This is a genomic window from Amycolatopsis dendrobii, from assembly GCF_014145675.1.
Lineage (GTDB): Bacteria > Actinomycetota > Actinomycetes > Mycobacteriales > Pseudonocardiaceae > Amycolatopsis > Amycolatopsis dendrobii.
The window spans coordinates 280076-337066 of the sequence record NZ_JACGZW010000007.1 but is presented as its reverse complement, the minus strand read 5'-3'; the positions used below and the strand labels follow the sequence as shown (position 1 = coordinate 337066).

Genomic DNA, 56991 nt, shown 5'->3' with positions numbered 1-56991 from the left:
GTCCGTCACCGCGCTGGTCGACCGGCTCGAGCGCAAGGGTGTCGTCAACCGGATGCCGCATCCGGACGACCGGCGGAAGGTCCTCGTCCGCGTCGACCCGGCGAACGTCGAGCGCGTCGCTCCGCTGTGGGACTACATCATCGCGGCGATGAAGTCGATCGCGGCCGGCTACTCCGATGAGCAACTCCAAACGGTGATCGGCTTCCTCGATCAGGCAGCGGCGATCACCCACGAGTCAACCGTGCGTCTCACTGATCGCTCAGCGGAGTGAGGTAATCCCACTGCCGGGTAGGAAATCGCCGCGACGTCACCGGATGGTGGAAAACTTGCGCGCATGGTTTCGGCCGGGAAACGTCTGCTCTTAGTCCTCGGCCTGGTGGCCACTCCGCTGACCCCCGCCGCGCCGGCGGCGCTTGCCGGGCCAGGGCAGGAACTGCGGGTCACGGCGGTCGCCGAACCGCATCGGGTGCACGCCGGCGACCAAGTGACGTTCACGGTGAGCGTGACGAACCCGGCTGCTGCCCCGGCGTCCGATGTGGACGTCGTGGACGAGCGGAACCCGCAGTGCGGCAAGAAGATCGGAACTTTGGCTCCGGGTGCCAGCACGCGTTATCAATGCACGTTCGCCGCGCCGGAGAAGGGATTCGTCGCCGCGGTCAAGGCGACGGGCGTGGGCTCCGGCGGGGAGAAGCTGTCGGCCTCGGCGGGCAGCAACGTCGATGTCCTCCGTCCGGCCGTGACGTTGAGTCAACAGGTCGACAAACCGGCTTACCGCGCTGGCGATCAGGCGACCTTCACGCTCAAGACCACCAACTCCGGCGACGTCCCGCTGCACGACGTGACCATTGCCGACCCAGCGGTCCCCTCGTGCGCACGCCCCATCGGATCCCTCGCGCCGGGACAATCGGTGGTGGGCACCTGCACGGCAACCGTGCCGCTGCCAGACGGAGCCCGCGCCACCGTGAAGGGCATCGATCCGCTGGGCAAGGTCGTCAGCTCGACCGCGGACGCGAAAGTCCCCCTCATCACGCCTGCGCTGTCCGTCTCGAAAGCCGCTGTTCCGCCGGTGGTGCACGGCGGGGACCAGATCACCTGGAAGGTGACCGTACGCAACACCGGCGACAGTCCGCTCAACCCAGTCGACGTCACTGACGACGCGACTCCGGAGTGCTCGCGGTCTTTCGGTGTACTCACGCCTGGCACCGAGCAGAGCTACTCCTGCACCGCGAAACCCGCGTTCACCACCACAAACAGCGTCACCGCCACGGGCACGGACGCGACCGGTCGACCGGTCACGGCCAAGTCCTCGGCCACCGTCACGGTGATCCATCCGGCCTTGGCGGTCACCGCTGCCGTCTCCCCCGCGCAGGTGCGCGAAGGGGACCGCGTCACCTTCACCATCACCGTGCGCAACACCGGTGATGTGCCGCTCGACGAGGTCGCGGTGGCCGACGAGAGCGTGCCCGGTTGTGTCCGCAAGTTCGGCACATTGGCGCCCAATGCAGTCGAGACGTACAAGTGCGAACAGTTAGCCCCGGCGGACGACGTGACGAATGCCGTTGTCGTGACTGGCAAAGATCAGCTCGGCACGACACAGCGTGCAACCGCGGAGGCGCGGGTCGACGTGGTTCATCCGACACTGGAGGCCACCGTCGCAGCGGTGCCTGCGCAGGTGCGTGAGGGGGACCGAGTCACCTTCACAGTCACGGTAAGCAACACCGGCGACGCCGAGTTCCATGACGTCGCCGTGGCAGACGACCGGATTGCGGAATGCGCGCGAACTCTCGGAACTGTTGCCGCCCAAGGAAAGCAGACCTTCACCTGCACCACGGTCGCCGGAACGCAGGGCTTCACGAACGATCTGACCGTCACCGGCACCGACCCGACCGGCCGACCCGTCACGGCAAAGGCGAGCGCGTCGTTCACCGTGCAGCACCCGGCGGTCAGCTTGACCGCGACTGTCCAAGGTGGACCATTCCGCGAAAATGACGCCGTGGCGGTGCACGTGATCGTGGCGAACACCGGCGACGTGCCGCTCACCGGACTGGCCGTCACGACGATGGCTCGCGCCGAAGGCTGCGCACAGCAACACGACACGCTCGCTCCTGGAACCAACTGGACGTTCGACTGCACCACCACCGCACCGGGTGCCGACGTGACCGAAGCACTGCAGGTCACCGCGAAAGCGCCGGTCGGAGCACCGGTGACGGCGGCGACCGAGGCGGCGATCGACGTGATCCACCCGCTCGTCACGCTCGCGCAGAGCGTGACGCCGACCGTCGTGCGCCCGGGCGAGCCCGCGACGTTCACCCTGACCGTCAGCAACGCCGGGGACACCGAACTCCACGACATCCAGGTCGCGGACCCCGCCGTCCCGGAATGCGCGAAGCGGCTGGGAACTCTTGCCCCGCAAGCCAAGCAGACCTATACCTGCACCCGGCCCGCGACTGACGACCTCACCAGCGAAGCGACCGTCACCGGCACCGACCCGTCCGGCCGCCCGGTCACCGCGAGCGCGAGCGCGCACGTCGACGTCATCCACCCCGCTGTCGAGCTCACCCAGACTGTCACGCCGACGCAGGTGCGCGAGGGGGACCAAGTCACCTTCACCGTCACCGTGCGCAACAGCGGAGACGTCCCGCTGACCAAATTGTCCATTGTGGACGAAAAGACCCCCGGCTGCGCCCGCGACTTCCCCACCCTGGCCGCAGGCGAAGAACAGCACTACACCTGCACCGCCAAAGCCGGGCATGACGGCTACTCGAACACCGCGAAGGTGACCGCCGCAGACCCGATCGGCGGCACGGTAACCGCCACGGCGGACGCCGCGTTCACCGTGGTGCACCCGGGATTGTCATTGACGAAGATCGTCCACGGCGGCCCCTTCCGCGCCGGCGACCAGGTCACCTTCACCATCACCGCGACCAACACCGGCGACGCCCCGCTGACCGCCGTCAAGGTCACCGACCAGGGCCCGTGCGCGAAAGCCCTCGACACACTCGCCCCGAAAGCGAACAAAGCCTACGACTGCACCATCCCCGCCCCAGCCGACGACGCGGTCAGCACCGCGCACGTGACCGGCACCCCGCCGGTCGGCCCGCCGCTCACCGCGTCCGCCGACGCGCACATCGACGTGATCCATCCCGCGCTCACCGTGATGACCTCGGCGAACCCGACCGTCGCGCGGGCCGGCGACACCCTCACCGTGACGGTCTCCGTCACCAACACCGGCGACGTCCCGCTCACCGCGGTGACCAGCGCCGATCCTGTCTGCCCGAAGAAGTTCGACCGCCTCGAAGCCGGTGCCGCGCAGAGCTACCAGTGCACCGTGAAGGCCAAACCGGACGACTTCGCCGTCCTCGCCACCCTGACCGGCACCGACCCGACGAACCGCCCGGTCACCGCGTCCGGCTCAGCGAAGATCGACGTCATCCACCCGGAAATCGCGATCATGAAGGACGCCCAGCCGTACGAGGTGCGCCAAGGCGACAAGGTCACCTTCTCGCTGCTGGTCCGCAACGTCGGCGACGTCCCGCTGACGGCGGTGTCCGTCGTGGACGATCGCACCCCGGCTTGCGCGCACCAGATCCCGAGCCTGGCACCGGACGCCCAGATCGAGTACCAGTGCTCGATCACCGCAGGAGCGGCCGGGTTCACGAACACCGCGACGGTGACCGGCACCGACCCGACCCAGCGAACGGTGAGCGCTTCCGCTCAGGCGTCGTTCAGGGTGAAGAAGCCCGCGTTGGCCGTCGCCAAACACGCCACCGGCAGCGCGTATCGAACCGACGATGCGGTGCCGTTCGAGGTCGTGCTGACCAACACCGGTGACCAGCCGCTGCACGATGTCCGGGTGGCCGACGGCCCCGCCTGCGGGCACGCATTCGCCGAGTTGCCGGTCGGCGGAACCCAGCGCTACCAGTGCGTCGCTCCCGCCGCGACGGCCGCCGCCCTGGCAACCGCGACCGCGGCCGCCCCTTGGGGCCCGCCGGTCACCGCGACCGGAAAACCGGACTTCGCGGTGCTTCATCCGGCGTTGGACCTGCGCCGCGATCACCTGGAGCAGCCGATCCGGCCGGGTGACCCGGTGACGTACGTGAGCACCCTGCGCAATACCGGCGACGCACTCTTGCACGAGGTGACCGTTCGCGACGCGGATCCGGCCTGCTCGTTCACCGTCACCCAGCTGGCCCCTGGCGAACAGGTCACCCGAGCCTGCACGCTTTCGGCTCGCGCGGACGCCACCACGACCACCACCGCGACCGGGACTGACCAGACCGGCCGACCGGTCACCAAGGAAGCCACCACGACGACGAAGGTGAGCCCTTGAGGAAGGCAAAAGAAAAGGCAGCGAAGAACATCTCTCCCTGCCGTATTTAACTTATAACGCATTGGGGGGCTTGCCGCAAGACCCGGGTGGTCCCGCAGAATCTCCAGCCGAACAGGCTGCCGCTCGAGGGCGAACGAAAGCCGGGAACGACCACAGACGGGGGAAACGAACGAATGGGCAGCTACGTGCTCGGTCTCCAGCAGATCGACCGGGAGCAGGTCGCGATCGTCGGAGGCAAGGGCGCGCATCTGGGCGAACTCGCGCGGATCGACGGGGTCCGCGTGCCGCCCGGTTTTTGCGTGACGACCGAAGCGTTCGAGCGGATCATCGAGAACGCGCCGGAACTGGCCGGGCCGCTGGAGCGGCTGGCGAAGCTGAACCCGGACGACCGGGACGCGATCAGCGAGGGCAGCGCGGAGGTCCGGCAGGCGCTGGAAGCGATCGTCATTCCGGACGATCTGGCGGCGGAGATCACCGACGCGCTGGTGGCGGGACGCGCCTACGCGGTCCGGTCGAGCGCGACCGCGGAGGACCTTCCGGGTGCGTCCTTCGCCGGTCAGCAGGACACCTACCTCAATGTCCTTGGCGCGGAAGCGGTCCTGCGGCACATCAGCCGGTGCTGGGCGTCGCTGTTCACCGAACGCGCGGTGACCTATCGGCTGCGCAACGGCTTCGACCACCGGAAAGTCCACATGGCCGTGGTCGTGCAGCAGATGGTTTTCCCGCAGGCTGCCGGGGTGCTCTTCACCGCCGACCCGGTGACGTCCAACCGGAAGACCGCCGTCGTGGAGGCCAGCTTCGGCCTCGGCGAGGCACTGGTTTCCGGCCTGGTCAACGCCGACAACTACCAGGTGCGCGACGGCGCGATCGTCGACAAGGCGATCTCCGCCAAGCAGCGTGCCATCCTTGCCGTCGAGGGCGGCGGCACCGAAGAGCAAGCGATTGACGCGGACCAGCAGGAGCAGGCCGCGCTGACCGACGACCAGGTCCTCCGGCTCGTGGAACTCGGCCGCACGATCGAGGCGCGTTTCGGCGGCCCGCAGGACATCGAATGGTGCCTGGCCGACGGCGAATTCCAGATCGTCCAGAGCCGCCCGATCACCACGCTGTTCCCGATTCCGGAAGCCGTCGACGAGAAAAACCACGTCTACCTCTCCGTCGGCCACCAGCAGATGATGACCGACGCGATGAAGCCGCTGGGCCTTTCGGTCTGGCAGCTGACGACGCCGCGCCCGATGGCCGAGGCGGGCGGGCGGCTGTTCGCGGACGCCACCGCACTCCTGTCCGTTCCCAAGAGCCGCACCAGTTTCCTTGCCGTGGTGGGGAAATCCGACCCGCTGATGGGCGACGCGCTGGAGACCGTCCTTTCCCGCGAGGGCTTCATCCAGATGGCAGACGACGACGGACCCGGCGAGCAGATCCCCGGGGCCGCGCCGGCCACCATCGAAACCGATCCGGCCGTCGTCACCGAGCTGATCCAGCACAGCGAGGCTTCCATTGCCACGCTGCAACGCGAAATCGCGGCGAAGTCCGGCAGCGAACTGCTCGACTTCATCTTCGAGGACATCGAGGAAATGCGCCGGATCCTCTTCGATCCGCGCAGCCATCAGGTATTCACCGCGGCGATGCAGGCGTCCTGGTGGCTAAACGATCATCTGCAAGAGTGGCTCGGCGAAAAGAACGTCGCCGACACGCTTACCCAGTCCGTCCCGCACAACATCACCTCGGAGATGGGGCTGGCGCTCCTCGACGTCGCGGACGTGCTCCGGGCCCGTCCCGAGGTCGTCGCGTTCCTCCAGGACGTCGAGGACAACGGGTTCCTGGCCGAGTTGCCCGAACTGGCCGGCGGGGAGGAAGCGCGCGCCGCGATCCAGGGGTACCTCGACAAGTACGGCATGCGCTGCGTCGGCGAGATCGACATCACCCGGCCGCGGTGGAGCGAACAGCCGGTCGCGTTGGTGCCGATGTTGTTGTCCAACATCAAAAACTTCGAGCCGGGAGCCGGGCAGCGCCGCTTCGAACAAGGCCGCCGGGAAGCGTTGGACAAGGCGCAGGAGGTCCTGGAACGGCTGCGCGCCTTGCCGGACGGCGAGGCGAAGGCCGAGGAAACCGAGCGGATGATCGAGCGCGTCCGCACGTTCACCGGATACCGCGAGTACCCGAAATACGGCATGGTCAGCCGCTACTTCGTGTACAAGGAAGCTCTGCTGGGCGAGGCCGAGCGCTTGGTGCGGGCCGGCGTGCTCGACGAGCCGGAGGACCTCTTTTTCTTGCGATTGCAGGAATTCCGAGACCTCGTGCGGACGCACGAGGCCGACCGCGAGCTGATCCAGCAGCGCAAGGAAGCGTTCCGGACCTACGAATCGCTGACGCCGCCTCGCGTGCTCACGTCGGACGGCGAGGCTGTTCCCGGCAGCTACCGCCGCGATGACCTGCCCGAAGGCGCGCTGGGCGGGCTGCCGGTGTCCGCCGGGACCATCGAGGGTCGCGCCCGCGTCATCCTGGATCTCGCCGAAGCCGACCTCGAACCGGGCGACATCCTCGTCACGGCATACACGGATCCGAGCTGGTCACCGCTGTTCGTCGCGATCACCGGCCTGGTGACCGAGGTCGGCGGCCAGATGACGCACGGCGCGGTGATCGCGCGGGAGTACGGCCTGCCCGCGGTCGTCGGGGTGCAGAACGCCACTCGGCTGATCAAGGACGGACAGCGGATCCGCGTCAACGGGACGGACGGGTACGTCGAGGTTCTCGACGCCAGCCTCGGTGAAATGTCCGATTGATTGCCTCGCGGACGACAACCCGTCCGGGGCTCGTGTCGTCTGATTTCTGGCGATGGTGCTCGCTAGTGGGTCTCCGGCCACTGCGCCATTTGGAGGTAACCATCGTAATCAGTTCGTGATAGTTTCCGCGGCTGTGTCCTCCATTAGTGTGCGCGTCCGGGTCGTGAGTGTGACTCTCAGTGTTCTCTTCGGGGGTCTCGGAGCAGCCGGCGGGACGTTCGCGCTGCGCTCTGGGCACCTCGACACACTGAGCGTTGCCGTCCCGGAGACTCGTGACGACGGGGTGTCCGCGGGTGCGTTGCGGCCGTTCGCGGTGTCGCCGGCGTCTTCCGCGTCGGCGACACCCAGCAGCAGCGCGCCCGCGACCACAGCGCCGCCGACGACCTCGGCCACGCCCGCGCCGCCTCCGCCGCCGCCTGCGGAGTCCAAAGAGGACACTCCGACGAGCAGCAGCGCGAAGCCGTCGCCGAAGCCGCGCAGCGCGCCGACGCTGGCGGGCCAGGTCGTCGCGCTGGTCAACGACGAACGGGGCAAGGCGGGCTGCGATCCGGTCACCGAGGAAGCACATCTCGACAAAGCCGCGCAGGGGCACAGCGACGACATGTCCGAGCGCGACTATTTCTCCCACGACACCCCGGAAGGCGAGAGCTTCGCCGACCGCATCACCGCCGCGGGATACCCGAAACCGGGCGCGGAGAACATCGCGAAGGGCGCGACCAGCGCGGACCAGGTGATGCAGATGTGGATGAACTCCAGCGGGCACCGCAAGAACATCCTCAACTGCTCGCTGAAGAAGCTGGGCGTCGGCGTCACGACGGACGGCTGGTACTGGACGCAGGACTTCGGCTACTGATTCGGCCGCGGCGGAAGGCCGTAACGGGCCAGCACTGTCGCGCGCAGTTGCGGGTCCGTGCGCGGCACCGGCTCGATGAACACCTCCGAGACGTCCGGGAACCGCTCGCTCAATTCGTTCGCCAGCCGTACGCAGGCGTATTCCAGGTCGGCGGCGCGCAGTGCGTCGTCGAAGTCCACGCGGGCGCACACGAGGACGTGATCGGTGCCCATCAGCATGGTCTGCAGATCCACCAAGGCGTCGATTTCCGGCGCGGCCCCGAGGTGATCCCGGATGCCGCGGACCAGGCGCGGATCCGCTTGCCTGCCGACCAGCAGACCGCGGTTCGTGCTGCCGAGCAGGTACGCGACGCACGCGAGCAGCACGCCGATGAGGATCGACGCGATGCCGTCCCACACGTCCGAGCCGGTCAGCTGGTGCAGCCCGATCCCGGCGAACGCGAGCAGCAGGCCGACCAGTGCCGCGGAGTCCTCGAACAGCACCGTCTTGGGCGCCGGGTCGTCGATCATCCGCAGGTAAGCGAAGAACGGCCGCTGCTCGGCTTTCGCGTCGCGACGGACCTGGCGGACCGCCTGCGCCCACGACACCGATTCGAGCACGAAAGCCAGCGCCAGCACGATGTAGCCGACGATCGGTTTCGTCTGCTCCGCGCCTTCGCCGAAAACGGTGGTAAATCCTTCGTACAGCGCGAAGACCGCACCGGAAGCGAAGATCGACACCGCGGCGAGCAGCGACCAGAAGTACCGTTCCTTGCCGTACCCGAACGGATGGCGGCGATCGGCCGGCCGCTCGGACCGTTTCAAAGCGGTGAGCAGCAGCACCTCGGTGATGGTGTCGGCGACCGAATGCGCGGCCTCGGACAGCATCGCGCCCGATCCGGTGATGATGCCCGCGACAAGCTTCAGTATCGCGATCGCCAGGTTCACTCCACCGGCCAGCACCACGGTGAGAGTGCTTTCGCCGCCGCCTTCCGATTCGTCGCTCACGCGGGAAAGACTAACTGCACTGCCGGGTACGCCGCCTGCTGCAAGCGGCGATGACGAGGACTAATACGCCCGCGACCAACACCGACTGTTCGACTGTCGCGGCGAAACCCGCGTTGGAAGCTTTCGGCAACCCGACCCAGCTGTACGACACCAATGCCAGCATGACGGCAACAGTCGGCCATGGAGCCAGATCCGCCTTCATGACGAGCTGAAACGCAGTGCTTGCCATCAGGCTGACCGCGAACCCGAGCCAGCCGTTGCCGCGCACCGGTTTCCGGCGGACCCCAGGGACTGGTCGCCAAGCAGGACATCATCATCCGCACTGGCAAATGTCCCGGGCCGCGTGAAACAGAACGGCCCCTGGCATCCGCGGATGCCAGGGGCCGTCGTCAGGGAGAACCTCAGTCGTCGCCCTCGGGCAACGGCGTTCCGGTCGGCTTCTCGTCGGTCGGAACGTCCGGCTTGGCCGACAGCTCCGCGTCCGATTCGTCCAGCGAGGGCGCGCCCGAGGCGACCAACGCCGGTTCCGGCTTGCGCTTCACCGCGGTGAGCAGCAGCTGCGCGACGTCCACGACCTCGACCTTCTCGCTCGCCATGCCGTCGCTCTGGCGCGAGGTGACGCCGTCGGTGAGCATCACGCGGCAGAACGGGCAGCCGGTGGCGATCTTCGACGGAGCGGTGCCGAGCGCCTCGTCCACGCGCTCGACGTTGATCCGCTTGCCGATCTTCTCTTCCATCCACATCCGCGCGCCGCCCGCGCCGCAGCACATCGAGCGGTCGCCGTGCCGCGGCATTTCGCGCAGCTGCGCACCGGACGCGCCGACGAGCTCGCGCGGTGCGTCGTAGACCTTGTTGTGCCGGCCCAGGTAGCAGGGGTCGTGGTAGGTGACGTCCTCGGCGACCGGCGCGACCGGCGTCAGGTGCTTCTCCCGCACCAGGCGGTTCAGCAGCTGCGTGTGGTGCACGACGTCGAACTGGCCGCCCAGCTCCGGGTACTCGTTGGCGAGGGTGTTGAAGCAGTGCGCACAGGTGACGACCACCTTGCGCGCCTTGCGTTCCCGGCCCTCGAACACCGAGTTCAGCACCTCGACGTTCTGCTGCGCCAGCATCTGGAACAGGAACTCGTTGCCCGCGCGGCGAGCCGGGTCACCGGTGCAGGACTCCTCCGAGCCGAGCACGGTGTACTTGACGCCCGCGATGTGCAGCAGCTCGGCAACCGCGCGCGTGGTCTTCTTCGCGCGGTCCTCGAACGCGCCGGCGCAGCCGACCCAGAACAGGTACTCCGCGTCGCCGAGGTCGCCGTCGAAGACCGGGACCTCGAAGTCGAGGTCTTCGGTCCACTGCAGCCGGTCCTTGGCGTTCTGGCCCCACGGGTTGCCCTTGTTCTCCAGGTTCTTGAACATGCCGTTCAGCTCCGTGGGGAACGACGACTCGATCATCACCTGGTAGCGGCGCATGTCGACGATGTGGTCGACGTGCTCGATGTCGACCGGGCACTGCTCGACGCAGGCGCCGCAGGAAGTGCAGGACCACAGCACGTCCGGGTCGATGACGCCGCCGTCGTCGCCGACGAGCGCCTTCTGCGACTCAGCGATCGCGAGGACGTCGATGCCCGCGTACATGTTGTCGCCGGACAAGCCGACCTCGTCGCCGGCCATGTCGCGCTTGCCGCCCGCGAGCAGGTATGGAGCCTTCGCGTAGGCGTGGTCGCGAAGCTGCGTGATGAGCAATTTCGGCGACAGCGGCTTGCCGGTGTTCCACGCCGGGCACTGCGACTGGCAACGGCCGCATTCGGTGCAGGTGGAGAAGTCCAGCCAGCCCTTCCAGCTGAAGTCCTCGATCGCGCCGACGCCGAAGGTGTCCTCGTCCGGGTCCGCCTCTTCGAGGTCGAGCACCTTGCCCTTGCTCATCATCGGCTTGACCTTGCCGAGCGCGACGCCGCCGTCCGCCTCGCGCTTGAAGTAGATGTTGAAGAACGCGCTGAACCGGTGCCAGGCGATGCCCATGGTCATCGTGCGGGCCACGACGATCAGCCAGACCGTGGCGCTCATCAGCTTGATGAAGGCGAACACCGACACCAGCGCCGCGCTCGAGGGCAGCAGCTCGCTGAGCGGGTTCGACACGAACGCGGCCCAGGTCGGCGTCTCGTGGACGTGCATCGCGGCCTTGCCCGCGCGCACGCCGATGATGCCGATGCCCTCGACGATCACCACGGCCTCGACGAAGTAGGCCCACTTGAAGTTCGAGCCCGCGAACCGCGACAGCCGGTCGGCCCGGCGCGGGTGGTTCAGCTGCCGGATGATCGCGAGCGCGACGCCGCCGACGACCGTGCCGACGCCGAGCAGCTCCATCAGGAGGCTCCACAGCGACCAGTCCTCGAGGATCGGCCAGCCCCAGGTCGGGACGAACACCTCGCCGTAGGCCTCGAACAGCGCGAGCGACCCGATCAGGAAGCCCCACATGACCAGCCAGTGCCACGGGGCGACCTGGCGGAACTTCGCCATGCGGGTGTGTGCCGCGAACTCCTTGATCAGGGTCATCAAGCGCGGCAGGAACGGGCCGTTGCGGGTCGCGTCCGGCTGGCCGAGCTTGATCACCCGCACGAAGCGGGCAATGGTCGCGATGAACATTCCCCAGGCGACGATGCCCAGGAGGACGGAGATCCCCCCGAGCGTCAGCTGTACAGCGCCCATCGTCGGGTGCCTTTCGTCCGGTGTGGTGGTGCCGCCGCGCGAGCGCGCCGGTGCCGAGCAGGGTAACGCTTCTTACTGATGGGTAACCGGTGTGGCGGCCCCAAGTCCCACCGATGTGGTGCACGCCTCGCTAGCAAGTGGGACGATCGTTCAGGTAATTTAGTTAGCTATGGGTGCTTACTTGTACCTCGCTTTGGCCATCGCCGCAGAAGTGACCGCTACCGTCTCGCTCAAACTCTCCGAGGGCTTCGCCAAGGTGACGCCGTCGATCCTGGTGGTCCTCGGGTACGGGCTGGCGTTCTTCGCGCTGTCGCGGGTGCTCAAGCTCGGGCTGCCGATCGGGGTGGCCTACGCGATCTGGGCGGCGGCGGGCGTGGCGCTGGTCGCGCTGGTCGGCGTGCTGTTCCTGAAGGAGCCGATCAACCTCGCGGTGATCTCCGGGCTGGTGCTCGTGATCGGCGGGGTGGTGCTCATCGAGGTCGGGAGCCAGTCGTGAAAATCCAGACCGACGGCCGCAAGGCCCGCGGCGAGAAGCGGCGCACGGAGATCATCGAAGCGACCCTGCGGGTGATCGAACGCGACGGCGTCGCCGGGGTCACACACCGCACGGTCGCGGCCGAAGCGGGCGTGCCGACGACGTCCACGACCTATCACTTCTCCTCGTTGGACGACCTGCTCGTGGCGACGCTCATTTCGTGCGCGCGCGACATGGCGACCGAGGTGTACTGGATGATCGACCGCGCCCGCTCGCGCGGCAGCCGCGGTGCGGAAGAGGTCGCTGGCCTGCTCGCGGAGGCGCTCGGGCCGCGCCGGGGCCGCACGATGGCGGAGTACGAGCTGTACCTGCTGGCCGCGCGCAAACCGGAGCTGCGCCCCGCCGCGCGGCGCTGGCTGGATGTGTTGACCTCGATGGTCCGGCACGACGACGAGGTCGCGTTCCGGGTGTTCCTCGCGGGAATCGACGGGTTGCTGATCCAGGGGCTGATCGACGACGAGCCGCCGTCCGCGGAGGAGTTGCGGCCGGTGGTGGACTATCTGCTCAAGCCCGCTTGAATTCGGTGGAGTTACCGGGACCCGGTCGGCTAGCTTGCCGGGCATGAGGGTCGTGGGTGAATACGAGGTCGACGACCGGCGGGAGCGGCTCGACCTCGACGTGCTGTGGGAATTCCTTTCCACCGAGGCTTATTGGGGCCGTTGGCGGACGCGGGAACAGGTGGAAGCGGCGATCGCCGGATCGTGGCGGGTCGTCGGGGCCTACTCGCGCGCGGACGGACGGCAGGTCGGATTCGCGCGAGCCTTCTCCGACGGAGTGACCTCGGCGTATCTCGGCGACGTGTTCGTGGTCGAGTCCGCGCGCGGAAGCGGATTGGGCAAGGAACTCGTGCGCGAGATGATCGACCACGGGCCGGGCGCGCAGTTCCGGTGGATGCTGCACACGGCGGACGCACACGGGTTGTACCGGCAGTTCGGGTTCGAGGAGCACACGAAGGGCCGGTTCCTCGAACGCGAGGGGGTCAACCGGGAGTCTCTCCGGTAGATCCATTGTGGACGGAGAGGGCGGCGGCCACGACGTCCCGGATCAAGGTGTCGCCGGGTGCGCAGTTCACCAGCAGCCGGTCCAGGTCTTCCTTGCCGAACCAGGCGCTGTGCGGGTGCTTGTCCCATTCCAGGACTGGGCGGGCGAGGTCGCCCTCGACCTCGATCAGGTAGAAATCGCCGATCTCTTCGCCGTCGTCGAGCGGCCAGCGGTGGCGGCCGAGGTTCCCTGCCACGCGGCGCAGCCGCCAGCCGGTTTCCTCGAAGACCTCGCGGGCGAGCGCGTCCAGCGTCGTCTCGCCCGGTTCGAGGTGGCCGCTCACGACGTCCCACGTGCTCGGATACCGCGGCCGGTCCGGGCTGCGGAACTGCACGAACGCGCGTCCGTCGGCGCCGAGGACCACTCCGCCCGCGGTGTCGGGCAGAGGTTGCGGAAAGACCACGCCGTCCGCAACCTCCACCGTCGGCTCCGCCATGGCCGAACTCAGCCCTTGTTCTCGTAAACCGGCACCAACGTGGCCCGCCCGAGCGTGTGGCCGAACATGTTGAATCCCAGGAACGCGGGCGTAGCGTCCTCCGGAACCTCCAGCGTTTCCACGTCCAGCGCGTGCACCACGAAGAAGTACCGGTGCGGCCCGTGTCCGGGAGGCGGTGCGGCGCCAAGGTACTGCTTCACCCCGCCGTCCCCCTTCAGCGAGACCGCGCCCGAAGGCAGTCCCGACCCCGCGGAGTCACCAGCGCCGCCCTCGAGCGAAGTCACCGAGGCCGGGATGTTGAACACCGCCCAGTGCCAGAAACCGCTGGCGGTCGGGGCGTCCGGGTCGTACACCGTGATCGCGAAGCTGCGGGTGCCCTCCGGGAAGCCTTCCCACGCCAGCTGCGGCGAGCGGTCCTCGCCGCCGGCGCCGAAGATGCCCGACAGGTGCGGCTGGGCCAGGGTCTCGCCGTCGGCGATGTCCGTGCTGCGCAGGGTGAACGAGGGAACCGACGGCAGGTAGTCGTAGGGATTGGGCGGCTGGGGCATGGGTTCCTCCTGATCAACGGGGCTCTCCGGCCGCCAGGTTAAGACCCCGGGTTGAGCGCCGCCGCCTCAGGGATGTTTCGGGGGGTTTACCGGATGTCCCCGGGGGCCCGCACCTTCTAACGTCTTTCCAGACAGCCGAGAGTGGTACTGAGGGGAACTGACATGGCACGCCCGCTTCTGGCAGTGGCCGGCATCGCGGTGATCGGCGTTGGGGTGGCGATCGGGTTCGGCGGGTGGGGGTTCGGTTCCACGGTTTCGCGGGACGCGACGCTGACGCAGGAGATCCGCGGGGTGAAGCTGGAGAACGGTTCCGGCGACGTGCGCATCCGCACGGCAGCCGGCGCGGCTCGCGTGCACCAGACGCTTCGCTACCACTTCAGCGGCGAACCCGGCGACGCTTACCGCGTCGAGGGCGACCAGCTCGTCATCGTCGACTGCGGGCGCAACTGCACCGCCGACATGGAACTGATCGTCCCGGCAGGCATTCCGGTCACGGGCAGCTCCGACTCCGGCACGCTGGACTTCGCGGGCGTCGGCAGCGTCGACGTCACCGCCGATTCCGGGCAGGCTCGGATGCAGGACGTCGCGGGCCCGGTCAAGCTCCGGATGGACAGCGGCTCGACGGAACTGCACAACGTCGGCGAGGTGCAGGTGCACAGCCAGTCCGGCCGGATCGAGGGCGACGGGCTGCGCGGGCCGGTCGACGTCTCGGCGGGCAGCGGGCGGATCGAGCTCACGCTGACCCAGCCCAGCAACGTCAAGGCGCAGGCCGATTCCGGCCGCGTCGAGGTGTCCGTGCCGCGCACCGGGTCCTACCAGGTCACCGGCAGCAGCGAGAGCGGTCGCCGCAGCATCGACATTCCGCAGAACTCAGGTCCGGACGCGAAGACGCTCGAGCTGAACACGGACAGCGGCAGCGTCACCGTCAAGGCCGTCTGAAGGGGAGAACAGACACATCATGCGAAAACTCGAAACGCGGCTGCTGGCCGCGGTGCTGGCGGGCGCGGTGGGGGCGTTCGCGATCACCGCGGCGATCGGCCACTCGCCTGAACCGCAGGCCACGACGCCGGTCGCGGTGGTGGAAATCCCGGTGCAGCAAGGGGTCGTCCGGAACGCGGAGACGGTCGTGCTCCGCACCGCGGCCGACGACCGGGCGGCGCAGGTGCGCCGGGCATGAACCTGGCCGCTGCCGTGCTGACCCTGCTTCCGCTGGTCAGCGCACCAACCCCGGCATTGACCTGGACGCCGTGCGGGACCGACCAGGAACCGACCGCGCAGTGCAGCCAGATCGAGGTGCCGATCGACCGTGCTCATCCGGAAACCGGCACGGCGCACATCGCGCTCACCCGGCTGCCCGCGGCCGACCAGCGGCATCGGGTCGGTTCGCTGCTGGTCAATCCGGGCGGGCCGGGCGGATCCGGAGTCGGCTTCGTGCGCTTCGGCGGACTCGACACCAAGGTCATCGGCTCGGCACGGAAACCGTTGCGCGACCGCTTCGACATCATCGGCTTCGACCCGCGTGGCGTGTGGTTCAGCGATCCGAAGATCAGCTGTGCCCAGGCGAAGCTGTACGACCCGAAGATCGGCCTCTTCCCCAGCACGCGCCAGCAGTACGACGCCTTCGTCGCGCACAACCGCGCGGCAGGCGAGGACTGTCTGGCCAAGACCGGCCCGATGCTCGGGCACGTCGACACCCAAAGCGCCGCCGACGACATCGACGCGATCCGCGGCGCGCTCGGCGAGCGGAAGATCTCCTGGCTCGGCGTCTCGTACGGCACCGAACTGGGCGCGGTCTACGCGTCGAAGCATCCGGACCGGGTGCGCACGATGGTGCTCGACGGCGCGGTCGACCATGCCCGGCCGACGCGGCAGGCGATGGTCGAGGAGGCCGCTGCCACCGAGGACGCCTTGCTGCGGTTCGCCGCGTGGTGCGACCGCTCGCCGGAGTGCGCGCTGCACGGCAAGAACGCGCTCGCCCGCTACGACGACCTCGTCACCCACGGCGCGTACGCGAAAGTGTTGGGCCGCAAGGCGACCGGCGAGGAGCTGGCCTCCGGCGCGTACGGACACCTCTATCTTCCAGCCGAGTGGCCGGCACTGGGCCGCGCGCTGGCGGACCCGGACGCGAGCGCGCTCGCGACCAACTCGTCGTTCGCGAGTGACACCTATGGCGCGTACCGCTCGATCGGCTGCCAGGACTTCCCGTCGCCGTTCACCGGGCTCGCGGACCTGCGCGCGACCGCCCGGGTGATCCGCGCGGTCGCCCCGCACAGTTGGCGCTACAGCGAGTACTGGGACATCGGCGCGGGCTGCACCGGCTGGCCGCTGCCCGCGCTGAACCCGCCGCAGCCGCATCCGGTGCACGGAGCGCCGCCGATCCTCGTCGTCGGCGGTGCGCACGACCCGGCGACGCCGTTGCCATGGGCACACGGGCTCGCCGCGAGCATCGACGGATCGGTGCTGCTCACGTACCTCTCCGACGGCCACACCGGACTGCTCAACTCCGAATGCGTGCGGAGCGCCGAGGCCCGGTACCTGGTGAGTGGCGTCACACCACCGCGGGGCGAATTCTGCGGGTGAACCCGGGAACAAGACCGGGGGGTCCGCCGTTATCCTGATAGCAAGGTTGAGCGCAGTCGGCTCAAGTCTGGTGGACCAGGCCGTGCGCGAGACCTTCCGAACCTGCTAAGAAGGTACTCAAGAGTGCCTCGAAACCGCAGGTCACGAACATAGCAGCAACCCAGTCCAGAACACGAGAGGAAGCACCATGGCGCGAGCGGTCGGCATCGACCTCGGCACGACCAACTCGGTCGTCGCCGTCCTTGAGGGCGGCGAGCCGACGGTCATCGCCAACTCGGAAGGCTCCCGTACCACCCCGTCCATCGTCGCCTTCGCCAAGAACGGCGAAGTGCTGACGGGCCAGCCGGCGAAGAACCAGGCCGTCACGAACGTCGACCGCACGATCCGGTCCGTGAAGCGGCACATCGGCACCGACTGGAAGACCGAGATCGACGGCAAGGCCTACACGCCGCAGGAGATCAGCGCGCGTGTGCTGATGAAGCTCAAGCGCGACGCGGAGGCGTACCTCGGCGAGGAGATCACCGACGCGGTGATCACCGTCCCGGCGTACTTCGAGGACGCGCAGCGGCAGGCCACCAAGGAAGCCGGCCAGATCGCGGGCCTGAACGTGCTCCGGATCGTGAACGAGCCGACGGCGGCCGCGCTGGCCTACGGCCTGGACAAGGGCGAGAAGGAACAGACCATCCTGGTCTTCGACCTCGGCGGCGGCACGTTCGACGTGTCCCTGCTGGAGATCGGCGAGGGCGTCGTGGAGGTGCGCGCCACCTCCGGTGACAACCACCTCGGCGGCGACGACTGGGACGAGCGCATCGTCACCTGGCTGGTCGACAAGTTCAAGGCCACCAACGGCATTGACCTGACCAAGGACAAGATGGCGCTGCAGCGCATCCGCGAGGCGGCCGAGAAGGCGAAGATCGAGCTGTCCAGCTCCAACTCCGCCAGCATCAACCTGCCCTACATCACGGTGGACGCGGACAAGAACCCGCTGTTCCTCGACGAGACGCTGTCGCGCGCCGAGTTCCAGAAGATCACCTCGGACCTGCTGGAGCGCACCCGGCAGCCGTTCAACAACGTCATCCGGGACGCGGGCATCGCGGTCGGCGACATCGACCACGTGGTCCTCGTCGGCGGTTCCACCCGCATGCCCGCGGTGTCCGAACTGGTCAAGGAGCTGACCGGCGGCCGCGAGCCGAACAAGGGCGTGAACCCGGACGAGGTCGTCGCGGTGGGCGCCGCGCTGCAGGCCGGCGTGCTCAAGGGCGAGGTCAAGGACGTCCTGCTGCTCGACGTGACCCCGCTGTCGCTGGGCATCGAGACCAAGGGCGGCGTCTTCACCAAGCTGATCGAGCGCAACACCACGATCCCGACCAAGCGGTCCGAGATCTTCTCGACGGCGGACGACAACCAGCCGTCGGTGCAGATCCAGGTGTTCCAGGGCGAGCGCGAAATCGCCGCGGCGAACAAGAAGCTCGGCATGTTCGAGCTGACCGGTCTTCCGCCCGCCCCGCGCGGCGTGCCGCAGATCGAGGTCACCTTCGACATCGACGCCAACGGCATCGTGCACGTGACCGCGAAGGACCTCGGCACGAACAAGGAGCAGTCGATGACGATCACCGGCGGCTCGGCGCTGCCGAAGGACGACATCGAGCGCATGGTCAAGGACGCCGAGGCGCACGCCGAGGAAGACAAGAAGCGCCGCGAGGAAGCGGAAACCCGCAACCAGGCGGAGACGCTGGTCTACCAGACCGAGAAGTTCGTCAAGGACAACGACGACAAGCTGCCCGAGGACCTCAAGGGCAAGGTCAAGACCGCGATCGACGAGGCGAACGAGGCGCTCAAGGGCACCGACTCGGCCAAGATCCGCGAGTCCATCGAGAAGCTGAACACCGCTTCGCAGGAGATGGGCAGCGCGCTGTACGCGAACGCGGGCGCGGCGGGTGCCGAAGGCGCTCCGGGTGCTGAGGGCGCGGCCGGCGCCGCGGGCGACGCTCCGAAGTCGAAGGCGGACGACGTGGTCGACGCCGAGATCGTGGAAGAGGACGAGAAGAAGTGACCCCCCGCCACTCCGAGACCGAGGGTCCTGGCCCCGAGGAACCGGTAGTCGTGCGGGATCGGCGACGGGTGGACCCGCAGACCGGCGAGGTCCGCCCGCCCGCCGCGGAGGAGACTCCGGCCGGTGAGGAGCCCGTGCAGCACGCGGGCCCCTCGCTGGGCGATTCCGCAGAGGAACCGGCCACGGTGTCGTCTTCGGACGTCGAAAAGCAACTGTCCGAGCGCACTGCGGACCTGCAGAGGTTGCAGGCGGAGTACGCGAACTACCGCAAGCGGGTCGACCGCGACCGCGAGGCCGTGGTGCAGGGCGCGAAGGCGTCCGTGGTCGGCGATCTGCTGCCGTTGCTGGACGACCTCCAGCGCGCGGAGCAGCACGGCGATCTCACCGGCGCGTTCAAGGCGGTGGCCGACAAGCTGGTCTCCAGCCTTGAGCGGTCCGGCCTGGAAGCGTTCGGGGCCGAGGGCGAAGAGTTCGACCCGAGCATCCACGAGGCCGTGCAGCACAACACGTCCCCGGACGTGAAGGGCCCGACGGTCACCCTGGTGATGCGTCGCGGCTACCGCTTCGGCGAGCGGGTGCTGCGCGCGGCGCTGGTCGGCGTGACCGACCACGAGCCCGGCGAAGCCCCGGCGGAGCAGCCGGTCGATCCGCCGGTCGGCGGCGAACTGCCGCTCGACGGTTCGGTCGATGAGTCCGGCCAGCAGTAACAATCGGTTCGCAGCGAAAGGAGGAGACACCCGATGAGTGCTCGGGAGTGGATCGGCAAGGACTTCTACAAAGAGCTGGGTGTCTCCTCCGACGCGACCTCGGACGAGATCAAGAAGGCCTACCGCAAGCTGGCCAAGGAAAACCACCCGGACGCCAACGCGGGCAACACCGCTGCCGAGAACAAGTTCAAGGCCGTGTCCGAGGCGTACGGCGTGCTGTCCGATCCGGCCAAGCGCAAGGAGTATGACGAGGCGCGCACGCTCTTCGGCTCCGGCGGCGCGGGCGGATTCGGCGGCTTCCCCGGTGGCGGCGCCGGCGGGTTCGACATGAGCGACCTGTTCAACCAGGCGGGCGCGCAGGGCCAGCAGGGCGGATTCGGCGGTCTCGGCGACATCCTTGGCGGCATTTTCGGCCGCGGCCGGGGCGGAGCCGCCGGTGCCACGGCGAACCGGCCGCAGCGCGGCGCGGACGTCGAGACCGACGTGCGGATCGACTTCCTCGAGTCGGTCAAGGGCGCGACGCTGCCGTTGCGGCTGTCGAGCCCGGCCACCTGTTCCACCTGCGGCGGCAACGGCGCGAAGCCGGGCACCTCGCCGCGGATCTGCCCGACCTGCAGCGGGTCCGGGCTGGTCAGCCGCAGCCAGGGCGCGTTCGCGTTCTCCGAGCCGTGCCAGGACTGCCGCGGCCGGGGCAAGATCATCGACGACCCGTGCCCGGAGTGCGGTGGCGAGGGCGTGAGCACCCGCACCCGCACGCTCACCGTGCGCATCCCGCCGGGCGTGAAGGACGACCAGCGGATCCGCCTGGCCGGCCAGGGCGAACCCGGCCGGGGCGGCGCACAGGCGGGCGACCTGTACGTGCGCGTGCACGTGGCCCCGCACAAGCTGTTCGGCCGCAAGGACCTCAACCTCACGCTCACCGTGCCGGTGGACTTCACCGAACTCGCGCTGGGCACGACCGTCACGGTGCCGACGCTCGAAGGCAAGGTCTCGCTCAAGGTGCCCGCGGGTACCGCGAGCGGGCGAGTGTTGCGAGTGCGCGGAAAGGGCATTCAGAAGCGGGACGGCGCGCAAGGCGACCTGCTGGTCACCCTGGAAGCGGCGGTCCCGGCGAAGCTCGACGACAAGGCGCGGTCGGCACTCGAGGCCTACGCCGAGGCGATGAAGGGCCACGACCCGCGGCCTGAGATCACCGAGTTGCTCGAAGGCAGGTGAGGGTGATGTTCGGCGGTAATCCGGGACTCCCGCACGGCGCGGACGAGGACACCCCGGTGTTCGTGATTTCGGTGGCGGCCCAGCTTTCCGGACTGCACGCGCAGACACTGCGCTCCTACGACCGGCACGGCCTGGTCTCGCCAGGCCGCACCGCCGGTGGCGGACGGCGCTACTCGCTGCGCGACATCGCCCTGCTGCGCGAGGTCCAGCGCCTTTCGCAGGAGGACGGGGTCAACCTGTCCGGCATCAAGCGCATCATCGAACTGGAGAACCAGGTCGACGCACTGCAGTCCCGGGTGCACGAGCTGACCGAAGAACTCGCCGCCGCGTACGCGGCCGCTGAACAGGCCGCCGCCGCGGTGCACGCGTCCTACCGCAAGGACCTCGTGCCGCTGCGGCAGACCACCTCCCTGGTGGTGTGGAAACCCAAGCGCCGCTGAGCGTGTCGTGAGTGGCGATCACGGTTCTAACCGGGATCGCCACTCACGAGAACCCGCCCCTCCCGCCGCCGCGGAAGGGGCTTTTTGCTGCCTGCCTCGCCTCCCCGCGCCCCTCTCCGCCCTCCAGCCTTCGCACCCGGGCCCTTCCCGCCGCAGCCCGCTGCAGCTGGGGCTCCGCCCTCTGCGCTCAGCCTTTCGCGCTGGCTCCCGCGCCGGCTCCGCATTCTGGCCGCGCGTTCAGCCCTCTGCGATCAGCCCTCCGCTGCTCCGCGCGGCAAGCCTTCTACACCAGCCCTCCCCGCCCCAGGCCCGCGCATTCATCCCCACCGCAGGTCTGCACGGCCGGGTGGCATGGGCGCGGGTCTCGTGAGTGTTCATGCCGGTTCTAACCGGCATAAACACTCACAACCCTCCCCGCGCCCCCAGCTCCCGCAGATCGGCGAACGCCTCGTCCAGGTACTCATCCAACCCCCGCCCAGGGTCGCTGATCCACGCCTGTGTCGCGTGATGGAACGTCGCCCACCCGGCATGAGCGGCCAACCGTGCCAGCCGATCCTCGACCCCTCGCTCCCGCAACGCTTCCGCGAGGGCTTCGGCGAGCATCGCGGCTTTGGCCAGGTTGCGTTCGCGCAGGGTCGGCGTCGCCGCGATCAGGTCGCGCCGGGGTTCGGCGAACGGGAGGTTGCGCTCCATGATCCGCCCGGCCTTCTTGAAGGCGCGCAGCAGGATTTCCAGCGGAGCCAGGCCTTCCGGGGCTTCGGCGACCGACTTCGTCAGGTCCGAGCGCAGGTCGGCCTCGCCGTCGAAGAGCACCTCGCGTTTGTCCGGGAAGTGCCGGAAGAACGTGCGCTCGGTGACGCCTGCCCGGGCCGCGATCTCCGCGGTGGTCGTCTTGTCGAACCCGTTTTCCCGGTACAGCTCCAGCGCCGCCTGTTTGAGGCGGCTGCGCGCTTCTGCTCCGCTCCGTGGCACGTCCTGAGCCTACCCGGCGGTTGCGCCAGTGACTGACACCACATTGCGTCAGTCACTGTCGCTACGCGTAGAGTCAGTGACTGACGCTAAGGAGCCTTTCATGCATGTCTTCGTCACCGGCGGATCCGGTCAGACCGGTCCCGCCGTCGTCGCTGAGCTGGTCCGGGCCGGGCACACGGTCACCGGCTTGGCTCGTTCGGACGCCTCCGCCGCGCGGCTGGAATCGCTCGGCGCGACGCCGCATCCCGGCGATCTCGATGATCTCGACAGCCTGCGCCGCGGTGCTGAAGCCGCCGACGGCGTGCTGCACATGGCCCAGGGCGGCAGCTACGCCGACCCGGACGACCTCATCCGCCGCGACTGCGCGGCCATCGACACACTGGGCCAGGCGCTGGCCGGCACCGGCAAACCGTTCGTCAGCACGTCGGGCACGCTGGTGATGAAAGCTGACCAGGTCAGCACGGAACTCGATCCGGCGGATCCCGATTCGGTCGCCTATTTCCGCATCCCCGGCGAGCAGACCTGCCTCGGGTTCGCTGACCGGGGTGTCCGCGCCAGCGTCGTGCGGCTCGCGCCGACCGTGCACGGACCGCGCGATCACGGCTTCATCCCGGCGCTCATCGCGGGTGCGCGGCGGGCGGGTGTCTCGGCGTACATTGGCGACGGCACCAACCGGTGGCCTGCCGTCCATCGCGACGACGCGGCGGTGCTTTTCCGGCTGGCGCTGGAGAAAGCGGGGGGTGTGCTGCACGGGGTCGGGGAAACCGTCACGATCAAGAGCGTCGCGGAGAAGATCGCGCAGTTGCTCGACATCCCCACGGCCGCACTGACGCTCGAAGAAGCCGCCGAACACCTCGGAAACCCTTTCCTGGCAAGGTTCTTCTCGCTCGACGTGCCTGCGTCCAGCGCGCACACCCAACAGCTGCTGGGCTGGACGCCGAACCATCCGACGCTGCTGGAGGACCTCGAGACGGGCGACTACTTCACGCAGGAAGCCAGCGATCGCGCCGAGGCGGTGTGGCGCTAGCTCCGGGCGCGGACCAAACCGGATTCGTACGCGACGATCACCAGCTGTGCGCGGTCCCGGGCGTCGAGTTTCGAGAGCAGCCGTCCGACGTAGGTCTTCACCGTCGCCATCGACAGCTGCATCCGCTCTGTAATCTCCACATTGGACAGTCCGCTCGCGACGAGCGTGAGCACCTCGCGTTCGCGTGGAGCCAAGGCAGCGACGTCCGCGCGCGGCGGGGCGTCCGGGATCCGCGCGAACTGCGCGACCAACCGACGGGTGATGGACGGGCCGAGCAACGCGTCTCCGGAAGCCACCACGCGCACCGCCGAGCACAGGTCGGCCGGACGGGTGTCCTTCAGCAGGAAGCCGGTCGCTCCGGCGCGCAGTGCGGCGAAGACGTGCTCGTCCAGGTCGAACATGGTCAGCACCAGTACCCGCACGTCCGGGGCGCGTTCGCCGATCAGCCGGGTCGCTTCGATGCCGTCCATCACCGGCATCCGGACGTCCATCAGCACCACGTCCGGCTTTTCCGCCACCGCCAGCTCGACGGCCTCGGCCCCGGTCGCGGCCTCGCCGATCACGGTGAAGTCCGGTTCGCTGTCGAGCAGCAGCCGGAAACTCCCGCGCAGCAGAGCTTGGTCGTCCGCGACGACGACCCGGATCTGGTCAGGCATCGGCACACCGGAGCGTGGCGGCGACGCGGAACCCGCCGTCCGGACCGGGGCCGGCGACGAGTTCGCCGCCGTAGAGGGCGACGCGTTCGCGCATACCGGTCAGCCCGTGCCCGAGCCGGAACTCGCCGATCGGAGCGGTGCCGTCGTCGCTGACCTGGATCCGGATCTCGGCCGCGGCGACCGCCACGACCACTCGGCACCGGGCCGGCGCGGCATGTTTGACGACGTTCGTCACCGCTTCCTGCACGATCCGGTATGCGGCCAGCGCGACCGGTTCCGGCACCCGCGCGGTGCCGAGGACGGACAACTCGACGTCGACCCCGGCCTGCCGTGCGCGTTCGGCGAGCTGCGGCAACGCGGCCAGCGGATCGGCCGGGGTTTCGTCGGTCTCGTCGCGCAGCACATGCAGCAACCGCCGCATCTCGCCGAGCGCCGCGCGGCTGGTCTGCTCGATTACCCGCAACGCGTCGCGCGCTTCCTCCGGGCGGCTGTCCGCGACGTGGTTGGCGACGCCCGCCTTCACCGCGATCAAGCCCATCCCGTGTGTGACGACGTCGTGCAGTTCGCGCGCGATCCGGACGCGCTCGTCGACCAGGATCCGGTGCTCGCGTTGCCGTTCCTGCCGCGCCGTTTGCGCGCGCCGGGACCGCACCGCTTCGGCCAGTCCCCAGGTGAGCAACGCCAGCGGAACGCCGAACGCGTACCACCACTGCCCCACGACCGCGGTAGCCGCCGACACCGCCGCAACCCCGGCCGCGGCAGGCAAAGCGCGCGGCGGACGCACGACGTACAGCACGAGAGCCGCCCCGACGAACGGATCCCACAACAGCCCGAAAGCCGCGGCGGACGCGGAAACCACCACGGTGCCGATCAATAGCGGCACCGGAGCCCGCCGTCGCAGCAGAACCGCGGCGGCGATGAGCGTCGCGATGACCGCGGAGACCGGCAGCCGCCAGGGCTCCTCGTCGATCAGCAAGTTTCCGGCGAGCCCCACGTCCATGACGAGCAGGCCCGCCGCCAGCGCGACGTCACTCACTCGCAAAGGGGACATAGCACCAACGTTAGCCAGTGCGGCGGGCGCGCACATCGTGCTGTGGTGGGTCATCCCCTGGTTTAGTTCCGTGGCGTGGAACTGTCCGCCCCGGACCGATGTGCGCGGGGCGCCCGGCCGGGCACGGTGAGCGGCATGTCGACCTTTCCCGGCCCTCGCCTCGGCGGAGCGGCGCTCGTTCTCGGCCCGGTGCTCGTGCTCGCCGGCGTGCTGCTGCGCCTGCCGTATCCGTTCTTCTTCCCGCACCAGCTCGCCGCTTCGGTTCGGCATCCGGCCCAGATGACCGCGGCCGCCACCTGTTTCGTCGCCGGGTCAGGTGGTTCTTCTCTTCGCAGTGTCCACAGTGGTCCGCCAGATCGCGATCGAGAAGCCGCGCTGGGCGGCGTGGTCCGGCGCTCTTGTGCTGATCGGTCTGGTGGAGCGGGTCTTCCATGCCGGATTCGACCAGGCCGCAACGGATCTCGCCCGGCATCGCGGAGCGGGCTACGCGACCGAGTTCGTCGCGGACGCCTACGGCGACCTGCACTTGTTCAGCTTCTTGTCGTTCACGATCATGTTCGGCTGGCCGCTGCTGGCTTTCGCGGCCTACCGCGCCGGGGTACTCGGTCGGGTGCGCGCAGCAGCGCTCGCCGCGGCGACGGTCATGCCGCTCGGTGTCCTCAAAGGAACGACGGCGTGGTCGATCGTCGCCGCGGCCGGGCTGTGCGTGGCGCTCATCCCCGCTGGCCTTCAACTGCTGAAAGAAGCCGAACGGCCGGGCCGACGCACGTTCGGCCTCGCTAGCCTTGGCGCGGTCGCCGTCGGGGCGCTCGGTTACTTGAGCACGCTGGGCTGAAGGTGCTCCTCGAAGAACGCGATGACGCGTCGCCAGGCGTCTGAATCCGACGGCTCGTGATAGCCCATCCCGGTGACCTTCGCGAGTGCGGCCAGCGGCGCGGGCCGGTAGTGATTCGCGAAGCCGTGCCCGGCGTCCGGGTATTCCTTGACGTCGTGCGGGATTCCGCGTTCGGTGAGCGCGGCTTCGAGCTTGGCCGCCGCGCCGCGCAGGGAGAAGTCCTTGCCGCCGAAGCTGCCGACGATCGGGCACGCACCGTCCAAAGCGGACAGATCCTTCGGCAGTTGCCCGTAGTACGGTGCGGAAGCGTCGAAGTCCCGCGAGGCGGCCGCCAACGCGAATCCGCCGCCCATGCAGAACCCGACGACGCCGACCTTGCCGGTCGCGTCGTCCCGTCCGGCGACGAGCGCCCGCGCCGCCTCGATGTCCGCGAACGCCCGGCCTTCGCGAGCGAACAGGTCCTGGAACGTCCGCTTCACGCACCGGATCATGCCGCCGCGCGAGTACAGATCGGGGCTCAGCGCGAGATAACCCGCCGCGGCGTACCGGTCGGTGATCTCGCGCGCGTCCTGGTTCAGCCCGAACACGTCGTGGATCAGCACCACCGCCGGGAACGGGCCGTCGCCGGACGGCACCGCCAGGTAGCCGTCGATTTCTCCGTCTGCTGCTGGAATCCGAATGTCCATGGCCTCAGTCCGCGGTGAACGGGTCGTATTGGATCTGGTCCAGCGCGCTGCCCGCGACGAGCATCCGCGACACCGTCGCGCGGATCATCGCGGGCGACCCGGACACCAGGATGTCGTGGTCCGGCCACGCGCCGTACCGCGTGACCGCCTCGGCGAGCGTGCCGTGTTCGCACCCGGGCAGATGGTCGCCGCGTTCGACGACCGGGGTGATGGTGAGCCACGGGTTGGTCGCGGCGAGCGCGCGCAGTTCTTCGAGGTCGTAGAGATCTTCGCGAGTCGGGCCGCCGTAGAACAGCCTGGTCTTCGGGTTCTCGCCCCACAGTGCGAGATGGTCGAGGATCGCCCGCAGCGGTGCGACCCCGGTGCCGCCCGCGACCATCAGCACGCCGCGCGACTGTTCGCGGTTGACGGTCATCCGGCCCAGCGGCGGGCCGAGCCGCCAGACGTCGCCCGCCTGCGTGTGGCTCACGATCGCCCGCGACACCCAGCCGCCGTCGACCGCGCGCACGTGGAACTCGATGCCGCCGTCCTCGCGCGGCGCGTTCGCCGGCGACAGATACCGCCACAACCGCGGCCGCTGCGGCACCTCGACGCTCATGTACTGGCCCGGCGAATACGGCACCGGCTGGTCCGGGATCACCCGCACCAGCGCGAGATCCCAGGTGAGCCGCCGGTGCTCGACCACGGTGGCCGACCACGACGCCGGGTTCTCGTCCGCCGCCGCGGCCTCCTGCATCGCGCGCGCGACGATGGTGAACGCCTCCGCCCACGCGCGCTCGACCTCCGGCGTCCACTCCGGGCCGAGGTGGTTTTTCAGCGCGGCCAGCAACGCGGTGCCGACGGCCTCGTAATGTTTGGGGGCGACGCCGAACTTGCGGTGGTCGCGGCCGAGCTGGCGCAGGAACGGCAGCAGGTCGTCCGGCCGGTCCACCATCTGCACGACACGGGCCAGCGCGCGGATGATGCGCCCGCCCTGCACTTCCATGTTGATCGGGAAGAAATCGCGCGTGGCGGGCGCGAGAGTGAAGAGCATCCCGTAGAAGAACTGGGAGATCTCCGGCGCGTACGGCTCCGATTTGGCCCAGGTGTCGCGGATGAGCTGCACCATCGCGACGACGGCAGCGGGCGCCTGCCGGGGCGCGGCTGAGGTCCGCGGGAGCGGGCTGATCGAATCGGCTGTCATCGGGCTGTCGTCGTTCATGGGTCGGGACCGGAGGCCGGGGGGCTGGGAAGGAGGAGTCACGAGAGCAGGGCGGCCGAGGTTGTCGGATTCGGCTCGCGCCGTCGCGCGGGGGAATTCGCCACTCCTGCTCCTCGTTGTCCACGACGTGCTCGCCGCGTCGGCATCGCGGGGCGTCTGGTCCGCAGAGTAGCCGCACTGAGGCGGAATGCCCGCATCGTTGCTCCGGTCGGGTTACCGGCCGGTCGGGACGTGGGGCAGCTCACCGATTAGATAGTTGTCCTACGCAACCTTTGGCAGCTAAACTTGTAGAATACAAGCAAGTGGGCACCAGGCCCGGGAGGAACGATGAGCCCAGCTGACGACGTGCGGCTCGAACTGCTGCGGGAGCTGAAGGCGTCCGCCCAGCTCCAGCACCTGTGGATCATGCAGGCGTGGCAGAACGAGCCAGGGCTGCACCCGGCCTCGGCGATGCTGCTGTCCGACCTCGCCAAGCACGGCGAGGCCCGTCCGTCCGAGGTCGCCAAGCGCAGGCTTGTCGACCTGTCGGTGATCAGCAGGCAGATCGCCCAGTTGCAGGCCGCCGGGCTGATCGAGCGCCGCCCCGCCCCCGAGGACGGGCGCGCGTCGCTGATCAGCGTGTCCGAGGAGGGTCTCGCCCGGCTCGAACTGTGGCGCAAGCAGTACCTCGAATTCTTCGAGACAGCACTGGGCGGCTGGGACGAGGACCGGATCTCCGGCCTCACGTCGCAGCTCGCCGAATTGAACGAAGGTCTGCGCGCGACGCTCGGCCCGTCCGGGTACTGCGCCGGCGCGCCGCAGTCGGGAAAGTGAAGTAGCGAATAGTGGAAACCACCGCATCCGGGCAGCCGATGACGCACCGGGAAATCCTCAAGGCCTTCACCGGTCTCTTGCTGGCCCTGCTCGTGGCGTTGCTGTCGTCGACCATCGTGTCCAACGCGCTGCCGACGATCCTCGCCGACCTGCACGGTTCGCAGAGCGAGTACACCTGGGTTGTCACCGCGACGCTGCTGACGTCGACCGCGACCACCCCGATCTGGGGCAAACTCTCCGATCTGTTCAGCAAGAAACTGCTGTACCAAATCGCGATCGTCGTCTTCACCGTCGGTTCGGCACTGGGCGGGATCGCGCAGTCGATGCCCGAACTCATCGCCTACCGTGCACTGCAGGGCATCGGGCTCGGCGGGCTGCAGGCGCTGATCCAGGTCGTCATCGCGGCGATGATCGCGCCGCGCGACCGCGGCCGCTACACCGGTTACACCGGCGCGGTGTTCGCCGTCGCGACCGTTTCCGGCCCGTTGATCGGCGGGCTGATCGTCGACTCGCCGCTCGGCTGGCGCTGGTGCTTCTGGGTGTGCGTACCGCTGGCCGTCGTCGCGTTCATCGTGCTCGGCCGGACGCTGAAGCTGCCGGTGCTCAAGCGCAAGGTGCGCATCGACTGGCTGGGCGCGACCCTGCTGGTCGGCGGTGTCGCGCTGCTGCTGATCTGGGTTTCGCTGGCGGGCGGCAGCTTCGGCTGGGTTTCGTGGTCGAGCGCCGCGTACGTCGGCGGTGCGATCGTCGCGCTGGCGCTGGCGGTTCTCGTCGAATCCCGGGTCGCGGAGCCGGTGGTTCCGCTGCGGCTCTTCCGCAACCGCACCTTCACGCTGTCGGTGCTCGCCTCGCTGGCGGTCGGCACCGCGATGTTCGGCGGTTCGGTGTTCCTCGGGCAGTACTACCAAATCGCGCGCGGTTTCTCGCCGACGCACGCCGGCCTGATGACGCTGCCGATGGTGCTGGGGCTGGCCGTCGCTTCGACTGGTGCGGGGCAGGTCATTTCCCGGACCGGGCGCACCAAGCCGTTCATGGTCGCGGGCGGGATTTCGCTGCTGGCCGGGCTGTTCCTGCTCTCGACGGTGGACCACGCGACGAACCTGACGCTGATGGGCGGTTACCTCGCGCTGGTCGGCCTCGGGCTGGGCTTCCTGATGCAGAACCTGGTTTTGGTAGTCCAAAACACGGTCGCGATGAAGGACATCGGCTCGTCGTCCTCGGTCGTCACCTTCTTCCGATCGCTCGGCGGCGCGGCGGGCGTCTCCGCGCTCGGTGCGGTGCTCGCCGCCCGGGTGGCGACGAACATCGCGAACTCGCTGTCGCACATGGGTATTCACAGTGGTGGTGCGGTTTCCGGCGGTGGCGGCACGTTCGCCATCTCGTCGCTCCCGCCGGCGCTGCAGCCGGTGGTGCGCGGGGCCTTCGGCGACGCGACCGGCACGGTGTTCTTCGTAGCGGGCTGCATCGCGGTGGTCACCTTCCTCGCGGTGCTGTTCATCAAGGAGGTGCCGCTGCGCCGGACGCTCGACGCGGACGCGCCCGCACCGGCCGCGGCTGCTGTCTCGGTCGAGGCGGTGTCTGTGGTCGAAGCTCCGGTCGAGATGACCTCCGTGCTGCGCGGGCGGGTTCTCGACGCGGGCGGCCGTCCAGTGTCCGGTGCCGTGCTTACGCTCACCGACATGTCGGGGCGTCAGGTCGACGTCGGGCGTACGGGACGTACTGGCGCGTACGAGCTGTCGGCGAACACTGTGGGCGAGCACGTCCTTCTCGCGACAGCTGGTTCGACGCGGCCCGCGGTGTCCACTGTGCGGCTTAACGGCAACGCGCGTTGGCACGACTTGCTGTTGGACAGCCAGGGCGCTATCTCGGGTCGCGTACGCGTGGCCGGTCGCCATGCCGCCGTCGCAGGCGCGGTGCTGACTCTCACCGACCGCTTGGGCACTGTCACCGCAACGCACATCGCGGGTGGCGACGGCGCGTACCGCTTCACGGGGATCGAGCCGGGCGCGTACACGCTCACTGTGTCGGCACACGGATACACGCCGCACGCCGAACCGATGACGGTCGGCGATGGTGCGGCCGCACAACATGATGTCGAGTTGAGCGAAGCCATGGAACGAGAGTTCGTTAGGCACCAAGGAACACTCAGCGTCGACTAAAGGGGCTCGTGAGTGTTTGCCGCGGTGCACGCCGCGGCGGACACTCACGAGCTTTCTACTGGGAGTGGCATTTGCCGCCGAGCGATGCGCCCTCCCGGCCCTGCCTCGTCCCCCTTCCCCGGAGGTAGCGTCGAATATGTGACGCGAAGCAGGGTCGCGATGTTGCTGGCTATGGGAATCGACAACTTCGGTTCCGGACTTTTCCTTCCGCTCGCACTGCTTTACGTGACGCGGGTGATCGGAATCCCGCTCGTCGAAGCGGGCACGGCGGTCACGGTGGGGACCACAGCGGGGCTTCTCATGCCGCCGCTCGCCGGGCGGCTGGTGGATCGCGCCGGGCCGAGAGCCGGAGTTCTCGCGGCGCAACTGTTGCAGGCTGCCGGAATCAGCGCGTATTTGTTCGCACACGACATCAGCGGCGTTGTGGTGGCTGCCATCCTTCTTGGTGCCGGGCAACAATTGTTCTACAGCTGCCTGTTCGCGCTCGTCTCCGAAGTCGCCGGGGACGTGCCGAAGGACCGGCCGTTCGCCGAGGTCGGAATGGTGCGCGCGGGCGGATTCGGGCTCGGCGGGCTGATGTCGTCGGCACTGCTCACCTGGTTCGGCGACAGCGGTTACAGCGTCGCGCTCGTCGTGGACGTGCTGACTTTTCTCGCCGCGGCAGGCCTCGTCGCGGTGTTCATCCCTCCCGGCCGCCGGTTCGCGCCCGTGGCACGCGTGCGAAGCGGCGTGTGGCGGGACCGCCCGTACCTGACTCTGATCCTGTTGAGCGGCCTGTTCGGGCTCTCGCTCGACTTCTTCCTCATCGGCACCCCGGTGTTCGTGCTCGACCGGCTGCACGCGCCGACCTGGCTGCCCGGTGCGATCTTGTTCCTGCTCACAGTGCTGACCAGTGCCGGCGGCACGATCGCGCTTCGGCTCACCCGCGGCCTCAGCCGGATCAACGCGATGCGCGCCGGGTCCGCGCTGTTCGCCGCGTGGTGCCTGACGAGCGTCGGCGTGCTGCTGGTTCCGCGCAGCTGGCAGGTGCCGTACCTGCTGGCCGCGACGCTCGTGTTCGCCGCCGGTGACCTGGTGTTCGGCCCGCGCTCCGGCGCGCTCGCCGAGGCCGCCGCGCCACCCGAAGCGAAGGGCCGTTACCTCGCCGCGTTCCAATACGCGTTCACTGTGGCTCAGGTGCTGGCTCCAGCGATCGTGTCGTTGTTTTCCGTGGCGGCGTGGTTACCCTGGGTCCTGGTCGGGGGTTGCGCTTGCCTCGCCGCGCTCGGGCTCGGCAGGCTGGGACCAAGGCTGCCCGCGGCTGCGGTGGCACCAATTCAGAGTTGAGCGGAACAGACTCAACTTTGCTGACGTTATACCTGTCGACGGGCCTTGGTCGGGCCTGTCACCAGGTATTTCCACGAACGCATGAGGTGAGGGATGGACGCTTTCAACCCGACCACGAAGACCCAGCAGGCGATCTCGTCCGCGGCGCAGGCGGCCACCGTGGCCGGCAACCCGCACGTGTCGGCCGCCCATTTGCTGGGCGCCCTGCTGGCGCAGGGTGACGGGACCACCGCACCGCTGCTGACCGCGGTCGGGGCGGACCCGGAAACGGTGCACAAGGAGCTCGAGCCGATCATCAACGGGCTGCCGTCGGCGACCGGCGCGACCGTGTCGACCCCGCAGTTCGACGCGCCCGCGGTCAAGTCGCTCTCGCAGGCACAGAAGCTCGCCACCGAACTCGGCGACGAGTACGTGTCGACCGAGCACCTGCTCGTCGGCCTCGCCACCGAAGGCGCTCAGGTCGCGGACCTGCTCAAGCGGCACGGCGCCACGCCGGACGCGCTGCGCGAGGCGTTCGCGAAGGTGCGCGGGTCGGCCCGGATCACCAGTGCGGATCCCGAAAGCACGTTCAAGGCGCTGGAGAAGTACGGCGTCGACCTCACCGAGCGGGCCCGATCGGGCGAACTCGACCCGGTCATCGGCCGCGACACCGAGATCCGCCGGGTCGTGCAGGTGCTTTCCCGGCGTACCAAGAACAACCCGGTGCTGATCGGCGAACCGGGCGTCGGCAAGACGGCGATCGTCGAGGGCCTCGCCCAGCGGATCGTCGCGGGCGACGTGCCGGAATCGTTGCGCGGCAAGCGAGTCGTCGCACTCGACCTCGGGTCGATGGTGGCCGGCGCCAAGTTCCGCGGCGAGTTCGAGGAGCGGTTGAAGGCCGTGCTCAAGGAGATCACCGACTCCGCGGGCGAGGTCATCACGTTCATCGACGAGCTGCACACCATCGTCGGCGCGGGCGCGACCGGCGAGGGCGCGATGGACGCGGGCAACATGATCAAGCCGATGCTGGCTCGTGGCGAGCTGCGCATGGTCGGCGCGACCACGCTCGACGAGTACCGCCAGCACATCGAGAAGGACCCGGCGCTGGAGCGCCGCTTCCAGCAGGTGCTGGTCGGCGAGCCGTCGCCGGAGGACACCATCGCGATCCTGCGCGGGCTGAAGGAGCGCTACGAGGTGCACCACGGTGTCCGCATCACGGACGCCGCGCTGGTCGCCGCCGCGACGCTGTCGGACCGCTACATCACCGCGCGGTTTCTGCCGGACAAGGCGATCGACCTGGTCGACGAGGCCGCGTCGAAGATCCGCATGGAGATCGACTCGCGGCCGGTGGAGATCGACGAGGTCGAACGGGCCGTGCGGCGCATGGAGATCGAGGAGATGGCACTGTCCAAAGAGGACGACGCCGCCTCTCTTGAACGGCTGACCGCACTGCGCGCCGAACTGGCCGAGAAGCGCGAGGAACTCACCGCGCTGACCGCCCGTTGGCAGAACGAGAAGGGCTCGATCGAGACCGTCCGTGAGCTGAAGGAGCAACTGGAACAACTGCGCGGCGAATCGGAACGCGCCGAACGCGACGGCGACCTCGGCAAGGCCGCCGAGCTGCGGTACGGCCGGATTCCGGCGCTGGAGAAGGAGTTCGAGGCCGCGATGGCCGCGAACGAGGCCAGCAAGCAGAACGTCATGCTGAAGGAAGAGGTGGGCGCGGACGACGTCGCCGACGTGGTCAGCGCGTGGACCGGTATTCCGGCCGGGCGTCTGCTCGAAGGCGAGACGGGCAAGCTGCTCCGGATGGAAGAGGAGCTGAACCGCCGCGTCATCGGCCAGGACCAGGCGGTCCAGGTCGTCGCGGACGCCGTGCGCCGGGCCCGGGCGGGCGTAGCCGACCCAGACCGGCCGACCGGTTCGTTCCTGTTCCTCGGCCCGACCGGTGTCGGCAAGACCGAGCTGGCGAAGGCGCTGGCGGAGTTCCTGTTCGACGACGAGCGCGCGATGCAGCGCATCGACATGAGCGAGTACTCCGAGAAGCACTCGGTGGCCAGGCTCGTGGGTGCGCCTCCGGGGTACGTCGGCTACGACCAGGGCGGCCAGCTGACCGAGGCCGTCCGGCGCCGCCCGTACACGGTGGTGCTGCTGGACGAGGTCGAAAAGGCGCACCCGGACGTGTTCGACGTGCTCCTGCAAGTCCTCGACGACGGCAGGCTGACCGACGGCCAGGGCAGGACGGTGGACTTCCGCAACACCATCCTGATCCTGACGTCGAACCTCGGCTCGCAAGCCATCGCCGACCCGTCGCTGGACGAACGCCAGCGCCGCGACGCGGTGATGGAGGTCGTGCAACGGCAGTTCAAGCCGGAGTTCCTGAACCGGCTGGACGACATCGTGGTGTTCCACGCGCTCGGCACCGAGCAGCTGACGTCCATTGTGGACATCCAGGTGGCCCGGTTGGCCAAGCGGCTCGCCCAGCGCCGCCTCCACCTCGAGGTGACGGACGGCGCCCGGGAATGGCTGGCGCTGAACGGCTTCGACCCGATCTACGGCGCCCGTCCGCTGCGCCGGCTGGTGCAGTCGGCGATCGGGGACCAGCTGGCCAAGCAGCTGCTGTCCGGTGAGGTTCGGGATGGGGACACCGTGCGGGTGGACCTGCCGGAGCTGGAGACCGGTGACACGCTGAAGGTGTCGCGGGTCTGACGGATTGTGAAGGCCTCCTCGCGGAGTTACCGCGGGGAGGCCTTCACTGCGTCTTGTCGAGGTGCGTGGTCCAGACGCGAACTACGAACTCGGCTGGTCCCGTTTCCTCGGCTTCGTCATCGGATGCCGGACGAAGATCCGCCCGCCGCACCAGGCCTGGCACCTCGTCATCGAGAAACTCCTCGGCGATGGAGTGCAGCGAAACAAGTTCGACTCGCGCCCCGAAGGGCAACTCGTCCTCCGGCAACGAGGCGGTCGAGCAGCGCAACTGCCCAGCCTGCTGGTCGTGCCACACATAGAACGTCACTGGCCCGTCGTATTCCAGCGAGCGCACCCGCTCGCGCAGGACTGAGGCGCACTCCTCGAACGCGGCAACGACCTCGTGTGCCGACGAGGAACCGTGCTTCTCGGGTGCCAGCGAGAGCGACCAGGTGTTCTCTCGGCTCTCGAGATCCCGGTGGGCCGGATCGATGAGCAACGGCTCGTCCGCGACCTCGCGGATCCATCTCAGCAGCACCGCGTCAGGATGCCAGCCCCCGAACGCGAAACCGCCCGGCCGCGACAACGCGACCGGGCGGTTCCCCATCTCAAGTTCTCAGGCGTCCTCGCCCCGCTCCGACTCCGCCGGATGCGCACCCCGACCAGGCGGAGTACGCGGCGCGGGCGGAGACGGCTGCCGCTCCGTCATCCGCGTATCCGCCGGAGACGGTGCCGACGTCTCGACCGCGCGGGTGTCGACCGGCCTCGTCGCCTGGGTGTCCGCCGGGGAGGGGGCGCTCGTCGGGGCGGGCGGCGCGGCCGGGGTGCCCGCCGACGGCGTCCACGTGCGGTTCGAGTCGTAGTCCTCGTCGAACGGGTCCACGATGTCGGCGATCTCGCCCAGGTCGCGCAGCAAGCGCTCAAGCCGCGACGGCCCAGCCCCCGGCACGACGCTCGCCAGCACCCACTCGTTCTCCAGCCACGCCACGCCGACGTCGCCGCCCAGCTGGTCGGCCGCGTCGACCAGGTCCTGGGTGATGACCTGGCGGGCGCCCTCGGAGTCGTCCGCGAAGGCGTAGCGCTGGCCGATCGGGCCGAGCATCTCCGGCATGTTTTCCCGCTGGAACGGCACGCTCGACAGCCACATCTCGACCGGCACCCGGTGCGTCTTGTTGCAGCGCACGGCCACGACCACCGCGGGCACCTGGCCCTGGGACTCGATGTCGAAGATGAACACCGGACGGCGGCCGTCGGAGGTGAAGGTGGAGCCCGCGACGACGTTCACCGCCGCGTCGGCTCCGAAGTACCCGATCGCGCCTCCCGACCACTGCCGGGGCAGCCGTTCGTCCTCTTCCACGAACTGCCAGCCGCGCAACTGGGCCCAGCGCTGCCGTTCACGGTTGCGCGAGCCCTCCCTGGCCCGGTCCGCGAAGAGCAGGCCAAGCCCCGCCACCAGCGCGACGGCGGCGATGACGAACCAGATCCACGCCGAGATACCCACGCCGGTCAGGGTATCGCTGCCGAGCCCTCCTACCGGGACGGCCGCACCGTGTCGGCGCGCCCCGTTTGGCCGGAACCGTCCAGGTCGCGTCGACAAATCGGCTAATCGCCCGGCTCGGGTGTCCATTGCGGACGGGTTCCCGCTGACCGGAGGACCCGCTGCGCCTATCCAGCGATCGCGCCGGACATCCCGGACAGGAACCTTGCCGGATCGCTCCGGAGCCGGGTAGAGGTCGTTCGACAGCCTTTCCCGCCGCCGCCGACAGCAGGAAGGACACCCGCATGTCCCTCTCGAGAAGATCGGTACTGACCGGGACCGCGGCGGCACTCGGCGCGCTCGCGCTGCCCGGGGCCGCGGCGGCAGCGGGCGCGCGCGACTGGTCCCGCGCCGTCATCGACTCCACCATGCAGCGCTACACCCCGGCGTCCATCGGCGGCTGGAGCTATCCGCTCGGTCTCTACTTCTACGGCCAGTACCTCTTCTACCGGCGGACCAAGGAACGCAAGTACCTCGACTACGTCGTCGCCTGGTACGACCGGTTCATCACCGACGACGGCATCTCCAACAGCTTCAGCAGTCTCGACTCGATGCGCGCCTGCCAGATGCTTCCCTTGCTGTACAACGAAACCGGCAACGCCAAGTACCGCAAGGCCGCCGACCAGCTGCGCAAACGCTTCGAGACCTACCCGCGCACGAGCGACGGCGGGATGTGGCACGCGGTCAGCCGTCAGCACCAGCTGTGGGGCGACGGCGTGTACATGGCGCAGCCGTTCCTCGCGTTGTACGGCAAGGTTTTCCACGATCCGACGTACTGCTACGAGGAATCCGCCAAGAACCTGTCCGTCTACTTCGGACACCTCAAGGAGCCCGCGAAGGGCCTGATCTACCACGCCTACGACGAAAGCGGCAGCCAGCCGTGGGCGACCGGCCCCGGCAAGCACTCCAGCTTCCACTGGGCCCGCGCCGTCGGCTGGTTCGGGATGGCGGCGATCGACATCCTCGAGGTGCTGCCCGCCGACCATCCTCGACGGCCGGAGCTGGTCGGGATCGTCCAGTTCCTCGCCGAGGGGTACCGCCGGTTCCAAGATCCGCGGACCGGCCGGTGGTACCAGGTCGTCGACCACGGCGGCGACGACGGGAACTGGCTGGAGACGTCCGCGTCCTCGATGTACGCGTTCACCGTCTCCCGCGGGATCGAGCGCGGATATCTGCCTGCTTCTTATGCCTCGGTCGCGCAGCGCGGCTATGCCGGAGTGCTGCAGAAGGTGTCGATCGGATCGGACGGGCTGACGAACATCGCCGACATTTGCGAAGGAACGAACGTCGGAGACCTGAAGTTCTACTTCGCCCGGAAGCGGTTGACGAACGACTTCCACGGGCTCGGCGCGTTCTTGATCATGAACGAGCAGTTCACCCGGTATCGCTGCTGAAAGAAGGGCCCCTTGAGAGACTCAAGGGGCCCTTCGCAGCACGTCTGGTTTTACGTCTCGCCAGTCGGGTTGGCAGGCTTGGCCAGCGGTCCGGGCGACCACAATCCGGAATGCGTCACCGACTGCTGATGCAGCGCCGCCGAAGCCGGAAGCGCGTTCGCGACGTCGGGCGACACCTCGTACAACGTCCCCCAGTCCCGATCGACGTCCCCTTCCAGGTACGTCGGCAACGCCTCCATCTGGACGCTCGCGTTCATCCACACGAACGGCCCGCCGCCCGCCGGAGAGGACCAGTACCGGCCCACCGTGCGCAGGTCGTCGCCCGCGCTGATCCGGTACTTCGGCACCTCGGCGATCCCGTTGTGGATCGACGACGGGCGCAGGCACGGGTGCTGCGCGGCGGCGGCCCACTCCAGGAACACCGGGTCCTGCCCGACCACGTCGGTCATCTTCGCGATTTTCGGCGCCCGCGGCGCGCTGAACGCGACCCAGCCCTCGCTGCCGAGCCCGCGGCCCTTGGCCACGATCCGCACCTGGTCGGCGCCTTCGGGCACGCTGACCCGCGCGTCCCGCCAGTCGGTGTCCTTCTTCTTCGCGTCGAGCTTCTCGCGGCTGAGCACCTCGAACCCGGCGGGGGTGTTCTTGCCGAATTCGGCGGTCAGCCCGTTCGGGTCCTCGGTCTTGCCCGCGAGCGCGACCACGATCGGCACCGAGCCGTCGCGCGCGCGTTCCGGGATCGAGTACCACTGGGTGCGCAGGTCGCCCGCGCCGTCGCCGGACTCGTGGTAGCTGCCCCAGATCGGCGCGCCGTCCTTGCCGAAGTCGTGCGGCGGCTTCCACTTGTCGTCCGTCGGCAGCCCGCCGTTGGTGACGAAGCCCTTCTGGGTGCTGGTCAGCCATTCCTGCGGCGTGGTTCCGCGGTCGGCGCCGGCGGGCACCTGCCAGCCGGGAGCGGCGTTCTGCGGCTGTTGCGGCGCGGCTTCCAGCAGCCCGGCCTTCGGGTCGCGCTCGACCTTGATGTAGTCGGACAGCCCGCAGCTCTTCCCGGCCAGCTGGCGGATGTTGTCGGCACCCATGTTGTAGGTGTCCCAGCGCTTCTGGATGCCCTTGGCGATGCTGCCGATCTCGAACAGCACGAGGATCGCGCACACCGTCGACAGCGGTGCGAGCCCGAGCCGCAGTGCCCGGCCGCGGTTTTCCAGGTCGCCCTTCGCCACCGGCGCGGGCGGGACGAACGGTTCGTGCTCGTTGTGCTTCATGTGCTCGATCGCCGCGATCGCCAGCGCGACCGCGGCCGCCACGAGCGCCATCGTGCTCAGCTTGATGCCGAACACCTGCGGCGGGAGGTCGAACCACGGCACGCCCCACGCCGAGACGTACCACCAGGCGTTCGGCCCGGTCGACGCCAGCGCGACGATCACCATCAGCCCGGCGAAGAACGCCGCGCGGTTGCGGCGCGACAGCAGCACCGTCGTGCTCGTCGACAACGCGGTGAGCGCGGCGAGCGGGCCGCCGACCGCGACCAGCATGCCGAAGTGGTGCGAGTGCTTGGTCGGGGCGAGCGCGAGGACCACAAAGGACAGTGCGCTGATGCCGAGCAGCCTGCGGCTCGGACCGAGCGCGGCGCCGCGGATGTTCCCGCGCCGCAACAGCACGACCGCGCAGGTCGCCAGGCAGAGGAAGATCAGCAGCACCGGGAACCGGCGCGTCATCGAACCGTCCGGACCGTTGCTGAACAGCATTGTGTACCGGTCGAGCTCGTTGTACCAGGCCCCGGTCGGGCCGAGCGAGGACCGCAGCCGCACCGATTCGAGCGCGCCGGAGAGCGTCTGGTCGCAGAAGATGAGCGCGAGGATCACCAGTCCGGCGGCGGCGACCGGCGCGAGCACCGGCACCCAGCCGAACTGGCGGGCGTGCCGGAGCACGATCTTCGCCAGCGGCTTCAGTCCGACCACGAACGGCAGCACGGCCATCAGCCCGTGCGGGTTGACCGAGACGCACAGCGCCGCGACGGTCAGTCCGACCGCCGCCGGGCCGAGCCGCCGGGTGGCCACCGCGCGTTCGACCGAGCAGATCGTGATCAGCGACAGCAGCGCGACCAGGTTTTCCGGGCGCAGGCCGTTGTCGTAGGGCAGCCAGAACGCGAGGAAGACCGCGCCCGCCGCCCAGCCGGCCGCGCTGCTGATCCGCACCTGCCTGCCGAGCCGCGGCAGCACCCCTCGGCTGATCAGCATCCAGCAGGCGACGCCCATCAACAGCGACGGCAGCCGCATCCACGGCGTCAGCGAACTGATCTTGGTCATGGCCGCGTAGATGTCGACGAACCACGCCATCGGCGCGTCCGGCGCGGCGAACCACCGGTAGTACTCGCCGATGTACCCGGCGTCGCCGCGGACGCGCGCCATGGTCGTGAAGTAGCCGTCGTCGGCGGTCATCGCGCCGATCAGCCACCAGATGCCGAGCGTGCCGAGCACGGCTATGTCGAGGAATTTCAGCTTCCACCAGCCCCGCGCGGCCAGCCGGGGCGCGCGCCGTCCGGAGAGCCGGTCGAGGCGGTACAGCGCGAGCACCGCGCCGATGAAGCAGAGCACCGACAGCACGATGGCGGCCAGCTTGATGCCGGTCGCGGTGCTGGCCCAGCGGTTGTCGACCTGCGCGGAGACCGAGAGGCCGTGCGTGTCGTCCTGGTTCGTCAGGTCGGAGAAGAAACCGGTGAGCTGCGGCCTGCGGTCGTCGCTGACGTCCGCCAGGTGGGTGCCGCCTACGGACGCGGTCGTGTGCTTCGGGTCGGAATGCACGGTGATCGTGCAGTCGCCCTCGCCGAGCGGGGCCGCGCCGAGCTGCTGGCCCTGTGAGGAGAGCGTGAGCTGACCGTCGCCGACCTGCAAGGCCATCCCGGTGACGGTGCCGATGCTGGAGTTCGGCGGGTTGGTGCTGAACAGCACGGCGTTGCCCGCGGTGCGCGCGTCCAGCGCCCGCGCGGTCGCGCACGGGACCTTCGCGTCGAGCGAGATCGGCGCCTGCGCGGTCAGCGGGGCGGACACCGCTCTGGTGCCCTGGGCGGTCGGCCAGTCGAGGGTCGTCTGCTCAAGCGTGACGGGCAGGAACGGGATCGCGATCGCGAGGATCGCGCCGGCGATTCCGAAAACCGCGGCGAGCAGCCGCGTCCGACGCCCGGCTTTGCTCTTGCCGACAGCTGTCGGAGACGCCGATTCGGCGGCAACGGATTCGAGGTCGACCACGCCCAGCAGGCTATCCAAGCGGATGCGAGCCTCCCGCTGGGGACTCTCCAGGGGACGGCGCCACCTGGTGGAGCCCGGATTCCCTCCCCGAATAGCCACGGTGGGTAAAGGAAACGCGGCCCGCTTTAGGGCGAACGGGTGATGCTCCGCAGCTCACGAGGGCTCGCGCCGAGGGCCGTTTCGCGATCCGGAAACGGTCCGGACTCGATTGCCGAAAGCGGACCCGGCACCGCGATGAACTCAGCCGGGCGAGAAAGTGAACGGCGGCCCGGAAACTGTCCATCCGTTGTCGATGACCGGATTTCCCAGCACCTCGGCGCCCACGTGCTGGCTCCGGGTAACCGGAACACCCACGGTAGAAGCGGTGCTCGCGCGCGCCGCCGCGAGGTCCGCGGCCGACAGTTCGCCGTGGAACCGCTCCGTGCGCTCGGCGGTCGACTGGCTCGCCGCGGCCAGCGTGTGCACCGGGCCGAGGTCGCCGGACACGCTGTGCCGCTCGGTGGACTCCAGCCGGGTCACGTCGAGCTTGCCGGTGAACTGGCCGAGCACGCTTTCGTCGGAGTTCGCGACGACCGAGCCCGCCGGGCCGAGGTCGACGGCGTCCGCGGAGGTGCGTTCGACGCGGGTGCCGCTCAGCAGGTCGCCGGAGAACCGGCCGGCGAGCCCGGACTCGGCGCTGGTCTTGCTGCTGGACAGCGCTTCGACCCCCTGCGGGAGCCGGACGCCGTGCCGCATCGACTGGTCCAGACCGGCCACGTGCGCACCGTCGAATGGCTGCGTGTGGTGCGCGGCGAGGTCGTTGCCGGTGAACGCGCGGCCTGCCTCGCCGAGGCGCAGGTCGTGGGTCTGGGACTGGCCCGCGGCGTCCGGGGCGAGCGCCTGGTGCAGGTTCGACGCGGCGGACGCGGGCAGATCTTGCGTCGCGATCGCCTCGTCGCGGGTGAACTGGAGGTCGGAGAAGGAACCGTGCTGGTGCTCCTCGAGCGGCAGTCCCCCGCGCGGGGTGTCCGCCAGCGCCGCGGCCGGGCCGGCGAGCAACAGAGCGAGGGGCGCCGCACCGGCGGCCATTCGGGGCAGATATCCGGGCGTCCGCTTGGTGTGCTTGCCCATGTGCCGGACCATACTGCGCCACCAGGGCGGACGCAGCTGAAAAACGGGTAGCTTCACCCACATGACCACCACAGCCATGATCACCGGGGCCACCGCGGGCATCGGGGCGGAATTCGCGCGCCGGCTCGCCGCCGAGAAGCACGACCTCGTCCTGGTCGCCAGGGACGAGGGCCGGCTGAACGCGCTGGCCGGGCAGTTGCGCGCGGAGCACGGCGTCGAGGTGACCGTGCTGCCCGCCGATCTGTCCGAAGTGGACGGCCGGGGCCGGGTCGCCGATCTGTTCGAAACCCGGCCGGTCGATCTGCTGGTCAACAACGCCGGCTTCGGGCTGAGCGGCGAGTTCTGGGAGATCCCGGCCGAGGACCTGCAGCGTCAGCTCGACGTGAACGTGACCGCCGTGCTGCAGCTGACCCGGGCGGCGCTGCCGGGCATGGTCGAGCGCGGCCGCGGTGCCGTGATCAATGTCAGCAGTGTCGCCGGCTTCTTCTCCGGCCGCGGCTCGACTTATACCGCCAGCAAGAACTGGGTCACGTCGTTCACCGAGGGCATCGCGATGTCGCTGCCGAAGGGCGTGCGGATGATGGCGCTGTGCCCCGGCTTCACCCACACCGAGTTCCACGAGCGCGCCGGTCTGCAACGGGAGGGTCCGAAGGCCTTCTGGCTCGACGTGGCCCAGGTCGTCGACGAAGCCCTCGCTGACCTGCGCCGCGGCAAGGTGATCTCGGTGCCGAGCCTGCAGTACAAGGCCCTGGTCGGGATCGGCGGACTGCTGCCGCGTCCGGTGCTGCGCAAGCTCGCGGGCGGGTTCGGCAACCGCCGCCGCACCTGAGAGGTAGGGACAGCCCTACCCCGTCCCGGCGTGTGCGCCCCAGGGTGTTTTCCCCCGGCAGGCCATAGCGTTTTCCCCATGGCGACTGGGGAAGCGGTGCGGCTCGAATCCGTCCGCAAGGAATACGGCCGGGTCACGGCACTGGACGGGGTGAGCCTGTCCTTTCCGCGCGGCGGGTTCACCGCGGTGATGGGCCCGTCGGGCTCGGGCAAGAGCACGTTCCTGCACTGCGCGGCCGGACTCGACCGGCCGACGAGCGGTTCGGTCCTGCTCGACGACCAGGAGCTGGGCAAGCTCTCCGAAACGCAGCTGACGAAGCTGCGCCGGGACAAGGTCGGGTTCGTCTTCCAGGCGTTCAACCTGCTGCCCGCGCTGACCGTCGAGCAGAACGTCGTGCTGCCGCTGCGGCTGGCCGGCCGTCGTCCGGACCGCCGCCGCGTCGCGGAGATGCTCGGGCATGTCGGGCTGAGCGACCGGCGCAAGCACCTGCCGGGTCAGCTGTCCGGCGGTCAGCAGCAGCGGGTCGCGATCGCTCGCGCGCTGGTCAGCCGTCCGGCGGTGCTGTTCGCCGACGAACCGACCGGCGCGCTCGACACCCGTACCGCCGGCGAAATCCTTGGCCTGCTTTCGGAATCGGTGCGCGGCGGCCTGACCGTCGTGATGGTGACGCACGATCCCGTCGCGGCCTCCTATGCGGACCGGGTTGTCTTCCTCGCGGACGGCCGCGTCGCCGGTGAACTGCACCGGCCGACCGCGACGGCCGTCGCCGAACGCATGACGCACCTCGGCGCCTGGGCCGACCGGATGCCGGTGGGCGGTTTCTGATGTTCAGTCTTGCCTTGCGTACCTTGCGTTTCCGCACCGGCGGGTTCATCGCCGCGTTCGTGGCCGCGTTCCTCGGCGCGGTGATCGTGTCCGCCTGCGCCGGTCTGATGGAGACCGGGATCCGGTCCGCCGCTCCGCCGCACCGGCTCGCCTGGGCGCCGGCTGTCGTTGCCGGACAACAGGATTTCGAGCTGCGGAAGAATTCCGAGAAGCCCAAGACGCAGTCGGTCGCGCTGCCGGAGCGGGTCCGGCTGGACCGGTCGCTGGCGGAGACGATCCGAGCGACGCCCGGTGTGTCCACTGTGGTCGGAGAGGTGAGTTTCCCGGTATCGCTGGGGAAGAAGCCTCTTGTCGCGCACGGCTGGGAGTCCGCTCGGTTGCCCGGTCCTGCGCCGCGAGCCGACGAAGTGGTGCTGCCCGCTGCCAGCGGCGTGTCAGTTGGATCTACTGTGGACATTGCGGTGCAGGGGTCGATGCGCCAATACCGCGTCGCTCAGATCAGTGACCGTCCCGACGCGTTCTTCGCCGACAATGTCGCCGATCAGCTCTCCGGCCACCCCGGCAAGGTCGACTATTTCGGTGTCGTCACTGACAATCCGGCCGCCTTGCACCTCGGATCGGGGGTGTCCGTGCTGACTGGGGATGAGCGCGGCCTCGCCGAATTCCCGGAAGCGCAGGCGAGCGGCGGCCGGCTGATCCCGCTGTCCGGCGTCGCGGGCGGACTTTCGATTTCAGTCGCGGTGTTCGTCATCGCCAGCACGCTGATGCTGTCGGTGCGCCAGCGGCAGCGTGAATTGGCCTTGCTGCGCGCGATCGGCACGACGCCGCGGCAGCTGCGGCGCATGGTTCTCGGCGAAGCGCTGGTCATCGGCGTGCTCGCGACCGCAGCCGCGGCCGCGCTCGGTCCGGTGTTCGGCCGGTGGCTGTTCGAGCAGTTCACCTCGGGCGGGTTCATCTCCCCCGCCGTGCAGTTCCACCAGGGCTGGATCCCGATGATCATCGCGGCGGGCGCGACGCTGCTCGCCGTCGGGATTTCCGCGCTGGTGGCCGGATTCCGGGTCGGCCGCATCCGGCCGACCGAGGCGCTCGCCGAAGCCTCCGTGCCGCGCGGCTGGCTGACACCGCTGCGACTGATCGTCGCGCTGCTGTGCTTCGGCGGCGGGACCGCGCTGGGCATAGTCACGCTCGCGGTGATGACGGGACCCATCGCGGCGAGCACGGCGGGTCCGGCGGTGATGCTGTGGGCGGTCGGCGTCGCGATGATCAGCCCTGGCGTCACGAAGCTGACCGCGATCCTGTTGCAGGGCCCGATGCGGCTGTTCAGCGGCGTCACCGGCTGGCTGGCGATCACCAACACGCGCAACGCGGCCACCCGGGTGGCAGGCGCGGTCACGCCGATCATGCTCGCGGTCGGAATCGCGACCGCCAACATCTACCTGCAGACCACGACCACCGCCGCTTCCGCGCAGGCCTTCGCCGAAGACCTCCGCGCCGACGCGGTCGTCGCGGGCCCGACCGGGGTTTCTCCCGAAGCCATCGACCGGATCCGGCACGCGGAAGGCGTCGCGGCGGTCTCGCCGTACATCGCCAGCCGCGCGTTCATCACCGCGCCGTTCGACGAGAACCAGACCAAGAAGGGCTACCCGGCGCTCGGCCTCACCGACGGGTCGACCAATGCCGCCACGGTCGTGCGCGGCAACCTCGTCGACCTCACCGGCGACACGGTCGCGTTGCCGGACACCGCTGAGGTGTCGCGATCGGTCGGCGAATCCGTCACGCTCCGTCTCGGCGACGGGAGCGACCGGACCCTGCGCATCGTCGCGATCGTGCACCAGCGGGCCGGAGCCGAACAGCTCCTGCTGCCCGCCGACCTGCTCGCCGGGCACACCACGTCCGGTCTCGCCCGGCAGGTGCTCGTCCGTGCCGCGCCCGGGGTCGACCAGGCCCGGCTGACGCGCAGCCTGACCGCCGCGACCGCGGGTCTCCCGGTGTCGGTCGGCGACCGGAGCACGCTGGCCGCCGCGAACGCCAAGAACGACGAGACCGGCGCGTGGGTGAACTACCTGCTGGTCGGCATGATCGTCGGCTACACGGTGATCTCCGTGGTGAACACCCTGGTCATGGCCACCTCGCGCCGCCGGAGGGAGTTCGGCCTGCAACGGCTCGGCGGCTTCACCCGCGGCCAGGTGCTGCGGATGGCCGCGAGCGAAGGCGGTCTGATCGCCGCGATCGGCATCGTGGCAGGCACCGTGGTGTCCGCGGGCGCGATCGTGCCGTTCTGTCTCGTCGCGACCGGCCGGGTGCTTCCGGAGGGTCCGGTGTCGGTGTACCTGGTGATCATCGCGACCGCGATCGTGCTCGCGCTGACCGCCGCGGTCCTGCCCGCTTGGGTGGCGACGCGGACGCGTCCGGTGACGGCCGTCGCGACCGGGGAGTGACGCGCGGAAGTTGTCGGTGCCGTGTGTAAGACTCTCGGCCGTGGCGTACCCCGGGTTGGATCAAACTGCGAAGCTCGAACTGGCCAGGCTGGTCAGCGAACTGGCCGTCGTGCACGGCAAGGTCACCTTGGCCTCGGGCAAGGAAGCCGATTACTACGTCGATCTCCGGCGGGCGACGCTGCAACACGCGGCCGCCCCGCTCATCGGCAAGCTGCTGCGGCAGCTCACCGCTGACTGGGACTACGTCGCGACCGGCGGGCTCACCCTCGGCGCGGACCCGGTGGCGCTGGCGATGCTGCACTCCGCCGCCGCCGAGGGCGTAGTGCTCGACGCGTTCGTCGTCCGCAAGGCGATCAAGGAACACGGGATGCAGCGCCGGATCGAGGGTGTGGAGGTGCGCGGGCAGCGGGTGCTGGCCGTCGAGGACACCTCCACCACCGGCGGCAGCGTGCTCACCGCGGTCGAGGCGCTGCGCGAAGGCGGGGCCACCGTGGTCGGCGTCGCGACGGTCGTCGACCGCGACACCGGCGCGCGGGAAGCCATCGAGAAGGCCGGGCTCGAGTACCGGTACCTGCTGAGCAAGGACGATCTCGGCCTCGACTGAGTGCTCGGCCGAGCGCGAGTGAGCACAGTCACTCACAATGCGTGCGTGACGAATGCCCGCCACGCGGTGTCCCCCTAACGGAAGGGGGTGCCGTGACCACGACCAGTGTCCCGCTCGACGACGCCACCCTCGTCGGCCGTGCGCGAGACGGCGACGTGCGCGCGTACGAACAGCTCGTGCAGCGTTATCAGGGCCCGATGTTCCGGCTTGCCCTGAAAATGCTGCATCACCGCGGCGACGCCGAGGACGTAGTGCAGGAAGCGTTCCTCGGCGCGTGGCGGAAGCTGGCGCAGCTGAACGACGACAACGCGTTCGTCGGGTGGCTCTACCGCGGAACGACCAACCGCTGCCTCAACGTGATCCGGGCGCGCCGCCCGCAGGCCGATGTCGACCTCGACCTCGCCGAATCGCCGCGCCGCGACACGCAACCCGAGCACGCGGTGCAGGTCAGCGGCCAGCTCGCGGCGCTCGACGAGGCGCTTCAGACGCTCACCCCGCAGCAACGGGCGTGCTGGCTGTTGCGTGAGGTGCACGGCCGGTCGTACGACGAGATCAGCGAGATCGTCGGCGCGAACCCCACCGCGGTCCGGGGGCGCATCGCCCGGGCCCGTGCGCAGCTGGCGGAGGTGATGAAGCCGTGGAGGTGAACCAGGACTACGAATTGCCGTGCGGCCGGGAACTGGAAACGCTCTGGGAGAACCTGGACGAGGCCGACGACCACCAGGCGGAGTGCGTCCATTGCCGCACCGCGCGGGAAAGCCTGCTCGCCCTGCGCTCGGCGACGCAGGAGCTGATCGACGAGCCCGACCCGACCCCGCCGGACCTGGTAGGCCGGATCATGTCGGCCGTCCGCGCCGAGGTGCGCCGCGGCCAGATGCTGGATCTTTCCGCCGCCGAACCTGGTTCGGTCGAGGTGAGCGAGCAAGCCGTCGCGGTCGTGCTCCGCTATGCGGCCGACTCCGCCGGCGACGTCCGCGCCCGCCGGGTCCGGGTGCGCAAGGTCGGCGTCGACTCTTCCGGCGCGGCTCAGGTCGAGGTCGAACTCACCCTCGCGACGCGCCTGGGGAACACGAGCGGCGCTGACACGTTGGCCCGCGTACGAGAACTGGTGTCCGCTGCCGCGACCTCGCGAGTGGGTATCTCGTTGATCAGCCTGGATCTGCTGGTGGAAGACGTGTACGAGGACGGGGAATGACCGCCGAATACGTGATCGCCGCCCCGGTGATCGCGAGCGTTGCCGCCCGCGCGGCCGCCGAAACCGCCGGAGTCGTGCGCCTGGAACCCGGCCTGCGCGGTTTGGCGACCGCCTGGGCCCGCGAGGCCCGGCAACGCTGGAAAGGCCTGGAACCGGCCCCCGCGGACGGCGTCCGGGTCCGCGCCCACGAGGACCGCCTGACGGTCGAGGTCGACGTGATCATCTCGGGCGCGGACCAAGCCGCCGCCGTGGGCCGCGCCGTGCAGCGCGCGGTATTCCGGGAAGTCCTCGCGCAGACCGGCCGCTCCGTGGACGCCGTGCGAGTGTCCATTTTGGACATCGAAGTGGGGTGGCAGTGACCGATCCGCGTTCGCTGGCCGGACGACTCGCCGACGCCCTGGCATCAGTCGACGGCCTCCGCCCCGCGACGAGCGCGGCCGCGGAGATCAGCTGGCTCCCGACCGATCCCGCTGGTGGCTCGGTAGATCTGACCGCGGAGTCGGTGGAAGTTCGGTTGGTGGCTTTGCGGTTGCCGCTGCCGCCGTTGCTCTCGGCCGCCGAGGCTCGAGTGCGTGAAGTGCTCGACGGGACGGAGTGGGCGGACGCGCGCATCCGCTTGGTAGTGACCGACATCGACGGGTCGGCGTTCGCTGACTGAACGCTGTCTCCCCTGCCGGTACGTCAGCTTCGACCCGCGAACTCCTAGGGCGGCGAGGCCGTTCTCGGCATCGATCGAGTTGGCGCACCCCGCCGACGTGGCCTTCGAGGCGACTTTTGACGCCGACTCCGAGGCTGGCTGGGCGGACGGCGATGCCCTCCCGCCCGACGCCTTCGCAGTCATCCTCTGTCCGGGGTCGACGGCACAGGCCGAGTTCCCTCTCCCGCGTTTGTCAACCGCGTTTCCGCCCGCTTTCTCCGGCGATTCGCGTCCCCGTCCGCGTGCACGGAACGGAGTCATTTACCGCGCGTCGGGTCCACTCGTGCACGTGTTCCGGAGTGTCTCCTACCCGGAGTGATCCCTCCGTTACCTGCCGGGTGAACTCGTTGCTCCGGTGGGTCGAACATCACATCAGGTCCCCCTATTTCCCGCTCTCTGGGCGGGTAATCGGAGTAACGTCGCTGGTAGGTGCACTGGGAAGGGGGCGAAGGTGGACACGACGGTCGCGCACGTTCTCGCCGACGTCACCGTGGCGGTGCACGTACTGGCCCTGCTCTTCATCGGCTTCGGCGGCTTCCTCGCGTGGCGATGGCCGAAGGTTATTTTCGTGCACATTTTCTTCGCGGTGTGGGGCGTGCTGGTCAACGTCACGCCGATTCCGTGCCCGCTCACCGCGCTGGAGGATTTCTTCCGGCATCAGCAGGGTCTCGGCGACCTGCCAGGCGGGTTCAACGCGTATTACCTCTACGGCACGGTGATCCCGCGCTCGCTGCTGCCGGTGGTGGTCGTGGTGGCGCTGGCGGTGCTGGTGATCTCCTACCTGGGTGCCTACTTGAGGTGGCGCCACCGTCACGACGACAGTCCGGCGCACGGCGTCAGCCTGGGCTGAGCGAGAATCGTCCTTCGTGACGACGGAACAACCCGAAGCGGGCCCCACCGAGTGGGTGAACCGCGAGGAGGTAGGCGTAGGCCCCTGGCCAGGAAGCTGGCCGGACGACCCGCGCTACGACCCCGACCTCCTGGCCAACGGCGACCGCCGCAACGTGGTCGACGCCTACCGCTACTGGCGCCGCGAGGCAATCGTGTCCGATGTGGACACTCGACGGCACCCGTTCCACGTCGCGATCGAGAACTTCCAGCACGACCACAACATCGGCACGGTCGTCCGCACCGCGAACGCCTTCGCCGCCGCGGAAGTGCACATAGTCGGCCGCCGCCGCTGGAACCGCCGGGGCGCCATGGTGACGGACCGCTACCAGCACCTCCGCCACCACGAGGACGTCGCGAGCCTGCTGGAATTCGCCACCGCGGAGGGCTTGACGGTGGTAGCGGTGGACAACACTCCCGGTGCCGAGCCGGTGGAAACCGCCGAGTTGCCCCGGAAGTGCCTGCTGCTGTTCGGCCAGGAAGGCCCGGGTTTGTCTGAAGCCGCCCAGGCCGACTCCGCGAAAGTGGTGTCCATCGCCCAGTTCGGCACGACAAGGTCGATTAACGCGGGCGTCGCGGCGGGCATCGTGATGCACGCGTGGATCCGCCAGCACGCGGACCTGTCCCAAGCCTGGTGACCGGCGACCGCGTGCTCGTGAGTGTTTGCAACGGTTAGAACCGGGACAAACACTCACGAGAATCCCGCCCCACTGCCGCCCGCGCGGTTCGGCGTGCTCGCAGGCGTCCGGGATCGGCGTGGAGAGGCAAGTTCGCCGCAGCACAGGCAGAATCGACCCATGACCGCCGATTCATCCGAGCCAGCCGACTCCACTGCCCGCGGCGATCAGGCCCGCCCTGCCATGGCGCGCCCGGTCGGCCCTGCCGATCGCGCGGCGAACGCGGTTGAGGGCGCGGCGAATCCGGCCAAGGATGCGGCGAAGGCGGCCGGGGGTGCGACAGACCCTGTTGAACCTTCAGCGGCGGCTGAGGGTCCGGCCAACCCGGCCAAGAACACCGCTCAGCCAGTTGACCGCGCCGAAGCGGCTGGGCGTGCGGTCGCTGTTGGCGGTGCTGACGCGGCTGGGCGTGCTGACGCGGTTGGGCGTGCGGTCGCTGTTGGCGGTGCTGACGCGGCTGGGCGTGCGGTCGCTGTTGGCGGTGCTGACGCGGCTGGGCGTGCTGACGCGGTTGGGCGTGCGGTCGCTGTTGGCGGTGCTGACGCGGCTGGGCGTGCCGAAGCGGTTGACCGTGCCGCCGCCGTCGACCGTGCTGCCGCCGCTGAGCGGGCAGTCTGTGCCAGGCACCTCCGCCGCCTGTGGGCCCTCCCCGGCACCGTCCTCGGCCGCAGCGGTTGGCCGCCCACCATGAGCCAACGGCTGCACTGGCACTGGAACTACTGGTGGCAGGCCCATCTCCTCGACAGCCTCGTCGACGCCCAGCTCCGCCAGCCCACCCAAGAACGCGCACAGCTGATCAACCGCTTCATCACGACCGTGCACCGGCGCAATTTCGGTTCCTGGGTCAACGACTACTACGACGACATAGCCTGGCTAGGGCTCGCGCTGCAGCGAGTACGCCAACTCCAACTATCCACAGTGGACGAACCGATCGAGGCTATCGGCGCACGGCTGCACGAAGGCTGGACACAAGACCTTGGCGGGGGAATTTGGTGGCGGCGCGGCGACTCCTTCAAGAATACCCCCGCCAACGGTCCGGCCGCTATCTTTCACGCCCGGAAGGGTGATCAACAACGCGCCGGCGCCATGACGCAATGGCTCACCGAGACCCTGGTCGACCCGGAGACCGGCCTCGTCTGGGACGGGGTCCGGGCGGACACCGGCGAAGTGGTCAAGCATATTTTCTCGTACTGCCAAGGGGTTTACCTCGGCGCATGCCTGGAACAGTCCCGCTGGGACGACGCCGCGCGCACGATCCGGGCGGTGGAGAAGCACATGGCGCCAGAGGGAATCCTCCCCGGTTCGGAGGGTGGCGACGGCGGACTCTTCTCGGCGATCGCCGCCCGCTACCTGGCGCTCGCGGCGAAAAACCTGCCCAGGGCGGAAGCCGAAACGGCGAAGGGGATCGTGCAAAAATCGGCGGAAGCGTGCTGGAACGGTGCGGCGCAGGAGAAAACCGGACCGTTGTTCAGCGCGTACTGGGATAGGTCGGCACCGAATCCGCCGGGCAAGGCGGAACGGGATCTGTCTGTCCAAATTGGAGGGTGGATGCTGCTGGAGGCCGCGGCAACGCTGTGAAACTCAGCAGCCGCACGAAGCGCGGTGCAGGAACCGCGGCGCGAGGCGGACGGACTCCGGCCGGCGCTCCGGCTCGCGGCAGCGCGCCAGCAGCAACTGCACCGCCCGGCGGCCGATTTCCGAGATAGGCTGCGCCATCGTCGTCACGCCAGGCGAAACCGTGCGCGCCCAGTCCATGTCGCCGTAACCGACGACCGCCAGTTCCGATCCGATCCGGATGCCGCGGCGGTGTGCTTCCCACTGCACGCCGATCAGCATCGCCTCGCCAGCGACCACCAGGGCGGTCGGCGAAGGCCAGCCGTCCAGGAGTTTGGCGGCAGCGCGCGCCGCGCCGCCTGCGGTGGACTGGCCGGACGCCACCAGTTCCGGGTGGTATCGCAGCCCGGCGCGGCCAAGGCCAAGGCGGTATCCCAGGGCGCGTTCTTCGCTCACCGTGGTGCCCTCGGTGCCGGTGATCAGCGCGATCCGCCGGTGCCGTCGCGAGGCCAGATGTTCGACCAGCGCGGACATGGCCTGGAAGTTCTCCGAACCGACCTGGTCGACGTCGTTGCGGCCGGCGATCCGGTCGACCAGGACCGTGGGCACCCCAGTGCGCACGAGTCCGTTCACGACAGCCTCGTCACCGGGAGCGGGCACCAGAAGGACGCCATCGACGTGATCCGCCTGAAGTGCGCGCAGCACTTCGGCTTCCTCGCGCGGGCAGTCGCTGGTGTCGGCCAGCAGCAGGTCGCAGCCCGCCCGCGCGGCAGCGCCGCGGATGGCACGCAGCAGCTGGTCGTGGTACGGGCTGGCGTGCCTCCCCAATGCCACCCCGAACCGATGGGTGACCGGCAGGTCCCAGTGGGAGACCTCCGGCGCCAGAACGGTCATTTCTCATGGCCCTCGTCGTCGTTACCTACCCAACAGTAGCCACTGTCGTGCCGCACAAGAGAGGGTCCGAGACGATCGGGTCCCGAGAATCACTGAGGTGAGTGAACGGCTGCGTGCCTGGTTACGCGGGGCAGTCAGGACGCGCACCCGCACGAAGCCCGGTGCCGCAAGGTCGGCGGCAACCGCACAGTCTCGGCGGGCCGTCCGGGATCCGCCAGTCGAGCGAGCAGCAGTTGCACCGCCCGGCGGCCGATTTCGTCGATCGGCTGGGCCATGGTCGTCAGCGGCGGGTCCACGAGATCGGCCCATTCGACGTCGTCGTACACCACCACCGGCAGGTCCTGGCCGATCCGCAAACCCCGCCGCCGCGCCTCGTGCAGCACGCCGACCATCATGCTGTCGTTCGCCACCACCAGCGCGGTCGGCGGATCCGGCAGCGCCAGCAGCGTGCTCAGCGCCAAGCCGCCACCGTCGCGTGAGGACTGTCCGCACGCCACCAGATCCGGCGACCAGCTCAAGCCCGACCGGCCGAGTCCGAGCCGGTAGCCCAGCACGCGTTCGTCGCTCGTCGTGAGCCCGGGCGCGCCGGAGATCATGCCGATCCGGCGATGGCCCAGCGACGCCAGATGCGCGGTCAGCGCCGAGGTCGCCTGGATGTTCTCGGCGCCGACCTGGTCGATGTCGGTCCGGGTGGTGAGCCGGTCCATCAGCACGGTCGGCACGTCCAGCGACACCAGTTCGCCCAGCACCGACCCGTCGCCGGGAGCGGGTGTGATCAGCAGGCCGTCGACCCGGCGCGACCGCAGCGCGCGCACCACGTCCCGTTCGGTGCCCGCGGTGTCGTGCGTGTCCGCGAGCAGCACGGTGTATCCGTTCGCCGACGCCTCTCGCTCGATCGCGTGCATCAGCGCCGCGAAGTACGGGTTCGCGACCAGCGAGATCGCCATCCCGATGGAGCGCGTACCCCCGGTGACCAGTGAGCGTGCGATCGCGTCGCCGGTGTACCCGGTGGTCTCGATCGCCCGCAGCACCGCGGCTTTCGTCTCCTCAGCCACCGCCCGCGTGCCGTTGACGACGTGCGAGACCGTCGTGATCGACACTCCCGCCATTTCGGCGATGTCGCGCTGGGTCGGGCGGGTCGAGCGAGGTCGCGGCATGTCTGTCCTTCATCGGGAGAGCGAAACCAGGAGCGTTGGCAAGCGTTTGCGCAAACGCTTGCGTCTAGCACAGAGTCTGTCTACCTTCCCGTCCATCGGCAAGCTCGCACCTCGATTCGGAGGGCATCTCCATGAGACACCGGAGTCTCACCGCACTCGCCTTGGCGGCCGCTGTCGCGGTCTCCACCGCCGGGTGCACCGTCGAACGCCACTGGGGCGGCAGCTCCAAAACCGGCGGCAGCGGCAAGGCCAAGGTCGGCCTCGTCACGAAGACCGACACCAACCCGTACTTCGTCGAACTGCGCAACGCCGCGTCCGCCGCGGCCAAGGCCAACGGCGCTGACTTCAGCGCGCTCGCCGGCCAGTTCGACGGCGACAACGACGGTCAGGTGCGTGCCATCGAGAACCTGATGCAGCAGGGCGTCAACACCATCCTGATCACGCCGAGCTCGTCGACCGGCGTGCTCAAGGCCATCAAGGACGCCCGCGACGCAGGCATTCTGGTGATCGCCCTCGACACCGCCACCGAACCGCCGGACGCGGTCGACGCCACCTTCGCCACCGACAATTTCGCGGCGGGCGAGCAGCAGGGCGCGTACGTCAAGGCGGCGCTCAAGGGTGCGGACCCGAAGCTTCTGATGGTCGACGGCACCGCGGGCAGTTCGGTCGACACCCAGCGGCACGGCGGCTTCCTCAAGGGCATCGGGCTCAAGGACGGCGCGCCGGAGATCAAGGGCCACACCAACGCCAACGGCGACCAGAGCCTCGCCCAGCAGGGCATGGAGAACCTCCTCCAGCGCACCACCGACCTCAACGCCGTGTACACGATGAACGAGCCGATGGGCCGCGGCGCGTACGCGGCGCTGAAGGCTCGCGGGCTCAACGCTCAGCTCACCGTCGGCTCCATCGACGGCGGCTGCGAGGGCGTGCAGAACGTCAAGAACGGCCAGTTCGCCGTCACCGTGATGCAGTTCCCGCGGAAGATGGCCGAACAGGGCGTGCTCGCGGCGGTCGAGTACGCGAAGACCGGGAAGAAGCCGAGCGGGTTCGTCAACACCGGCTCGACCGCGATCACCGACCACCCGATGCCGGGTGTGCCGAGCAAGGACACCGCCTGGGGTCTGCAGAACTGCTGGGGAGGCGGGAAATGACGAGCGCGACGGTCACCAACCGCGAGCGCGAAACGCTCGGCGAGTTCTTCCTCCGCGCGCCGGCGGTCGGTCCCGCGCTGGCGCTGGTCGTGGCGGTCGTGGTGTTTTCCTTCGCCACGGACACGTTTTTCGACCTGGACAATCTGTCCACAGTGGTCCAGCAATCGCTGGTGGTCGGCACGCTCGCGCTCGGCCAGACGCTGATCATCCTGATCGCGGGCATCGACCTGTCCAACGCGTCGTCGATGGTCGTGGCGACGCTGGTGATGGCGAAACTGGCGGCAGTGACGAACGTCTTCTTCGCGCTGCTGGCCGGCGTCGTGCTCACCGTCCTCGTCGGCCTGTTCATCGGCACCCTGGCGACGCGGATCAAGTTGCCCGCCTTCATCATCACGCTCGGCACGTTCACCGGCCTGACCGCGGTGGCGAAGCTGATCGCGGGCGGCCAGGCGGTTCCGGTGTCCGACGGGCTGCTCACCTGGCTCGGCACGAAGCGGTACCTCTTCGGCGGCATCCCGATCACCTACGGCATGACGCTCGCACTGCTCATGTTCCTCGCCGTTTGGTACGCGCTCACGAAAACCGCTTGGGGCAAGCACGTTTACGCCGTCGGCAACGCGCCGGAATCCGCGCGGCTGTCCGGGATCAAGGTCAACCGCACCGTGCTGTCGGTCTACCTGGTCGCCGGTCTGTGCTTCGGCATCGCCGCGTGGCAGGCGCTCGGCCGCACGCCGAACGCCGACCCGAACCAGTTCCAGCTCGGCAACCTCGACTCGATCACCGCGGTGGTGCTGGGCGGCACGAGCCTGTTCGGCGGACGCGGTTCGGTGCTGGGCACGCTGTTCGGCGCGCTGGTCGTCGCGGTGCTGCGGTCGGGACTGACGCAGATGGGCGTGGACGGCAACTACCAGGACCTGGCGACCGGCGCGTTGCTGATCGCCGCGGTGGTCGTGGACCGGATCGCACGGAGGCAGCAGCAGTCATGACTACTACGCAGCAGCAGCCGACTCTTTCCGCACGCGGCCTGGTGAAGCGCTACGGCCGGGTCACCGCCATCGACGGCGCCGATTTCGACCTCTACCCCGGCGAAGTGCTCGCCGTGGTCGGCGACAACGGGGCCGGAAAGTCCAGTCTCATCAAGGCGTTGTCCGGCGCGGTGGTGCCGGATGCCGGCGAGATCAAAGTGGACGGCAAGACGGTCCACTTCAAGTCCCCGTTGGACGCGCGGCACTACGGAATCGAGACGGTGTACCAGGATCTGGCGGTCGCGCCGGCGCTGGACATCGCGTCGAACATGTTCCTGGGCCGGGAAAAGCGGCTGAAGGGACCGTTCGGCATCGGGTTGCGCAAGCTCGACACCGCGACCATGCGCACCGAGGCGCAGCGGATCCTGGACGATCTCGGCATCAAGGTCAAATCCATTACCCAGCTGGTGGAAACGCTGTCCGGCGGGCAACGGCAAGGCGTCGCGGTGGCGCGCGCGGCGGCGTTCGGCACCAAAGCGGTGATCATGGACGAGCCGACGGCCGCGCTGGGCGTCGCGGAGTCCGCGAAGGTGCTGGAACTGATCGGCCGGATCCGCGACCGCGGCCTGCCGGTGGTGCTGATCAGCCACAACATGCCGCACGTCTTCGAAATCGCCGACCGGATCCACGTGCACCGGCTCGGCAAGCGCGTCGCCGTGGTGACGCCGAAGACACACAGCATGAACCAGGTGGTCGGCCTGCTCACCGGTGCGCTCAAGCTCGACGAGAACGGCGAAGTCGTCGAGGTCGCGTCCACCACGCACGCCGGGTTGACCTGACGTGCGAGTGCTGCTGGCGGGGTTGTGCACCGTCGATGTCGTACAGCGGGTCGCGGAATTCCCGGAGCCGAGCGAGAAAGTGCAGTCATTGCAGGTGGATGTCGCGGCCGGTGGGCCGGCGACGAACGCCGCGGTGACCGTCGCGGCGCTCGGAGCCGAAGCGATCCTCCTGACGGCCCTCGGTACCCACCCGCTGGCCGCGCTCGCCCGGGCCGACCTCGAAGCCTGCGGCGTCGACCTGGTCGATCTCGCTCCAGAACGCACGCAGGCACCGCCGGTCAGCGCGGTCGTGGTGCGGGACGGCGACGGCGAACGCACCGTCGTTTCCCGCAACGCCGCCGCCGACAAACCGCTGGAACTGCCTGACCTCGCCCCGGTTTTCGACCGCGTGGACGCCGTCCT

At 69.1% G+C, this 56991-nt stretch carries 53 protein-coding genes (2 of these 53 only partly in view); 36 read left to right on the top strand and 17 right to left on the bottom strand.

The window, feature by feature from the left end; all coding sequences use genetic code 11:
- The 4 genes from H4281_RS22355 to H4281_RS22340 all read left to right on the top strand — a co-directional run.
- Positions 1 to 271 carry the 3' portion of a MarR family winged helix-turn-helix transcriptional regulator gene (locus H4281_RS22355; RefSeq protein ID WP_182892878.1) on the top strand. Its footprint begins 200 nt before the window's first position, so the window shows 271 of its 471 coding nt (coding positions 201–471); its start codon lies off the left edge, out of view; it ends in the stop codon at positions 269 to 271.
- Positions 272 to 334: 63 nt separating this feature from the next.
- Positions 335 to 4330, top strand: a complete 3996-nt coding sequence (locus tag H4281_RS22350) for a CLIPPER-2 domain-containing protein (protein ID WP_182892877.1) — start codon at positions 335 to 337, stop codon at positions 4328 to 4330.
- 173 nt (positions 4331 to 4503) lie between these two features.
- Entirely contained in the window at positions 4504 to 7113 is a 2610-nt protein-coding gene (rph, locus tag H4281_RS22345; protein WP_182892876.1) for a rifamycin-inactivating phosphotransferase, read from the top strand.
- A gap of 169 nt (positions 7114 to 7282) precedes the next feature.
- A complete protein-coding gene (locus tag H4281_RS22340; RefSeq protein ID WP_312872163.1) occupies positions 7283 to 7966 on the top strand; it encodes a CAP domain-containing protein in 684 nt (227 codons plus the stop codon).
- On the opposite strand, the gene H4281_RS22335 is transcribed toward H4281_RS22340, so the two are convergent.
- The 3 genes from H4281_RS22335 to H4281_RS22325 form a co-directional block, all read right to left on the bottom strand.
- A complete protein-coding gene (locus H4281_RS22335) occupies positions 7960 to 8952 on the bottom strand; it encodes a cation diffusion facilitator family transporter (RefSeq protein ID WP_182892874.1) in 993 nt (330 codons plus the stop codon). The genes H4281_RS22340 and H4281_RS22335 overlap by 7 nt on opposite strands.
- A 10-nt stretch (positions 8953 to 8962) precedes the next feature.
- Positions 8963 to 9181: a hypothetical protein gene (locus H4281_RS22330; protein WP_182892873.1), complete on the bottom strand. Its 219-nt coding sequence runs from the start codon at positions 9179 to 9181 to the stop codon at positions 8963 to 8965.
- A gap of 172 nt (positions 9182 to 9353) precedes the next feature.
- Positions 9354 to 11645, bottom strand: a complete 2292-nt coding sequence (locus H4281_RS22325) for a (Fe-S)-binding protein (protein WP_182892872.1) — start codon at positions 11643 to 11645, stop codon at positions 9354 to 9356.
- Between the two features lie 169 nt (positions 11646 to 11814).
- On the opposite strand from H4281_RS22325, the gene H4281_RS22320 reads away from it, so the two are divergent.
- The 3 genes from H4281_RS22320 to H4281_RS22310 are packed head-to-tail and all read left to right on the top strand — an operon-like array spanning position 11815 to position 13182.
- Complete coding sequence (locus tag H4281_RS22320) at positions 11815 to 12141, top strand: DMT family transporter (RefSeq protein ID WP_182892871.1); 327 nt, start codon at positions 11815 to 11817, stop codon at positions 12139 to 12141.
- Complete coding sequence (locus H4281_RS22315) at positions 12138 to 12698, top strand: TetR/AcrR family transcriptional regulator (RefSeq protein WP_009085017.1); 561 nt, start codon at positions 12138 to 12140, stop codon at positions 12696 to 12698. Before H4281_RS22320 ends, H4281_RS22315 begins: the two co-directional genes overlap by 4 nt.
- A 43-nt stretch (positions 12699 to 12741) precedes the next feature.
- Positions 12742 to 13182: a GNAT family N-acetyltransferase gene (locus H4281_RS22310; RefSeq protein WP_116199406.1), complete on the top strand. Its 441-nt coding sequence runs from the start codon at positions 12742 to 12744 to the stop codon at positions 13180 to 13182.
- Here the strand turns inward: H4281_RS22310 and H4281_RS22305 are convergent.
- Positions 13160 to 13657 carry an NUDIX hydrolase gene (locus H4281_RS22305; RefSeq protein WP_182892870.1) on the bottom strand — a complete coding sequence of 166 codons (498 nt, stop codon included), beginning with the start codon at positions 13655 to 13657 and terminating at the stop codon, positions 13160 to 13162. The two genes, H4281_RS22310 and H4281_RS22305, sit on opposite strands and share 23 nt — an antisense overlap.
- Positions 13658 to 13665: 8 nt before the next feature.
- Complete coding sequence (locus tag H4281_RS22300) at positions 13666 to 14205, bottom strand: YbhB/YbcL family Raf kinase inhibitor-like protein (RefSeq protein WP_182892869.1); 540 nt, start codon at positions 14203 to 14205, stop codon at positions 13666 to 13668.
- Positions 14206 to 14367: 162 nt separating this feature from the next.
- Between H4281_RS22300 and H4281_RS22295 the strand changes: the two genes are divergently transcribed.
- The 7 genes from H4281_RS22295 to H4281_RS22265 all read left to right on the top strand — a co-directional run bounded on the left by H4281_RS22295 (position 14368) and on the right by H4281_RS22265 (position 21200).
- Positions 14368 to 15144: a DUF4097 family beta strand repeat-containing protein gene (locus tag H4281_RS22295; protein WP_182892868.1), complete on the top strand. Its 777-nt coding sequence runs from the start codon at positions 14368 to 14370 to the stop codon at positions 15142 to 15144.
- 19 nt (positions 15145 to 15163) lie between these two features.
- On the top strand, positions 15164 to 15382 hold the full coding sequence (locus tag H4281_RS22290; protein ID WP_182892867.1) for a hypothetical protein: 219 nt from the start codon (positions 15164 to 15166) through the stop codon (positions 15380 to 15382).
- Positions 15379 to 16785, top strand: a complete 1407-nt coding sequence (locus tag H4281_RS22285) for an alpha/beta hydrolase (RefSeq protein ID WP_182892866.1) — start codon at positions 15379 to 15381, stop codon at positions 16783 to 16785. Before H4281_RS22290 ends, H4281_RS22285 begins: the two co-directional genes overlap by 4 nt.
- A 187-nt stretch (positions 16786 to 16972) precedes the next feature.
- Entirely contained in the window at positions 16973 to 18838 is a 1866-nt protein-coding gene (dnaK, locus tag H4281_RS22280; protein ID WP_043831585.1) for a molecular chaperone DnaK, read from the top strand.
- Positions 18835 to 19545, top strand: a complete 711-nt coding sequence (gene grpE, locus H4281_RS22275) for a nucleotide exchange factor GrpE (RefSeq protein WP_182892865.1) — start codon at positions 18835 to 18837, stop codon at positions 19543 to 19545. Before dnaK ends, grpE begins: the two co-directional genes overlap by 4 nt.
- A gap of 33 nt (positions 19546 to 19578) precedes the next feature.
- Positions 19579 to 20760, top strand: a complete 1182-nt coding sequence (gene dnaJ / locus H4281_RS22270; RefSeq protein ID WP_182892864.1) for a molecular chaperone DnaJ — start codon at positions 19579 to 19581, stop codon at positions 20758 to 20760.
- Between the two features lie 5 nt (positions 20761 to 20765).
- On the top strand, positions 20766 to 21200 hold the full coding sequence (locus H4281_RS22265) for a heat shock protein transcriptional repressor HspR (protein WP_037808901.1): 435 nt from the start codon (positions 20766 to 20768) through the stop codon (positions 21198 to 21200).
- Between the two features lie 402 nt (positions 21201 to 21602).
- On the opposite strand, the gene H4281_RS22260 is transcribed toward H4281_RS22265, so the two are convergent.
- Entirely contained in the window at positions 21603 to 22172 is a 570-nt protein-coding gene (locus H4281_RS22260; RefSeq protein WP_182892863.1) for a TetR family transcriptional regulator, read from the bottom strand.
- Positions 22173 to 22272: 100 nt separating this feature from the next.
- Between H4281_RS22260 and H4281_RS22255 the strand changes: the two genes are divergently transcribed.
- Entirely contained in the window at positions 22273 to 23199 is a 927-nt protein-coding gene (locus H4281_RS22255) for an SDR family oxidoreductase (RefSeq protein ID WP_182892862.1), read from the top strand.
- Here H4281_RS22255 and H4281_RS22250 read toward each other — a convergent pair.
- Together H4281_RS22250 and H4281_RS22245 are read right to left on the bottom strand one after the other, a co-directional pair.
- Positions 23196 to 23855: a response regulator gene (locus tag H4281_RS22250; RefSeq protein ID WP_182892861.1), complete on the bottom strand. Its 660-nt coding sequence runs from the start codon at positions 23853 to 23855 to the stop codon at positions 23196 to 23198. The two genes, H4281_RS22255 and H4281_RS22250, sit on opposite strands and share 4 nt — an antisense overlap.
- Positions 23848 to 24906 carry a sensor histidine kinase gene (locus tag H4281_RS22245; RefSeq protein ID WP_220507607.1) on the bottom strand — a complete coding sequence of 353 codons (1059 nt, stop codon included), beginning with the start codon at positions 24904 to 24906 and terminating at the stop codon, positions 23848 to 23850. Before H4281_RS22245 ends, H4281_RS22250 begins: the two co-directional genes overlap by 8 nt.
- Positions 24907 to 25240: 334 nt before the next feature.
- Here H4281_RS22245 and H4281_RS22240 point away from each other — a divergent pair, with 334 nt between their 5' ends.
- Entirely contained in the window at positions 25241 to 25741 is a 501-nt protein-coding gene (locus tag H4281_RS22240; RefSeq protein ID WP_246412174.1) for a hypothetical protein, read from the top strand.
- Here H4281_RS22240 and H4281_RS22235 read toward each other — a convergent pair.
- A complete protein-coding gene (locus H4281_RS22235) occupies positions 25720 to 26427 on the bottom strand; it encodes a dienelactone hydrolase family protein (protein ID WP_182892860.1) in 708 nt (235 codons plus the stop codon). The genes H4281_RS22240 and H4281_RS22235 overlap by 22 nt on opposite strands.
- 4 nt (positions 26428 to 26431) lie before the next feature.
- Positions 26432 to 27610 carry a globin domain-containing protein gene (locus tag H4281_RS22230; RefSeq protein WP_182893026.1) on the bottom strand — a complete coding sequence of 393 codons (1179 nt, stop codon included), beginning with the start codon at positions 27608 to 27610 and terminating at the stop codon, positions 26432 to 26434.
- Between the two features lie 345 nt (positions 27611 to 27955).
- On the opposite strand from H4281_RS22230, the gene H4281_RS22225 reads away from it, so the two are divergent.
- The 4 genes from H4281_RS22225 (at position 27956) to clpB (ending at position 34614) form a co-directional block, all read left to right on the top strand.
- A complete protein-coding gene (locus H4281_RS22225) occupies positions 27956 to 28441 on the top strand; it encodes a MarR family winged helix-turn-helix transcriptional regulator (RefSeq protein WP_182892859.1) in 486 nt (161 codons plus the stop codon).
- A gap of 38 nt (positions 28442 to 28479) precedes the next feature.
- Positions 28480 to 30600 (top strand): MFS transporter, encoded by a 2121-nt coding sequence (locus tag H4281_RS22220; RefSeq protein WP_182893025.1) that lies wholly within the window; start codon positions 28480 to 28482, stop codon positions 30598 to 30600.
- A gap of 138 nt (positions 30601 to 30738) precedes the next feature.
- Entirely contained in the window at positions 30739 to 31926 is a 1188-nt protein-coding gene (locus tag H4281_RS22215) for an MFS transporter (protein WP_182892858.1), read from the top strand.
- Positions 31927 to 32019: 93 nt separating this feature from the next.
- The gene (gene clpB / locus H4281_RS22210; RefSeq protein WP_182892857.1) at positions 32020 to 34614 is read left to right on the top strand and encodes an ATP-dependent chaperone ClpB; all 2595 of its coding nucleotides are present in this window, start codon (positions 32020 to 32022) and stop codon (positions 34612 to 34614) included.
- A gap of 43 nt (positions 34615 to 34657) precedes the next feature.
- Here the strand turns inward: clpB and H4281_RS22205 are convergent, their stop codons facing one another.
- Both H4281_RS22205 and H4281_RS22200 read right to left on the bottom strand, forming a co-directional pair.
- On the bottom strand, positions 34658 to 35200 hold the full coding sequence (locus H4281_RS22205) for a hypothetical protein (protein WP_182892856.1): 543 nt from the start codon (positions 35198 to 35200) through the stop codon (positions 34658 to 34660).
- Between the two features lie 9 nt (positions 35201 to 35209).
- Complete coding sequence (locus H4281_RS22200; RefSeq protein ID WP_182892855.1) at positions 35210 to 36094, bottom strand: TtfA family protein; 885 nt, start codon at positions 36092 to 36094, stop codon at positions 35210 to 35212.
- Positions 36095 to 36375: 281 nt separating this feature from the next.
- Between H4281_RS22200 and H4281_RS22195 the strand changes: the two genes are divergently transcribed.
- A complete protein-coding gene (locus H4281_RS22195; protein WP_182892854.1) occupies positions 36376 to 37524 on the top strand; it encodes a glycoside hydrolase family 88/105 protein in 1149 nt (382 codons plus the stop codon).
- Positions 37525 to 37574: 50 nt separating this feature from the next.
- On the opposite strand, the gene H4281_RS22190 is transcribed toward H4281_RS22195, so the two are convergent.
- Together H4281_RS22190 and H4281_RS22185 are read right to left on the bottom strand one after the other, a co-directional pair.
- Positions 37575 to 40766, bottom strand: coding sequence for an arabinosyltransferase domain-containing protein (locus tag H4281_RS22190; RefSeq protein ID WP_312872157.1), 3192 nt, complete (start codon positions 40764 to 40766; stop codon positions 37575 to 37577).
- A gap of 240 nt (positions 40767 to 41006) precedes the next feature.
- Entirely contained in the window at positions 41007 to 41876 is an 870-nt protein-coding gene (locus H4281_RS22185) for a hypothetical protein (protein ID WP_220507605.1), read from the bottom strand.
- 61 nt (positions 41877 to 41937) lie between these two features.
- On the opposite strand from H4281_RS22185, the gene H4281_RS22180 reads away from it, so the two are divergent.
- From H4281_RS22180 to H4281_RS22135, 10 genes are all read left to right on the top strand, one after another.
- A complete protein-coding gene (locus tag H4281_RS22180) occupies positions 41938 to 42705 on the top strand; it encodes an SDR family NAD(P)-dependent oxidoreductase (protein WP_182892851.1) in 768 nt (255 codons plus the stop codon).
- A gap of 78 nt (positions 42706 to 42783) precedes the next feature.
- Positions 42784 to 43530, top strand: a complete 747-nt coding sequence (locus H4281_RS22175) for an ABC transporter ATP-binding protein (protein ID WP_182892850.1) — start codon at positions 42784 to 42786, stop codon at positions 43528 to 43530.
- Between the two features lie 14 nt (positions 43531 to 43544).
- Positions 43545 to 45968, top strand: a complete 2424-nt coding sequence (locus H4281_RS22170; RefSeq protein WP_312872156.1) for an ABC transporter permease — start codon at positions 43545 to 43547, stop codon at positions 45966 to 45968.
- Positions 45969 to 46008: 40 nt separating this feature from the next.
- Positions 46009 to 46572 (top strand): orotate phosphoribosyltransferase, encoded by a 564-nt coding sequence (gene pyrE / locus H4281_RS22165; protein WP_182892848.1) that lies wholly within the window; start codon positions 46009 to 46011, stop codon positions 46570 to 46572.
- A gap of 92 nt (positions 46573 to 46664) precedes the next feature.
- Positions 46665 to 47219 (top strand): RNA polymerase sigma factor, encoded by a 555-nt coding sequence (locus H4281_RS22160; RefSeq protein WP_037808869.1) that lies wholly within the window; start codon positions 46665 to 46667, stop codon positions 47217 to 47219.
- A complete protein-coding gene (locus tag H4281_RS22155; RefSeq protein WP_182892847.1) occupies positions 47210 to 47767 on the top strand; it encodes an Asp23/Gls24 family envelope stress response protein in 558 nt (185 codons plus the stop codon). The genes H4281_RS22160 and H4281_RS22155 overlap by 10 nt, the downstream gene beginning before the upstream one ends.
- The gene (locus H4281_RS22150; RefSeq protein WP_182892846.1) at positions 47764 to 48126 is read left to right on the top strand and encodes an Asp23/Gls24 family envelope stress response protein; all 363 of its coding nucleotides are present in this window, start codon (positions 47764 to 47766) and stop codon (positions 48124 to 48126) included. The genes H4281_RS22155 and H4281_RS22150 overlap by 4 nt, the downstream gene beginning before the upstream one ends.
- Positions 48123 to 48425: a hypothetical protein gene (locus H4281_RS22145; RefSeq protein ID WP_182892845.1), complete on the top strand. Its 303-nt coding sequence runs from the start codon at positions 48123 to 48125 to the stop codon at positions 48423 to 48425. Before H4281_RS22150 ends, H4281_RS22145 begins: the two co-directional genes overlap by 4 nt.
- A 490-nt stretch (positions 48426 to 48915) precedes the next feature.
- Positions 48916 to 49314, top strand: a complete 399-nt coding sequence (locus H4281_RS22140; RefSeq protein WP_067577513.1) for a DUF2784 domain-containing protein — start codon at positions 48916 to 48918, stop codon at positions 49312 to 49314.
- A 16-nt stretch (positions 49315 to 49330) separates the two neighbouring features.
- Positions 49331 to 49990 (top strand): TrmH family RNA methyltransferase, encoded by a 660-nt coding sequence (locus H4281_RS22135; protein ID WP_182892844.1) that lies wholly within the window; start codon positions 49331 to 49333, stop codon positions 49988 to 49990.
- A 336-nt stretch (positions 49991 to 50326) separates the two neighbouring features.
- Here the strand turns inward: H4281_RS22135 and H4281_RS22130 are convergent, their stop codons facing one another.
- On the bottom strand, positions 50327 to 50656 hold the full coding sequence (locus tag H4281_RS22130) for a hypothetical protein (RefSeq protein ID WP_182893043.1): 330 nt from the start codon (positions 50654 to 50656) through the stop codon (positions 50327 to 50329).
- 60 nt (positions 50657 to 50716) lie between these two features.
- Here H4281_RS22130 and H4281_RS22125 point away from each other — a divergent pair, with 60 nt between their 5' ends.
- On the top strand, positions 50717 to 51607 hold the full coding sequence (locus tag H4281_RS22125) for a glycoside hydrolase family 76 protein (protein ID WP_237597605.1): 891 nt from the start codon (positions 50717 to 50719) through the stop codon (positions 51605 to 51607).
- A gap of 3 nt (positions 51608 to 51610) precedes the next feature.
- On the opposite strand, the gene H4281_RS22120 is transcribed toward H4281_RS22125, so the two are convergent.
- Both H4281_RS22120 and H4281_RS22115 read right to left on the bottom strand, forming a co-directional pair.
- Positions 51611 to 52477 (bottom strand): LacI family DNA-binding transcriptional regulator, encoded by an 867-nt coding sequence (locus H4281_RS22120; protein WP_182892843.1) that lies wholly within the window; start codon positions 52475 to 52477, stop codon positions 51611 to 51613.
- A 134-nt stretch (positions 52478 to 52611) separates the two neighbouring features.
- Positions 52612 to 53634, bottom strand: a complete 1023-nt coding sequence (locus H4281_RS22115) for a LacI family DNA-binding transcriptional regulator (protein WP_182892842.1) — start codon at positions 53632 to 53634, stop codon at positions 52612 to 52614.
- A gap of 131 nt (positions 53635 to 53765) precedes the next feature.
- Between H4281_RS22115 and H4281_RS22110 the strand changes: the two genes are divergently transcribed.
- The 4 genes in view from H4281_RS22110 to H4281_RS22095 are tightly spaced (at most 7 nt apart) and all read left to right on the top strand, a layout consistent with a single transcriptional unit that may run on beyond the window.
- Positions 53766 to 54785 (top strand): substrate-binding domain-containing protein, encoded by a 1020-nt coding sequence (locus H4281_RS22110; RefSeq protein WP_182892841.1) that lies wholly within the window; start codon positions 53766 to 53768, stop codon positions 54783 to 54785.
- Positions 54782 to 55771: an ABC transporter permease gene (locus H4281_RS22105; protein WP_182892840.1), complete on the top strand. Its 990-nt coding sequence runs from the start codon at positions 54782 to 54784 to the stop codon at positions 55769 to 55771. Before H4281_RS22110 ends, H4281_RS22105 begins: the two co-directional genes overlap by 4 nt.
- The gene (locus H4281_RS22100) at positions 55768 to 56589 is read left to right on the top strand and encodes an ATP-binding cassette domain-containing protein (RefSeq protein ID WP_182892839.1); all 822 of its coding nucleotides are present in this window, start codon (positions 55768 to 55770) and stop codon (positions 56587 to 56589) included. The genes H4281_RS22105 and H4281_RS22100 overlap by 4 nt, the downstream gene beginning before the upstream one ends.
- Before the next feature lie 7 nt (positions 56590 to 56596).
- Positions 56597 to 56991, top strand: partial view of a PfkB family carbohydrate kinase gene (locus H4281_RS22095; RefSeq protein ID WP_182893023.1) — the 5' portion only. Its footprint extends 472 nt past the window's final position; 395 of the gene's 867 nt are visible here — the first part of the coding sequence; the start codon lies at positions 56597 to 56599; its stop codon lies off the right edge, out of view.

What these genes read in the sequence shown, in the direction of transcription:
- H4281_RS22265 (WP_037808901.1), top strand. Translation starts at nt 20,766, where the DNA reads ATGTTCGGCGGTAATCCGGGACTCCCGCACGGCGCGGACGAGGACACC.
- H4281_RS22305 (WP_182892870.1), bottom strand. Translation starts at nt 13,657, where the DNA reads ATGGCGGAGCCGACGGTGGAGGTTGCGGACGGCGTGGTCTTTCCGCAA.
- H4281_RS22295 (WP_182892868.1), top strand. Translation starts at nt 14,368, where the DNA reads ATGGCACGCCCGCTTCTGGCAGTGGCCGGCATCGCGGTGATCGGCGTT.
- H4281_RS22325 (WP_182892872.1), bottom strand. Translation starts at nt 11,645, where the DNA reads ATGGGCGCTGTACAGCTGACGCTCGGGGGGATCTCCGTCCTCCTGGGC.
- H4281_RS22310 (WP_116199406.1), top strand. Translation starts at nt 12,742, where the DNA reads ATGAGGGTCGTGGGTGAATACGAGGTCGACGACCGGCGGGAGCGGCTC.
- H4281_RS22100 (WP_182892839.1), top strand. Translation starts at nt 55,768, where the DNA reads ATGACTACTACGCAGCAGCAGCCGACTCTTTCCGCACGCGGCCTGGTG.
- H4281_RS22105 (WP_182892840.1), top strand. Translation starts at nt 54,782, where the DNA reads ATGACGAGCGCGACGGTCACCAACCGCGAGCGCGAAACGCTCGGCGAG.
- clpB (WP_182892857.1), top strand. Translation starts at nt 32,020, where the DNA reads ATGGACGCTTTCAACCCGACCACGAAGACCCAGCAGGCGATCTCGTCC.
- H4281_RS22290 (WP_182892867.1), top strand. Translation starts at nt 15,164, where the DNA reads ATGCGAAAACTCGAAACGCGGCTGCTGGCCGCGGTGCTGGCGGGCGCG.
- H4281_RS22255 (WP_182892862.1), top strand. Translation starts at nt 22,273, where the DNA reads ATGCATGTCTTCGTCACCGGCGGATCCGGTCAGACCGGTCCCGCCGTC.
- dnaJ (WP_182892864.1), top strand. Translation starts at nt 19,579, where the DNA reads ATGAGTGCTCGGGAGTGGATCGGCAAGGACTTCTACAAAGAGCTGGGT.
- H4281_RS22235 (WP_182892860.1), bottom strand. Translation starts at nt 26,427, where the DNA reads ATGGACATTCGGATTCCAGCAGCAGACGGAGAAATCGACGGCTACCTG.
- H4281_RS22185 (WP_220507605.1), bottom strand. Translation starts at nt 41,876, where the DNA reads ATGGGCAAGCACACCAAGCGGACGCCCGGATATCTGCCCCGAATGGCC.
- rph (WP_182892876.1), top strand. Translation starts at nt 4,504, where the DNA reads ATGGGCAGCTACGTGCTCGGTCTCCAGCAGATCGACCGGGAGCAGGTC.
- H4281_RS22220 (WP_182893025.1), top strand. Translation starts at nt 28,480, where the DNA reads ATGACGCACCGGGAAATCCTCAAGGCCTTCACCGGTCTCTTGCTGGCC.
- H4281_RS22245 (WP_220507607.1), bottom strand. Translation starts at nt 24,906, where the DNA reads ATGTCCCCTTTGCGAGTGAGTGACGTCGCGCTGGCGGCGGGCCTGCTC.
- H4281_RS22225 (WP_182892859.1), top strand. Translation starts at nt 27,956, where the DNA reads ATGAGCCCAGCTGACGACGTGCGGCTCGAACTGCTGCGGGAGCTGAAG.
- H4281_RS22125 (WP_237597605.1), top strand. Translation starts at nt 50,717, where the DNA reads ATGAGCCAACGGCTGCACTGGCACTGGAACTACTGGTGGCAGGCCCAT.
- H4281_RS22195 (WP_182892854.1), top strand. Translation starts at nt 36,376, where the DNA reads ATGTCCCTCTCGAGAAGATCGGTACTGACCGGGACCGCGGCGGCACTC.
- H4281_RS22150 (WP_182892846.1), top strand. Translation starts at nt 47,764, where the DNA reads ATGACCGCCGAATACGTGATCGCCGCCCCGGTGATCGCGAGCGTTGCC.
- H4281_RS22285 (WP_182892866.1), top strand. Translation starts at nt 15,379, where the DNA reads ATGAACCTGGCCGCTGCCGTGCTGACCCTGCTTCCGCTGGTCAGCGCA.
- H4281_RS22250 (WP_182892861.1), bottom strand. Translation starts at nt 23,855, where the DNA reads ATGCCTGACCAGATCCGGGTCGTCGTCGCGGACGACCAAGCTCTGCTG.
- H4281_RS22175 (WP_182892850.1), top strand. Translation starts at nt 42,784, where the DNA reads ATGGCGACTGGGGAAGCGGTGCGGCTCGAATCCGTCCGCAAGGAATAC.
- H4281_RS22320 (WP_182892871.1), top strand. Translation starts at nt 11,815, where the DNA reads ATGGGTGCTTACTTGTACCTCGCTTTGGCCATCGCCGCAGAAGTGACC.
- H4281_RS22350 (WP_182892877.1), top strand. Translation starts at nt 335, where the DNA reads ATGGTTTCGGCCGGGAAACGTCTGCTCTTAGTCCTCGGCCTGGTGGCC.
- H4281_RS22205 (WP_182892856.1), bottom strand. Translation starts at nt 35,200, where the DNA reads ATGGGGAACCGCCCGGTCGCGTTGTCGCGGCCGGGCGGTTTCGCGTTC.
- H4281_RS22180 (WP_182892851.1), top strand. Translation starts at nt 41,938, where the DNA reads ATGACCACCACAGCCATGATCACCGGGGCCACCGCGGGCATCGGGGCG.
- H4281_RS22115 (WP_182892842.1), bottom strand. Translation starts at nt 53,634, where the DNA reads ATGCCGCGACCTCGCTCGACCCGCCCGACCCAGCGCGACATCGCCGAA.
- H4281_RS22230 (WP_182893026.1), bottom strand. Translation starts at nt 27,610, where the DNA reads ATGACAGCCGATTCGATCAGCCCGCTCCCGCGGACCTCAGCCGCGCCC.
- H4281_RS22330 (WP_182892873.1), bottom strand. Translation starts at nt 9,181, where the DNA reads ATGGCAAGCACTGCGTTTCAGCTCGTCATGAAGGCGGATCTGGCTCCA.
- dnaK (WP_043831585.1), top strand. Translation starts at nt 16,973, where the DNA reads ATGGCGCGAGCGGTCGGCATCGACCTCGGCACGACCAACTCGGTCGTC.
- H4281_RS22300 (WP_182892869.1), bottom strand. Translation starts at nt 14,205, where the DNA reads ATGCCCCAGCCGCCCAATCCCTACGACTACCTGCCGTCGGTTCCCTCG.
- H4281_RS22120 (WP_182892843.1), bottom strand. Translation starts at nt 52,477, where the DNA reads ATGACCGTTCTGGCGCCGGAGGTCTCCCACTGGGACCTGCCGGTCACC.
- H4281_RS22110 (WP_182892841.1), top strand. Translation starts at nt 53,766, where the DNA reads ATGAGACACCGGAGTCTCACCGCACTCGCCTTGGCGGCCGCTGTCGCG.